Below are 56,175 nucleotides of genomic sequence, written 5' to 3'. Positions count from 1 at the left end.
TGCCAGCCATGCCGCCGATGACGTGATCCGCCTGGGCAATCTGAAGTTCGCCCATTATGGTGCGGTCTCCTACATCAAGGAAATCGCGCCCAAGTGTGGCATCAAGGTCGATGAAAAGGTCTTCGCCAAGGGGCCTGACGTGATGCAAGGCATCCTGGCCGGTGAGCTGGACGTGGGCACGACCGCTTCCGAGGCGGCGATTTCGGGGCGCGCCAACGGTGCGCCGATCTACGTGGTGGCCGGTTTCGCCAAGGGCGGCGCGCGCCTGGTGGCGGGCAAGGACTCGGGCATCAAGTCGGTCAAGGACCTCAAGGGCAAGAAGGTGGGCGTGACCCGTGGCGGCATCCATGAAGTGCTGCTGGACGCCGAGCTGGGCCAGAACGGCCTCTCCGCCAAGGACGTGACCATCGTCTACCTGGCCTTCGCCGACCTGAACCAAGCCCTGCTGGGCAAGAACATCGACGCCATGATGCAGAGCGAGCCGCAATCCTCGCAGGCCATCAACAAGGGTTTCGGCGTGGAGGTGATGAAGCCTTACGACACCCCCATCGGCGAGCCCTATCGCACCATGGTGATGACCGAGAAGTTCTACAACGAGAAGCGTCCGCTGGCCGAGAAATTCATGCGTTGCTTCCTGGAGGCGACCAAGACCTTCATCGACAAGCCGGAAGTGGCCGAGAAGTACGTACGTGAAGTGATCTTCAAGAACCAGATCAGCAAGGAAGACTTCTACGACGCCATCGGTAACTCCCCCTACGCCTACGACATCACGGCCGAGCACATCCAGATCACCACCGACACCATGGCCAAGTACGGCACCGGCAAGATGGCCAAGCCGCCCGTGGCCAAGGATTGGGTGAAGACCGATCTGCTGGAGCAGGCCAAGAAGAGCATGAACCTGAAGTAAGCCCAGGGGGAATCTCGCATGGCTAAGAAGAACAAGGGCAGCTTCCTGCAGGGGCTGCTGGTGCCGATCATCGTGATCGCCCTGTGGGAGGGGGCGTCACGGGCCGGCTGGATCAATCCGCAGATCCTGCCCTCGCCCTGGGCGGTGCTCAAGAAGTGGGTGGAATACGCCACCCCGCTGAAACCCTATGATCCGCAAGCGGGCAGCTGGCTGGCCTGGGCCTTCTCGGGCGAGCTGGTGATGGACGCCATCGGCAGCCTCTACCGGGTGGTGGCGGGTTTCCTGATCGGCGCTGGCCTGGCCTTGCCGCTGGGCTTGCTGATGGGATCGAGCCAGCGTATCTACGGGCTGATGAACCTCACCGTCCAGGTGATCCGGCCGATTCCGCCGATCGCCTATATCCCGTTGGCCATCCTCTGGTTCGGCCTGGGCAATCCGCCGGCGCTGTTCCTGATCTCGCTGGGGGCGTTCTTCCCGGTGCTGATGAATACCATCGCCGGGGTGCGCCAGGTCGACAGCATCTACCTGCGCGCCGCCCGCAATCTGGGGGCGAGCCAGTCCACGCTGTTCTTGCGGGTGATGCTGCCGGCGTCGGTTCCCTACATCCTCTCGGGGGTGCGCATCGGCATCGGCACGGCCTTCATCGTGGTGATCGTGGCCGAGATGATCGCGGTGAGCAATGGGCTGGGCTTCCGCATCATGGAGGCGCGCGAGTATTTCTGGTCCGACAAGATCATCGCCGGCATGATCACTATCGGCCTCCTGGGCTTGGCCATCGACCTGGGCATGAGCCGCCTCAACAATTACATGCTGCGCTGGCATCGTGGACTGGAGAACTGAGATGAACCAGACAAATGCGTCCCCCCGCATACGTATACAGGGCGTCCACAAGGTCTTCAAGACCGATGACCGCGAAGTCGTGGCCCTGAAGGACATCAACCTCGATATCCCCGATGGTCAGTTCGTCTGCCTGCTCGGTCCCTCCGGCTGCGGCAAGTCGACCCTGCTCAACGCCATCGCCGGGTTTGCACTGCCCTCGTCCGGGCAGATCCTCACCGACGACAAGGTGGTCAGCGAGCCGGGGCCGGATCGCGGCATGGTGTTCCAGGAATATGCGCTGTTTCCCTGGATGACGGTGGAGCAGAACGTGGCCTTCGGCCTGGAAATCAAGGGAACACCCAAGGCCGAGATCCACCAGCGCGTCACGCAACTGCTGGACAAGCTGGGCCTGATCGACTTCCGCACCCGTTTCCCCAAGGACCTCTCGGGCGGCATGCGCCAGCGCGTGGCCATTGCCCGGGTGCTGGCGCTGGATTCGCCCATCATGCTCATGGACGAACCCTTCGGCGCCCTCGATGCGCTCACTCGCCGCAACCTCCAGGATGAGCTGCTGCGCATCTGGGACGAGTTCAGGAAGACCATCGTCTTCGTCACCCACAGCATCGAGGAGGCGATCTACCTGGCCGACCGCATCGTGGTGATGACCTACCGGCCGGGCACGGTCAAGCGCGACATGCTGGTCAACCTGCCGCGCCTGCGGGACCCGGCCGATCCGGAGTTCAATGCCTTGAAGCGGGAACTGGGCCAGCTGGTGATGGAAGAGCAGCAACGCCATCACAACGCCGAGATGAAGGCGGCGGCGGTGGACTGAGGCGGGAAAGTCCACATGGCGGCACCCGGACACGGCAGGCAGGTCCTGCCGTGTCGCATTGTGGAGCGATGATCGCAGCCTCGTCTGATCTTCCCCAAGCGGGCGAGCGGCCGAGATAGTGTAAACTTGGACGATGCAAACTTATTTTTTCATCCTGGCTGCGCTGCTCTACCTGGTCTGCGCCTTCATGCCTTCGCAGCGGCGCATGCCGATCTCGCTGGGCATCGTGGCCGGCTGGGTGCTGCATGGCGGTGCGCTGCTCTCGGACATGTTCGCTCCGGACGCGCTGCGGGTGGGCTTTGCGGTGATGTTGTCCTCCACGCTGTGGATCTCGGTGGCGGCCTACTGGCTGGAAAATCGCAATTTCTCGCTTGATAGCATGCGCGTGCTGGTGCTGCCGGTGGCGGCGCTGGCGGTGGTGCTGCCCAGCATCTTCCCCGGCAACATGGTGGCGCTGACCGGCAAGTCCGACTGGTTCCTGGCGCACATCGCCATCTCCATCCTCGCCTACAGCACCCTGACCATCGCCGCCTTCCATGCGGTGCTGATGGTATTGCAGGAGTCGCGCTTGCATACCCGTCCGGGTCCGGCGACCCAGTCCGGCTGGTTCGGCCTGGCGCTGGATCGGCTGCCGGCGCTGCTGACAATGGAAAAACTGCTGTTCCGCCTGATCGCCTTCGGCTTCACCTTGCTGACGCTGACGATGCTTTCGGGCGTGGTCTTCTCCGAGCAGTTGTTCGGGACGCCGTTGAAGTGGGACCACAAGACCATCTTCACCATGCTGTCCTGGCTGCTGTTCGGCCTGCTCCTGGCCGGCCGCCGCTGGCAGGGATGGCGGGGGCGTACTGCGCTCAGCTTCACGCTGGCCGGCTTCGCCATCCTTTTATTGGCTTATGTGGGCAGCCGGTTCGTGCTTGAAGTCGTGCTGCATCGGGTTCTGACATGAAATATCTGATCTGGCTGGTCGTGCTGCTGGCCGTGGTGGTGTGGTTCCAGCGCGCCAAGAAATCCATGCTGGCTGGTAACGACAACAGTCCCGAGGCGCGTCCGGAGTCGGGCATTCCTCGTCCCAAGATGGGTGCGGCGCGCCGCAGCGCCGAACCGGGCGCCGAGACCATGGTGCAATGCGCCCATTGTGGCATCCACTTCCCGGTGTCCGAAGCGGTGGTGCATGCTTCAGGTGCGATGTACTGCTCGGAAGAGCATCGCCGCCTGGCCTCCTTCTGAACCATGACTGCCGCCGTGACTGATCCCGCCGCCTGGAGCATCGATGGCGAGGGCTGGTGCCAGTGCGCCCGCCGCGAGCCTTCCCCCAATTGCGACGACCGGCCCGAGGGCGTGGTGAGCCAATTGCTGGTGATCCACAACATCAGCCTGCCGCCCGGTGAATTCGGCGGCTCTTATATAGCAGACCTGTTCTGCAACCGGCTCGACTTCGACGCCCATCCCTATTTCGACCAGTTGCGTCCCTTGCGGGTGTCGGCGCATTTCCTGATCCGCCGTGATGGCGAGGTGGTGCAGTTCGTCCCCGCCCATCGCCGCGCCTGGCATGCCGGCGTGTCCAGCTTCGAAGGGCGGGAGCGGTGCAATGACTTTTCCATCGGCATCGAGCTGGAGGGAACCGACTTCACGCCCTTCACCCCCGCCCAGTACGACGCCCTGCTGGGTTTGTCCCAGGCCCTGGTCAGCCGCTACGGACTGAGCGCCGTGGCCGGTCACGAGCACATCGCCCCGCTGCGCAAGACCGATCCCGGCCCCTTCTTCGACTGGCAGCGCTATCGCGAAGAAATGATGAAAATTGTTAACCCGGCGCAATTGCGCTTCCCTTCTGGCCTTCACAAAAGTCAAGCGTGAGGGGCAGAAAAATTCTCGAAATAGCGGTTGCATCCTCCCTAACCCGCCACTAGAATTAGTCCCAATCGATGTTTTGATACTAGATGTAGTGTCCAGGTGAGCTTATTTTTGTACACGGGACTTCATCCACAGATGGCCCGGCTGGCAGTGCTTCAGAAGGCGCAAGATCCCGCGAGGCAGTCACCAAGTACCAAGCAACAAGTACGAAATCGCCCCGGTTCTCCCTTCTTATTCCGTCGTTTCGCTCATCAGTTTCAAGCAGTTTTTGCGTCAGCATGACTATCCATGCAAGGGATAGTCATTGTGGGACGCAGTCGTCGTTCGCCAATCCCGTGCAGTTCGGGATTCTGATTTAGCAACTGGGGCAGCCGTGTCGGTTGCTCCACTCATGTATCTAGGAGGCTAAGTGCGCTCAACCCAAGAAATTTCCGTCAAATCTCCTGCCGCCTATGGCGTTTCCGCCGAGCTGGAAGGCTCCGCTGACAGCCAGGCCGTTGCTTCCCAGACCGCTGGCCTGGGCGAATACCGCATCATCCGCCGCAATGGCGCGGTGGTCGGTTTCGAACCCTCCAAGATTTCCATCGCCGTGACCAAGGCCTTCCTGGCCGTCAATGGCGGCCAGGGTGCGGCTTCGGCGCGCGTGCGCGAGATGGTCGAGCAACTGACCACCAACGTGGTCTCGGCGCTGGTGCGCCGCCAGCCCACCGGCGGAACTTTCCACATCGAAGACATCCAGGACCAGGTCGAGCTGGCCCTGATGCGTTCGGGCGAGCATGACGTGGCCCGCGCTTACGTGCTCTACCGCGCCAAGCGCATGGAAGAGCGCGCCCAGCAAGGCGCCGCCACCAAGACCGAAGTGGCCGCCCCGCAGCTGCACGTGACCGAAGACGGCCAGAGCCGTCCGCTGGACATCAACGAAGTCCGTTCCCTGATCGCCGCTGCCTGCGTCGGCCTGGAATCGCACGTCGATGCCGATGCCATCCTGTCCGAAACCGTCAAGAACCTGTACGACGGCGTGCCCGTCGAAGAGCTGTACAAGTCCGCCATCCTGGCTGCCCGCGCGCTGATGGAAAAGGACCCGGCCTACAGCCAGGTGACCTCGCGCCTGCTCATGCACACCATCCGTAAGGAAGTGTTCGGCAAGGAAGTGGCCCAGGCCGATGCACCGGCCGAGTACCTGGAATACTTCCCGCAATACGTCAAGAAGGGTATCGAAGCCGAGCTGCTCGACACCAAGCTGGCCCAGTTCGACCTGGCCAAGCTGGCTGCCGCCATCAAGCCCGAGCGCGACCTGCAGTTCGGCTACATCGGCCTGCAGACCCTGTATGACCGCTACTTCCTGCACATCGGCGGCACCCGCATCGAAATGCCGCAGGCCTTTTACATGCGCGTGGCGATGGGCCTGGCATTGAACGAAATCGACCGCGAAGCCCGCGCCATCGAGTTCTATGACCTGCTGTCGTCCTTCGACTTCATGAGCTCGACCCCGACCCTGTTCAACTCGGGTACCCAGCGTTCGCAGTTGTCTTCCTGCTACCTGACCACGGTGGCCGACGACCTCGACGGCATCTACGAAGCCATCAAGGAAAACGCCCTGCTGGCCAAGTTCGCCGGCGGCCTGGGCAATGACTGGACCCCGGTGCGCGCCCTGGGCGCTCACATCAAGGGCACCAACGGCAAGTCGCAAGGCGTGGTCCCGTTCCTGAAGGTGGTCAACGATACCGCCGTGGCGGTCAACCAGGGCGGCAAGCGCAAGGGCGCGGTCTGCGCCTACCTGGAAACCTGGCACATGGACATCGAGGAATTCCTCGAACTGCGCAAGAACACCGGCGACGACCGCCGCCGCACCCACGACATGAACACCGCGAACTGGATTCCCGACCTGTTCATGAAGCGCGTGATGGAAAAGGGCGAATGGACCCTGTTCTCGCCCTCCGACACCCCGGACCTGCACGACAAGTTCGGCCGTGCCTTCGAAGAAGCCTACACCGCCTATGAAGCCAAGGCCGCCCGTGGCGAGTTGAAGCTCTTCAAGAAGGTGCAAGCCAACGACCTGTGGCGCAAGATGCTGTCGATGCTGTTCGAAACCGGCCACCCGTGGATCACCTTCAAGGATCCTTGCAACATCCGCTCGCCCCAGCAACACGTGGGCGTGGTGCACAGCTCCAACCTGTGCACCGAGATTACGCTCAACACCAACGAGAGCGAGATCGCGGTCTGCAACCTGGGTTCGGTGAACCTGCCGGCGCACCTGGTCAATGGCGAGCTGGACCATGCCAAGCTGCAAAAGACCATCCGCACCGCCATGCGCATGCTGGACAACGTCATCGACATCAACTACTACGCCGTCAAGAAGGCGCGTGATTCCAACCTGCGTCACCGTCCGGTGGGCATGGGCATCATGGGCTTCCAGGACTGCCTGCACATCAAGCGCGTGCCCTACGCCTCGATGGACGCGGTCGAATTTGCCGACCGCTCCATGGAAGCCGTCTGCTACTACGCCTACATGGCTTCGACCGAACTGGCCGAAGAGCGCGGCCGTTACGCTTCCTACCGCGGTTCGCTGTGGGATCGCGGCATCCTGCCGCAGGATTCCCTGAAGCTGCTGGCGCAGGAACGCGGCGGCTACCTGGAAACCGACAGCACCGAGACCCTGGACTGGGCCGCCCTGCGTGCACGCATCGCCGAACACGGCATGCGCAACTCGAACTGCGTGGCCATCGCCCCGACGGCGACCATCTCCAACATCATCGGCGTGTCGGCTTGCATCGAGCCGACCTACCAGAACCTGTACGTGAAGTCGAACCTGTCGGGCGAATTCACCGAGATCAACGAGTACCTGGTGCGCGACCTGAAGGCCCGTGGCCTGTGGGATGAAGTCATGGTCGCCGATCTCAAGTATTTCGACGGCAGCCTGGCCAAGATCGACCGCATCCCGCAAGACCTGCGCGACATCTACGCCACCGCCTTCGAAGTGGATCCGTCCTGGCTGGTGGAAGCCGCCTCGCGCCGCCAGAAGTGGATCGACCAGGCCCAGTCGTTGAACATCTACATGGCTGGTGCTTCCGGCAAGCGCCTGGACGAGACCTACAAGCTGGCCTGGCTGCGCGGTCTGAAGACCACCTACTACCTGCGCACCATCGGCGCGACCCACACCGAGAAGTCCACTTCCCGTGCGGGTGCATTGAACGCCGTGGCTGTTGACGGCGGCGCCGGCGCCATGGCCTCGGCCTCCGGTACGGCCGTGCCGGCTGCTCCGATCGCTTCGGCTGCCGCTGCTTCGGCGGCCTACGTGATGCCGAATCCGGGCGCGGCGATCGAAGCCGATGGTCCGGTCTGCACCATGCGTCCGGGCGATGCCGGCTTCGAAGAGTGCGAGGCCTGCCAGTAAATGTAAGTAATCCGGGCAGGGCCGAGATGGCCTGCTGATGAGGATGATCAAGGTCATCCGAGATGACGGCAGCTACACTGTCAACGTCCTGCCCACCCTAGCCGGCGCATCGCGGTGAACTTCACCGGATGCGCCGTTGTCACCTGATAGACACCCGCCGCGCCACGGTCATCCGACCCGCCGGCAGCGACCGATAAAGTAAAGAGGAACCACAGATGCTTTCTTGGGATGATGAAGCCAAGCAGCCGGCCCAGGCGCCGCGCACTCCTAACCTGCAGCCGCAACTGCAACCGGCCTTCGGCCAATCCAACGCCGCGCTGAACCCGGCGCTGATGGCCGGCAACAGCGAGCAGGTCGACACCACCCGTCGCGTCAACGCCGCCGACAAGCGCATCATCAACGGCCACACCGACGTCAACCAACTGGTGCCCTTCAAGTACAAGTGGGCCTGGGACAAGTACCTGGCTGGCTGCGCCAACCACTGGATGCCGCAAGAGATCAACATGCAGCGCGACATCGAGCTGTGGAAGAACCCGAACGGTCTGACCGAAGACGAGCGTCGTCTGGTCAAGCGCAACCTGGGCTTCTTCGTCACCGCCGACTCGCTGGCGGCCAACAACATCGTGCTGGGCACCTATCGCCACATCACCGCGCCGGAGTGCCGCCAGTACCTGCTGCGCCAGGCCTTCGAAGAAGCGATCCACACCCACGCCTACCAGTACATCGTCGAGTCGCTGGGCCTGGATGAAGCCGAGATCTTCAACGCCTATCACGAGGTCGCATCGATCCGCGACAAGGACGAGTTCCTGATTCCCTTCATCGATACGCTGACCGATCCCGAGTTCAAGACCGGCACGATGGAGAATGACCAGAAGCTGTTGAAGTCGCTGATCGTCTTCGCCTGCATCATGGAAGGCCTGTTCTTCTACGTGGGCTTCACGCAGATCCTGGCACTGGGTCGCCAGAACAAGATGATGGGCGCGGCCGAGCAGTACCAGTACATCCTGCGTGACGAATCGATGCACTGCAACTTCGGCATCGACCTGATCAACACCGTGAAGATGGAGAACCCGCACCTGTGGACTCCGGAGTTCCGCGACGAAATCAAATCGTTGTTTTTACGCGCGGTGGAGTTGGAATATCGTTACGCAGAGGATACAATGCCGCGAGGCGTGCTCGGGTTGAACGCTACCATGTTCAAGGGCTACCTGCGATTCATCGCAAACCGCCGCGCACAGCAAATCGGATTGGACCCGCTGTTCGCACAAGAAGAAAATCCGTTCCCGTGGATGAGCGAGATGATCGACTTGAAGAAGGAGCGCAACTTCTTTGAGACCCGTGTCATCGAATACCAAACCGGGGGCGCACTGAGTTGGGAATGATGTGCAGTCTCGAAGTTCTCTTCATCGAGACGTGATGCACAACAGGAGTCGGGTAGCTTGCAAGATGCCCGGCTCTTGAAACGGAAAAGGCCTACGCCAAATTAATGAACAGTCAGAGACCGAATCAATCTTCTCTGTTATCGCCGCTTAACCCCATCTTGTCGGGTCAGGCGGCTTTTCCTTTGAAAAACACCGAGGTTTTTCAGGAACGCGATTCCGACGCTAGCGTTTGAACACGCTGGCGTTTTTTTTGGTGTCGCGCCTGCTCCCGTAGTCGAAGTCTTCCTGCGCCATTGCGCGGGCACTACCGGAGGGGCGTCGCCAAGATAGCTGAAGCGCTGCATAGGTGAGGGGATGCAGCAGTTCAGCTGGTGCCGAATTCATTAGCGCAAGCCACAGGCGGCTTGTGCCGATGAATAGCTCGCCCGCGTCATCGCGATGTCGCGTGCGGGTTGCTTATATCAAGCTTGATTTTTTCCATTCACGTGAAGAAGGAGAAACAAAATGGCAACAGCAGCAAAGAAGACCGCGGCCAAGAAGCCGGCGGCAAAGAAGGCGGCAGCCGCCAAGGAAACCACCAAGAAGGTCGTCGCGGCTACTGCCAAGAAGACCGTGGCCAAGGCCGCCGTCAAGCCGGCAGCCGCCAAGAAGGCTGCAGCGCCGAAGAAGGCCGCTGCTCCCAAGAAGGCCGTGGCAACCAAGGCCGCCGCCAAGCCGGCAGCCGCCAAGAAGGCAGCAGCACCGAAGAAGGCAGTCGCTGCCAAGAAGCCGGTCGCCGCCAAGAAGGCAGCAGCACCGAAGAAGGCAGTCGCTGCCAAGAAGCCGGTCGCCGCCAAGAAGGCAGCAGCACCGAAGAAGGCAGTCGCTGCCAAGAAGCCGGTCGCCGCCAAGAAGGCAGCAGCACCGAAGAAGGCAGTCGCCGCCAAGAAGCCGGTCGCCGCCAAGAAGGTTGCTGCTCCCAAGGCCGCTGCCAAGAAGGTCGCTGCTCCCAAGGCTGCCGCCGCCAAGAAGGTTGCTGCTCCCAAGGCCGCTGCCGCCAAGAAGGTTGCTGCTCCCAAGGCCGCCGCCAAGAAGGTTGCTGCTCCCAAGGTCGCCGCCAAGAAGGTTGCCGCCCCCAAGGCCGCCGCCAAGAAGGTCGCTGCTCCCAAGGCAGTCGCTCCCAAGGCTGCAGCAGCCCCCAAGGCCGCCGCCGCCAAGAAGCCCGCAGCACCGAAGAAGGCAGCTGCCAAGCCGGCAGCGCCTGCAGCACCGGCCGCCAAGACCGTGCTGAACCCGGCAGCCGCATGGCCGTTCCCGACTGGCAACAACCGTCCGTAATCGCGGTGCACGCCTAGTCTGATTCGTTCAGGCGAAAATGCCGCTGTGTGGCTTTATGCCATGCAGCGGTTTTTTTATGTCTGCCCGCTTGCATGCGGCGCTTGTTGATGCCGGCATGGCTCTGGCAATGCCGCGCAATGGCACAATATGGGCAGCAGCGGGTCTGACCCGCATCCACGGCTTGGCGATTGCGCCAATGCGCTCTAGTATGTGCGCTGCCTCTCACTGATGGAGAACCCTGTGCTGCATAGTATTTTCATGTTGATCGTCAATGCCGTGGCCAGCATCCTGGCCGGCGTCATGCTCTTGCGTTTCTGGATGCAGGTGGTGCGCGTGCGTCCGCCGCAGTCGGTCGGTCAGTTCGTCTACCAGCTCTCGGACTGGCTGGTCAAACCGTTGCGCCGCGTGCTGCCTGGCGGCGCCTATGACTGGGCCAGCCTGCTGGGAGCCTTCCTGATCGTGGTGCTGGCGACCGTGGCCGCGGTTGGATTGCAGTCGGGCTTCGACTTCAAGATCATCTTCCTGCTCTCGCTGGAGCGCTTCTTCGAGTGGATCTGCTACGGCTTCATGGCCACGCTGATCATCGAGGCCATCTTCAGCTGGGTCAATCCCTACGCGCCGTTGGCGCCTTTCGTGCGGGCCTTGAATGAGCCGCTGCTGCGTCCGCTGCGCCGCGTGATCCCGCCGCTGGGCGGTGTGGACCTGTCGCCGCTGGTGCTGCTGATCCTCCTGCAGATCGCCGTGCGCGTGATCAGCACGCTGCTGTTCGCCCTGCTCTGACGGCAGGCTGGCCCGGATCTGCCGGGTGCCGTCGTCATGGCAAAAGAGCCGGACTTCATCGTCCGGCTCTTTTTTTGTCCTGGCTCAGCCTGGGCATCCACGCATCAGCGTTTCTGCGCAGCCGACCATTTCTCCAGCGCCTGCATGGTGTTTTCCACATGCTTTTCCGGATTCATGTCGGTGTACTCGTAGAGGATGGCATGGTCCGGCGTGATGACGTAGGAGGTGCGGCTGGCGTAGCCGGTCACCTTCAGGAACTGGGCGTCATAGGCCTTCATGATCTTCTTGTCGACATCGGCGGCCACTGCGAACTTGCTGCGGCATTCGCTGACGGAGAACTTGTTGAGCGTCTCGATATCGTCGCCCGACACGCCGATGACAGTCGCTCCCAGCGCCTTGTAGCGGTCCACCGCTTCGGCGAACAGATGGGCTTCGATGGTGCAGCCGGAGGTGAAGGCGGCCGGGTAGAAGTACAGCACCACCGGCCCTTTCTTGAGCGCCTCCGACAGGGTGAAGGTCGATACCTGTCCACCCAGCGAGGCCGGGGCCGAGAATTCCGGCGCCTTCTCGCCCGGCTTGAGCGCTGCCAGCGCCGCCGGGCTGGCCAGCATTGCACCGAGCAGCGCAGCGCCAGCGGCCAGTCCACGCAAGATGGACAGTGACGGCAAGACCAGGAATGAACGGTGCAGCATGATCAATCTCCTTGAAGCGGACAGCGTTAGCGGGGCGAGACTCAAGCGAAGCGATAGCCGAAGGCTGCGTGGAAGCGCTCTTCGATTTCCGCCCTGGACGGCGCATGATTCTGCGGACCCTGCGAGGCGATCTTGAGCGAGCCCATCAGGCTGGCCAGGCGACCGGTGGTCTCCCAGTCATAGCCCTCGGTCAGGCCAAAGAGCATGCCCGCACGGAAGGCATCGCCACAGCCGGTGGGATCGGCGATGCGGTCGGCCGGGACGCAGGGGATGTCGAACTTCTTGCCACCCTCGAAGATTTCAGCGCCCAGTTCGCCACGCGTGACAATCAGGGCCTTGGTACGTTCGGCGATCTGCGCCAGCGACAGGCCGGTGCGTGCGGTCAGCAGCTCGGCTTCGTAGTCGTTCACGGCGACGTAGGTGGCCAGGTCGATGAAGTTCTTCAGGTCGTCGCCATCGAACATGGGCATGCCCTGGCCCGGATCGAAGATCAGCGGGATGTTCAGCTCGGCCGCCTGCTGGGCATGCTGCAGCATGCCGTCGCGGCCATCCGGGGCGACGATGGCGAACTTGACCGGGCCTGCATCGGCCACCTTGTTCTCGTGCGACCAGGTCATCGCGCCCGGGTGGAAGGCGGTGATCTGGTTGCTGTCGGCGTCGGTGGTGATGAAGCACTGCGCGGTGAAGGAGCTGTCGATCTGGCGCACGCAGCGGGTGGAAATGCCCAGCTCGGCGAAGCGTTCCATGTACGGTGCGCTGTCCAGTCCCACGGTGGCCATGATGACCGGATCGCCGCCCAGCAGCTTGAGGTTGTAGGCGATGTTGCCGGCGCAGCCGCCGAACTCGCGGCGCATGGTCGGCACCAGGAAGGAGACATTGACCTTGTGCAACTGGTCGGCCAGCAGCGCTTCAGCGAAGCGGCCCTCGTATTGCATGATGTTGTCGTAGGCGAGGGAACCGCAGATGAGAGAGCTCATGGGAGTGGACGCAAGAAGTGACTGATGCCGCATTGTAGAAGAAAAGCGGTGTTCAGGCTGGTTTTTGCGAGCAGCTGGCGCGAGCGGGAAGGCTGGCTCAGGGATAGAACAGGTAGACCCGGTAGCCCGAGACCAGGGCATCCTTGAGTTCGAAATTCAGCTTGATCTGCTGTTCGCTGTCGGCGGCGATGCCGCGATCGATCTGGCGGGCGTCAGCCAGGTAATCGCGCGGACGGAAGACCCGGCGCACCACCGCCTTCTCGTCATCATTGTTGAGCGTGAGCTCCAGGTGCGGCCAGGCTTGTGCGCCGGGGCCGCGATTGCGCATGACGACCGTCAGCGCATAGACATTCTGGTTGGGCGGCACCACCTGCAGCTCATTGGCTTCCAGCGACAGGCGATCGATCTCGGCCGGCAGGCCCACGTTGCAATGCAGGGCCACGCACATGCCATTGAGCATGGGGCGCAAAGGCGGCAGGGCTTCGGCCAGCGGATTGCGCCAGTAATAGAGCGATTGCAGCAACAGCACCGGCACCATTACGCCGGCCAGGATCATCATGATGACCTTGAGCACGCGTTTGGCCCGCTCGCGGCGTTCGACACGCTTGACGAAGCCGGGCAGTTCGGCGTCGTCTTCGCTGTCGTCGGCTGCGGAGAGCTGGTCTGGTTCGCTGTCATGACTGCGGAGGTGATGCACATCCTCCTCATCCTCTTCGTCCAGACGCGGTGTGGCCGGGCCGAAGGCCGCGTCGATATCGGCTGCGCTGACTATCTCGTCGGCCGCGCTGGAAGAGCGGCGCAACAGGCCGGCGCCCTCCTCGGGCGCTGCTGGGGCCTCGTCGGTGACGGGGAAGGGAGACGATGCGGCTGCTTCATCCTGCTTCTCTTTATCCACAGCCGCTGAAGACTTCAGCGGTGCGCCCAGGTCCGGGATGTAGCCGGGACTGGTCGGCGAGCGAAATACCTTCGGCTCGGCAACCACCGGGATGGCTGCGGGCATCGGTGCGGCGGGGACTTGCAGCGGCTGCGCAGGACTCGTGCTGGTCGGGGTTGTGACGATGGAAGCGGGGGGGGCTTGAACGGGTGCAGACGGCTGTGGCGCCGGTCCGCGCGTCGCCATCGGGCTGGCGGCCACCGGCGACGGTGCCGGTGTTGGCGTGGGAGCGACCGCAGCAGCGCTGGGCGTCATCACGCCGGCCTGGGCCTTGCTGCCCGGTGCGGGCTGGTAATGGCCGTCGGCCACGCTGGCCTCGACCAGATAGTCATTGCCATTGAAGACCTGGCGGCAACTGCCGCAGCGGACCAGGCCGCCGCGCAGTTTGAGCTGGTCGCTGACGACCCTGAAGATGGTCAGGCAGTGCGGACACTGGGTCGCCAACGCCATCGATTACTCCGGCAGGCGGCCTGCCAGCGCCACCCAGCCCTCATGCTCGGCCCACACGGTCAGGGCGATATAGGGTGCATAGGTGGCGATGACTTCCTGCGCCTGGCGCTCCAGCACGCCCGAGAGCACCAGCGAACCGCCCGCGCGCACGCGGCCAGCCAGCATGGGGGCCATCAGTTGCAACGGGCCGGCCAGGATGTTGGCCACCACCACGTCGAAGCGTTCACCCTCTGGATGGGCCTGGGCGAAGGCTTCAGGCAGGTAGTAGGTGGCCGTGCAGTGATTGCGCTCGGTATTGTGATGCGCAGCTTCCAGCGCCTGCGGGTCGATGTCCACCCCGATCACCTGGGGCACGCCGATCTTGGCCGCCACCAGCGCCAGGATGCCCGAGCCGCAGCCGTAGTCCAGCAGGGTGCCGGCCTGGGTGGCATTGGCTTCCAGCCATTCCATGCACAGCCGGGTAGTGGGATGGCTGCCGGTGCCGAAGGCCAGACCGGGGTCCAGCTCCAGCACCAGCGCGTCCGGATCGGCGGGGGCTTCGTGCCAGCTCGGCACCACCCAGATGCGCTTGCCGATATGGATGGGCTCGAACTGGGATTGCGTCAGGCGCACCCAGTCCTGCTCTTCCACTACGCGGGTGGAGAAGGGCAGGGCATAGTCCAGGCCGATGGCCTTGGCCGCATCCATGACGATGGTGGCGTGGTCGGCGTCCTTGCCGGCCAGCGCCACCACGCGGCTGCGATCCCAGGCGGCTTCTTCCGGCTCCATGCCGGGTTCGCCGAAGAGTGGACGCTCGGCGTCGGTCCCTTCGTCCGCATCTTCCACCGACACCGACAGGGCGCCAGACTCCATCAGGGCGTCGGACAATGCCTCCGCCTCTTCCCGCGCCACTTCGATGACGATTTCTACCCAAGCCATGCTCGCCTGCCTTTGCTGATGAGGTGTTGCTGCAGTATTGCTTACTTCTTGACGACCTTGTCCGCTTCCGCGGAAGCCGGACGTTCCGACAACTTATGTTCCAGATAATGGATATTGGTTCCGCCTTCGAAGAAGCGCGCATCGACCATCAGTTCGCGGTGCAGCGGGATGTTGGTCGAAATACCCTCGACCACCATTTCCGACAGTGCGATCTGCATGCGGCGGATGGCCTGCTCGCGGGTGGCGCCATAGGCGATCACCTTGCCCACCATGGAATCATAGTTGGGCGGCACGAAGTAACCCGAGTAGGCGTGCGAATCGACGCGGATGCCAGGACCACCCGGCACGTGCCAGGCGGTGATGCGGCCCGGCGAGGGGATGAACTTGAACGGATCCTCGGCGTTGATGCGGCACTCGATGGCGTGACCCTTCAACTCGATGTCGCGTTGGCGGTAGCGCAGCTTTTCGCCGGCGGCGATGCGGATCTGTTCCTGCACGATGTCCACACCGGTAATCATTTCGGTCACCGGGTGTTCCACCTGCACGCGGGTGTTCATCTCGATGAAGTAGAACTCTTCGTTTTCGTACAGGAATTCGAAGGTGCCGGCGCCACGGTAGTTCATCTTGCGGCAGGCTTCGGCGCAGCGTTCGCCGATCTTCTCGATGATCTTGCGCGGGATGCCCGGTGCTGGCGCTTCCTCGATCACCTTCTGGTGGCGGCGCTGCATGGAGCAGTCGCGCTCGCCCAGCCAGACGGCTTGCTTGTGCTCGTCGGCCAGGATCTGGATTTCCACGTGACGCGGATTTTCCAGATACTTCTCCATATAGACTTCCGGATTGCCGAAGGCGGCACCGGCTTCGGTCTTGGTCATGGTCACGGCATTGATCAGCGCGGCTTCGGTATGCACCACGCGCATGCCACGGCCACCGCCACCGCCAGCGGCCTTGATGATGACCGGATAGCCGATCTTGCGGGCGATCTGGACGATTTCCTTGGGATTGTCCGGTAGCGCCCCTTCCGAACCCGGCACGCAGGGCACGCCGGCACGGATCATGGCCTGCTTGGCAGAGACCTTGTCGCCCATCATGCGGATGTTTTCCGCGCGCGGGCCGATGAAGACGAAGCCCGACTTTTCCACACGCTCGGCGAAGTCGGCGTTTTCCGACAGGAAGCCGTAGCCGGGGTGGATCGCCTGGGCGTCCGTCACTTCGGCGGCGCTGATGATGGCCGGCATGTTCAGGTAGGACAGGGCCGACGGAGCCGGACCGATGCAGACCGACTCATCGGCCAGCTTCACGTATTTGGCTTCGCGGTCGGCCTCGGAGTGCACGACCACGGTCTTGATGCCCAATTCGCGGCAGGCGCGCTGGATACGCAGGGCAATTTCGCCACGGTTGGCGATGAGGATTTTTTCAAACATAAAGGATTGAAGCGTCGCTAGGATCAAGCGTTATAGGTTCCGGAAGCAGGCCGCTGCGGGCGGCCGCATCCGGCCAGGCCGGGGACGATGCGCGATCAGCCCAGCACGAACAACGGCTGGCCGAATTCCACCGGCTGGCCGTTTTCCACCAGGATCTGCTTGACCACGCCACCCTTGTCGGTGTCGATCTCGTTGAGCAGCTTCATTGCTTCGATGATGCACAGGGTGTCGCCTTCCTTGACTTCCTTGCCCACTTCCACGAAGGCCGGTGCGCCCGGGGCGGAGGAACGGTAGAAGGTGCCGACCATGGGCGACTTGACGATATAGCCTTCCGGCACGGGAGCAGCAGCCGGCGCGGCAGCAGCCACCGGTGCGGCGGCTGCCACGGGGGCGGCTGCCGGTGCGTAGGCTTGCTGTTGCGGCACCATCACGACTTGATTCTGGGTATTCGGGGACGATTTGACGATTCTGACCTTGCTTTCGCCTTCGGTGACTTCCAGCTCTTCGATGGCCGATTCAGCAACCAGGTCGATGAGCGTCTTGAGTTTTCGTAAATCCATTTGAATCCCTCGGAATGTAGATTGAGTAGTGTTAAAAGAAGCGCCGGCGCGAGCTGCGGCCGGCGGGTCCAGTCAGATGATGCAGTCGGTGAAGCGATCCATGGGCGCAGGCCGGCAAACGGCCCGCAAGGCCGTCAGGATTGACGCAGCCAATGGTCGATGGCCATGCGATAGCCATCCACGCCAAAGCCGCACAGGACTGCCCGGGCAATGCCGGACAGGTAGGAAAAATGCCTGAATTCCTCGCGCTGGTGGATATTGGAGATATGCACTTCCACGAAAGGGATGGCCACCCCGGCCAGCGCATCGCGCAAGGCTACGCTGGTGTGGGTCAGTCCGCCCGGATTGATGATGATGCCGTCCACGCCCTCGCTGCGGGCCTGATGGATGCGGTCGATCAGCGCGCCTTCATGGTTGCTCTGGAAGGCGACCAGGGTAGCGCCAGCGGCGCGGGCCTGTTCTTGCGCACGCTGTTCAATATCGGCCAGCGTGGTGGAACCGTAGACTTCCGGCTCCCGGGTGCCGAGCAGATTCAGGTTCGGGCCATTGAGCAGGAGAAGCTGTTTTGCCATGGAGATTAAGCTCCGTTTGACGACGATGCGCGCATTTTGCCGTCAAATGCCATCAATTGGCAAGAAAAACTTTCTTTTCGCAGATTTTCTCGAATTTACAGTAGGGAGAGGTCCTGGCGCAGTTCGTCGAACTTCAGGCGACCCAGGTAGATCTTCTTGACTTTGCCGTCCTTGCCCACCAGAGCGGTGAACGGAAGACCGCCCGCCTGATTGCCGAATTGCCGCAGCAAATCGGTGGCGCCGGTTCCGGCAACGAAGAGAGGATAGCGGATTTGGTACTTTTGCGCAAACTTGCCGATATTTTCCTGACTATCGACGCCAATTCCGAGGATCTGCACCGGCGCGATTTCCTGCTGCAGGGCTGTCAGCTCGGGCATTTCCTCCACGCAAGGGCCGCACCAGGTGGCCCAGAAGTTGACGATCAGCGGCTTGCCCTGATACTGCGCCAGCGACTGCATCTGCCCGGTAGCGTCAGGCAGCGACTGCGCCAGCAGGTGCTTCAGCGCCTGGGTCTCGGGGGAGTCGGCCGGATGGGCGCGATGGCTGGCATACAGGCCGATACCCACGCAAACGACGGCAACCACGGCCAACAGGATCACATTTCGCAGCTTTTTCATCAGTCTTCTTCCTTGCAGGTCTCATCGATCAGGGCGGCCAGGGCGCTCGCGTCGCCGCGTTCGGCGCGCTTGCCGGGCGCCGAGCGCAGGCTGCCGCGCAGATCGTCCTCCTCATACAGGGTCAGGTGGGCCAGTTCCGGATCGGCCCCGCGCTGGGGCAGCAGGAAACTCAGGGTTTCCACCGGCTGGCCGGTACGGAAGTGCGCCGTCTCGCCGACTTCGAAATTCACGTTCTTGTTGAGCAGGAAGATTTCCACATCCTTGGCGCTGGGAGAGAACAGTTGCAGATGGATGTCGGAATGCTCCCCGGCGGTGCCGTTCCAGACCGCGCCGGTAATATAGGGATTGAAGGCCTGCAGGTCCTGCATCACCTGCAGCGCCACCTGGCGCAGGTGCAGCAGGCGCGCCGGTTGGGTGTCGGCAAAGAACAATTCATTGTAGAGACGCACTTCCTCTTCGATCTGCTCGTTATCGGGCATGATCTCGCCGCGTACTTTCTGGTTGCCCAAAATCTGCCTGGCCGCCTTGCGCTTGGCGCTGCCATAGTCGGCGCCATCTTCGGCGATCATGCGGGCGGCAGCGGCGGCGATCTCGGCGCGCACTTGCTCGGTGGGGGAGGTGAATTCAGACATGGGCCACATGATACCTGTTGCGCGGCATGGCTGCGTCGTGGGTGCGGGTACTGGTCAGCTACCGGTCCACTTGACCGTACGCCTGGCCAGGGTGGCCTGAGGGCTCTCGCCGAACTGTTTCTTGTAATAGCGCATGAACAGGTAGAGATGGGTGAAGCCCCAACTCAGCGCTATGTGCTGGATATCGGCAGGAACGGCCGGGTCCAGCAGGTCTTCACGCACCCGGCCCAGGCGCTGGGTGCGCAGGAACTCCATGGGCGTCATTTCCTTGTAGCGACGAAAGCCCGACTGCAGCGAGCGCACGCTGATGGCGGCGTGCGCGGCGATGTCGGCCAGGGTGATCGGTGCGGACAGCCGGGCCATGATGAACTCCACGGCGCGCTTGATCTGGCGCGGCGCGGGCGCGGGCGGCCGGCGCGTCAGGGCGTGCGAATGATTGTGCGGCAGGTTGTGCAGGATCAGGTAGGAGGCCGCCTGCAGCAGATTGGCCATGGCCAGCGGCGCATTCTTCAGCGGCGCTGTTCCACCCAGGCCTTCGGCGATGAGTTCGCCCAGGGAGGCCAGGGGAGCCAGCACATGGGCGTCGTGCACCAACGGTGACTGGAAACGCAATTGCCGGTGCACCGGCGCCTCCAGCAGTTGGGACAGATTGTGCGTCATGCAATGCATGGAGAAAAAGAAGCCCGTGCCCGAGGATGAGTCCAGGCTGGCGAGCTGCTGCATCCGCGCCAGATCCAGCATGATGGCGCTGCCACTGCGGCAATGAATCAGGCCCTCGGCCGCGCGCCAGTGCAACTCGCCGCTGCGCGGAATGTAGAGACTGTAGCCCTCGGCCTCGGGGATGCTGAGCATGACCCATCCGGACGGGGTGGTGGAACGATAGAGCCCCCCCTCCGGCAGCAGGAAATATTCGCCTTCATATTGGACTGCGCCGTGCGACGCATTCGGGTTCTCGATCTTGACGCCGGTGGTGCGTAGAAAGGTGTCGGCACACTGCGGGTCGGACAGATCGACCTTGGTGCTTGAGCCCAGGGCAGAAAAAGAGGTTTGGTTCTTGATGCGGCTTTCAATGAGAAAAGCACTCAGCGGCATTTTCTGTTGCATCCAGGGCATATCAAGACAGGGAGCATGTCGATTTAAGTCAGAAAATGTTTAATGAATATGTAAGTTTTGCCTGTGATTCTCTCTCAAGCCCTGGAGCTTCCTTCCACGGAAACGAAGCGCTCCGAAAAAATGCGCAGGAATTTTTCGGCGCGCCGGAACCTTTGTGAGGAAGCGGTTAAGTTCGGTCTATCGCGTACGCAGCAGACCGTTTTTGGCCATGGGGTCGGGCGTACTTTTCTTGCGCATCCGACTATGAAAAGGGGAAGTCATGAACTGGTTCTACAATCGCAGGATCGCCACAAAATTGTTGCTGGCCTTTGCCTGCGTACTGCTGTTGACGGGCGTACTGGGCATTTTTTCCATTGTCCAGTTGCACAAGGTAAACCAGTCGGCCACGGAGCTGGCCACCAACTGGCTGCCCAGCATCCGCTCGCTCAATGACATGAAAGTGGCGCTCTCGCGCGTGCGTGCCAACCAGGCCCAGCTGGCGCTCTACGAGGGTGATGAAAAGCAGAGCGGCGCAGTCATCGGCCTCATGAACAAGAACCTGGAAGCCCTGGCGGCGGCGCGCAAGCAGTACACGAGCCAGATCTCCGAGCCAGGTGAAAAAGCACTGTTTCCTGGCGTCAATGAGCGCATCGACAAATTCATTGCGCTGCACGGCGACACGCTGGCCGCCATCCGGGCCGGCAAGCTGGACGAGGCCAAGCGCCTGCTGCTGGGCCCGGCCTTCGAGAACTACCTGAGCCTGCTCAATGATCTCGACAAGCTGGCCCAGGTCAACCTGGACGGCAGCGTCCAGTCCACCCATAGCGCCGAGACCACCTATGACCAGGCGCAGGTGTGGGTCGTGGCCATCCTGATCGGCGCGTTGCTGGCAGGTCTGGCCCTGGCCTTGTTCATCGCCCGGGTGATTGCCACGCCCCTGCGCAGCGCGGGCGAGTTCGCCCATCGCATCGCCGCCGGCGACCTCACCGCCGACATCACCGCCCGCTCCGTGGATGAAACCGGGCAACTGACGGCTGCACTGGCAGCCATGAATACCAGCCTGCGTCGCATCGTCAGCCAGGTCAGGAGCGGCACCGACACCATCGCCACCGCGTCGGGCCAGATTTCCAGCGGCAACCTGGACCTCTCCAGCCGCACTGAAGAGCAGGCCAGTTCGCTGGAAGAGACCGCCTCGGCCATGGAAGAACTGACGTCCACCGTGCGCCAGAATGCCGAAAATGCGCGCCAGGCCAACCAGCTGGCACTGAGCGCCTCGACCATCGCCGAGGAGGGCGGCAAGGTGGTCAGCCAGGTCATCGAGACCATGGGCAGCATCGATGCGTCTTCCAAGAAGATCGTGGACATCATCAGCGTGATCGACAGCATCGCCTTCCAGACCAATATCCTCGCGCTGAATGCGGCGGTGGAAGCGGCCCGTGCCGGCGAGCAGGGGCGCGGCTTTGCCGTGGTCGCCACCGAAGTGCGCTCGCTGGCCCAGCGTTCGGCCACCGCCGCCAAGGAGATCAAGACCCTCATCGACAATTCGGTGCAGCAGGTCGGCCTGGGCAGCGGGCTGGTGCAGAAGGCTGGGGTGACCATTTCCGAGGTGGTGTCCAGTGTGCAGCGGGTCACCGATGTGATGTCCGAGATCTCGGCGGCCAGCGGCGAGCAGACCCAAGGGATCGAGCAGGTCAACCAGGCCATTACCCAGATGGACGAGGTGACCCAGCAGAATGCCGCCCTGGTGGAAGAGGCGGCCTCGGCATCGCAGTCGCTGTCGCACCAGGCCCAGCGACTCTCAGAGCTGGTCGGGGTGTTCCGCCTGCCTGGCGCAGCCCGGCAGCAAGCTCCCGAGGTGGCTGTCGTGGCCACGGCGGCGCCCGCCCACACGCCGCGGCGCCCAGCGGTGGCAGGCACCGCGCTGGCGGCTGCGCCCGCGCTGGCTGTGGCGCAGGGGCCGGATGAACAATGGGAAACCTTCTGAGGCAGCGATGAGCAAGCCCGACAAGGCAGAGCTGGACCGCATCCGGCGTGAGCTGGCCGAGGTCTACCACGAGGCCGCCTGGAAGGCGGCGGCCCTCATCACCCGGGCCAGCGTGGTCAGAGATGGTCTGGACCAGCCGTTGGAACCGGATGAATGGGAAAGCCTGCGGCTGATCCTCAACCGCCTCACCAGCGCCGCCCGCCACGCCGAGCAGGTGCTCAGGCACATAAGGCGACCGTTCGGGCCGGATCGCTGCTGCACGGGTGAGGCCGGGCTGGAGCCGGAGGACCTGCCGGCCGCCCTGCGCAGCCAGGACAAGGGCGTCGCTTGAGCCCGCCGCGTGGCCGGGGATAGGGAGGAGGCGCCGGCTCAGGTAAAATCTTGGGATTACACCCCAAGATTCGCTATGCATATACATATCCTCGGCATCTGCGGCACCTTCATGGGCGGCCTGGCCGTGCTGGCCAAAGAGGCTGGCCATACGGTGACCGGCTGCGACGCCAACGTCTATCCGCCGATGAGCACCCAGCTCGAAGCCCAGGGCATCACGCTGACCCAGGGCTTCGATGCTGCCCAGGTGGCGCTCGAGCCCGACCTGTTCGTCATCGGCAATGTCGTCTCGCGCGGCAATCCCCTGATGGAAGAGATCCTCAATCGCGGTCTGCCCTATGTGTCCGGTCCGCAATGGATGGGCGAGAACATCCTGCAAGACAAATGGGTGCTCGCCGTGGCCGGCACCCACGGCAAGACCACCACCTCGGCCATGCTGGCCTGGGTGCTGGAACATGCCGGCTATCAACCTGGTTTCCTGATCGGCGGCGTGCCGATGAACTTCGGCATCTCGGCCCGCCTGGGCAGCGATGGCCAGGGCGGTCCTGCGCCTTTCTTCGTCATCGAAGCCGATGAGTACGACACCGCCTTCTTCGACAAGCGCAGCAAGTTCGTCCACTACCGCACCCGCACGGCGGTCCTGAACAACCTCGAATACGATCACGCCGACATCTTCCCCGACCTGGCCGCCATCGAGACCCAGTTCCATCACCTGGTGCGCACCGTGCCCGGCATCGGCCGCCTGATCGTCAATGGCCGCGAGCCGGCCTTGCAGCGCGTGCTGGCGCGTGGCTGCTGGAGCGAGCGCGAAGACTTCGGCGTGGCCCAGGACCAGTCGGGCTGGTCGCTGCTGACCCATGAAGATGGCCGTTTCGATGTCTTCTTCGAGGGCCAGCCGCAGGGCACCGTGGAGTGGCAGCTGACCGGCGAGCACAACCGCATGAATGCGCTGGCGGCCATTGCCGCTGCCCGTCACGTGGGCGTGCCGGTGGCCCAGGCCATCGCGGCGCTGGGCGCGTTCCAGAGCGTCAAGCGGCGCATGGAACTGCGCGGCAGCGTCAATGGCGTGGCCGTCTACGACGATTTCGCCCACCATCCCACCGCCATCGCCACCACCGTGGCCGGCCTGCGCAAGAAGGTCGGCGCGGCGCGCATCCTGGCCGTGCTGGAGCCGCGCTCCAACACCATGAAGCTGGGCACGATGAAGCAAGCCCTGCCGGGCAGCCTGGCCAACGCCGACCTGGTCTTCGGTTTCGGCGCCCACGCCGGGCGCGATGCGCTGGGCTGGGATCTGGGCGAGGCGCTCGCCCCGCTGGGCAGCAAGGCGGCCGCTTTCGACGACCTGGCTGCGCTGGTGCAGGCCGTCAAGGCTGCGGCGCGGCCCGGCGACCATGTGCTGGTGATGAGCAATGGCGGCTTCGGCGGCGTGCACCAGAAGCTGCTGGACGCCCTGGCATGATTCTCTACCTGCATGGTTTCCGCTCTTCGCCGCAGTCGTACAAGGCGCGCCTGATGGGGCAGCGCATGGCCGACCTGGGGTTGCAGGACCACTACCTCTGCCCGCAATTGCCGGCCTCGCCGGCAGCGGCCATCGCCTTGGCCGGCGCGATGGTGGCGGACGTGGAACCGGCGCAACTGACCGTGGTCGGTTCTTCCCTGGGCGGCTTCTACGCCACCTGGCTGGCCGAACGGCTGGGCTGCCGCGCCGTGCTGCTGAACCCGGCGGTCAAGCCGCCGCGTGACCTGGAGTCGTATGTGGGCGTGAGCACCCAGTACCACTCCGACGAACCCTTCGAATTCAAGCGCGAGTACATCGCCGAGCTGCAAGCGCTGGTCGTGCCGGCCATCACCCGGCCCGAGCGCTATTTCCTCATCGCCGCCACCGGCGACGAGGTGCTGGACTGGCGCGAGATGGTGGCGCACTACCCGCTGGCGCGCCAGACCGTGATCCAGGGCAGTGACCACGGCATTGCCGAATTTGCCGATTACCTGGATGAGGTGCTGGCCTTCTGCGACGTCGATCCCCACGGCAAGGCGGTGTCCTGATGCCGCGTGGCGTGGGCCGGGCCCGCTGGATGGCGCACCCGCAGGCGCTGGCAGGGCAACTGGCCGGCCAGGGCGGCTTGGCGCGGCGTACCCGCGCCTGGTTGTCCGATCCGGGTTCCATGACCTTGAAGCTCAAGGCCCGCACCGGCCAGTTCACGGTGCGCCTACTGCGCCAGCGCCCCGGCCCCATCCTGGCCGACGAGCATGCCGCACTGGGCGTGCCGGCCCGCAGCCGGGTGGTCGAGCGCGATGTGATCCTGCATTGCGACGGCCAGCCGGTGGTGTTCGGGCATACCGTGTTGTCAACGACCTCGGTGAAATCCGACTGGCCCTTCTTCAGCAAGCTGGGCAACACCCCGCTGGGGGTCAACCTGTTCTTTGATCCGCTGGTCGGGCGCAGCCCTATCCAGTATGCTCGCCTGGCAGCCGATCACCCGCTGATGCGCCGCATCGTGCAGGCCCTGCCTGGCCTGCCCTTGCCGTCCAGCCTCCTGGCGCGCCGCTCCCTGTTTACCCGGCGCGGCGGCGTGCTGATGGTTACCGATGTTTTCCTGCCGGCGCTGGAGCCCTTGATGCGCTCCCGGCCGACCCATGCACCAGATTGAAAAGCGATAGACGCAGATGAATTTACTGTTCGAAGAATCCGGCGATTTCAAGGCCGGCTCCATCATGACCCAGCAGGGCGAGTCCTACCAGGTCGAGATGGCCTCCGGCAAGCGCGCCAAGGTCAAGGCGCGTGACGCGCTGCTGCAGTTCACCGCCCCGGCGCCGCAGGAACTGCTGCAACAGGCCCAGGCCATCGCCGAGGAAATCGACCTGGACTTCCTCTGGGAAGTGGCCGGCGAGGAAGAATTCGGCTTCACCGAACTGGCCACCGACTACTTCGGTCATGCCCCGCTGCCGCCGGAGGCGGCCGGCCTGCTGTTGCGCCTGCACAATGCACCGATCTACTTCTACAAAAAGGGCCGCGGCCGCTACAAGGCCGCCCCGCAAGCCTCCCTGCAGGCCGCACTGGCCGGGCTGGAAAAGAAGAAGCAGCAACTGCTGGCGCAAGCGGCCTACGTGGACGAACTCAAGGCCCACAAGCTGCCGCAGGCGTTCGCCCCGATCGCGCTGCAACTGCTGTTCAAGCCCGACAAGAACAGCATCGAATTCAAGGCCCTGGACGCCGCCGCCAAGGAAATGCAGACCACGCCGCAGCGCCTGATGCTGGCCGCCGGCGGTGTCGCCTCGCCCAAGGATCTGCACTATGCGCGCTTCCTGTTCGAGCATTTCCCCCGTGGCACCGGTTTCCCCGCCATCGACATTCCTGCGCCGCCGACGGACCTGCCCACGGCCGACGTGCAGGCCTTCTCCATCGACGACGTCACCACCACTGAGATCGACGATGCGCTCTCGGTCACGCGCCTGCCTGACGGCAAGTTGCGCGTGGGCATCCACATCGCCGCCCCGGGCCTGGCCATCAAGCGCGGCGACGCCATCGATGCGATTGCCCGTGCGCGCATGTCCACCGTCTATATGCCGGGCGAAAAGATCACCATGCTGCCCGACGAGCTGGTGGCCGCCTATACGCTGGACGCCGGCGCGGCCCGTCCGGCGCTGTCGCTCTATGCCACGCTGGATGCGACCAACTGGGCCGTGCTGGGCACCGAGACCCGCGCCGAACTGGTGCCGATCACCGCCAACCTGCGCCACAACGACCTCGACGACCTGGTCACCGAGGAAGCGCTGGCCGAGAATCGCGGCGAGTATCCGCACAAGGATGAGATCGCGCTGCTGTGGCAATGGGTGCAATTGCTGGAGCAGGGCCGCATGGCCAAGCGCGAGAGCTTCGGCCTGCGGCCGGAACAGAACAATCGCGTGGACTTCAACTTCTACGTCGAGGACGACGTGGTCAGCATCGTGCGCCGCCGTCGCGGTGCGCCGCTGGACAAGATCGTGGCCGAACTGATGATCTTCGCCAACAGCACCTGGGGCAAGCTCATGGCCGACCATGGCGTGCCCGGCATCTACCGCGCCCAGGGTGGCGGCGCCGGCGGCTGGGCCGCCAAGATGCAGGTGCGCATGGTGACCCACGCCGCACCCCACCAGGGCCTGGGGGTGGATCAATATGCCTGGAGCACCTCGCCGCTGCGCCGCTATACCGACCTGGTCAACCAGTGGCAGATCCTGGCCTGCATCGAGCATGGCGTGACCGCGCCCCTGGTGGCGCCCTTCAAGCCGCGCGATGCCGATTTGTTCTCCATCGTCTCGGGCTTCGATGCCGCCTATTCCGGCTATGCCGACTTCCAGTCCACCATGGAACGCTACTGGTGCCTGCGCTGGCTGGCCCAGGAGAACGCCCGCGTGGTCGACGCCGTGGTGCTGAAGGACGAGATCCTGCGCCTGGTCGATATCCCCCTGGTGCTGCGCATGCCGGGTCTGCCGCAACTGGCGCGCGGCCTGCAGGTCAAGCTGGACCTGTTGCGCTGGGATGAGGTCGACCTGAACGTGGAGGCGCGCCTGCTGGAAGTGCCGGCCGCTGCCGCCCAGGCCGTGGATGCCGATCTGGGCGAGGAAGACGAAGACCTGCTCGACGGAATGGCGTCGCTGGGCGAGGAAGAGACCCCGGCGCAAGAGGAGCCGGCGGCGTCGCTGGCAGCCGATGAGAACCCGCCCGCTGAGGCGGCCCAATGATGCGCTGCTGGCGTAGAATTGCACTTTGCGCTGTGCGCAGCTGTCTTTTCTTTCCCGCTGTGAATCCGTGAATCTGTTTGCCCAACATCGTCTGCTGAGCGTGGCGCTGGGCGTCTCGCTGCTGGTGCATGGCCTGATGCTGGCCGTGCACTTCGCCGCGCCTGATGCTTTCCGCCTCAAGCCTTCCGACCCGGATCTCGAAGTCATCCTGGTCAACGCCAAGCACGACAAGAAACCGGTCAATGCCCAGGCGCTGGCGCAGGCCAATCTGGACGGCGGCGGCAACGCCGAGGAGGGCCGCGCCAGGTCGCCGCTGCCGGACATGCAGCGGGTCGACAGCGGCGACAGCGTCAAGGCGGCGCAGCGCAAGGTGGTGGAACTGGAACAGCAGCAACGGCGTATGATGGCGCAGCTCAAGCAGTCACAGCAGCACGTGGCCAGCGCCGAGCAGCAGAAGCAGACCGAAGCGCCGCAGCTCAACGCGCGCGACATGATCGAGACCGCACGCGCCATGGCCCGCATGGAGGCCGAGGTGGCCCGCGACATCGAGCTATACAACAAGCGCCCGAAGAAAACCCAGATCACGCCCAGCACCCGTGAAGTGGGCTATGCACAGTACTACAAGACCCTGCAGGACAAGATCGAGAAGGTCGGCACGCTGAACTTCCCCACCAAGGATGGCAAGAAGCTCTACGGCGAATTGCTGATCGTCATTCCGGTCTTCCAGGATGGCAGCATCTACGAGCGCGATGGCGGCGTGGTGGTCAAGTCCAGCTCCGGCAATGCCGCGCTGGACCAGGCGGCGGTGGCCATCGTGCGCCGTTCGGCGCCCTTTGGCCGCTTCCCCGACAATATGCGCACGGGCGGGCGCGATGACGTCTGGGAAATCATCACGCGCTTCCGTTTCACGCGTGACCAGGGTTTGCAGGCGCAACTGGGAGGCGGTTGAAGGGCTGCCCAGGGGCAGCACCGGACAGCCGCAACGGCATCGGACCGAGACAACATACAACAAGCGAACAGCCAACAGCGAACAGGCGAACCAACATGGATGAATACGTCGTCATCGGCAATCCCATTGCCCACAGCAAATCTCCCGATATCCATGCGCATTTTGCCGCCCAGACCGGCCAGTCGCTGAGCTACGAGCGCCTGCTGGTCCCGCTGCACGGTTTCAAGGCGGCGGTGCAGGTGTTCCAGCGGCGTGGCGGACGCGGCGCCAACATCACCGTGCCCTTCAAGCTGGAGGCGCATGCCCTGGCCGACCAGTTGACCGAGCGCGCGCGCCTGGCCGGTGCGGTCAATACCTTCAAGTTCGAACAGGGCCGCATCCTCGGCGACAACACCGATGGCGCCGGCCTGGTCACCGACATCATGGTCAATGCCGGCCAGGCCCTGCAGGGCCGCCGCATCCTCCTGCTGGGCGCAGGCGGCGCCTCGCGCGGCGCCTTGCTGCCCTTGCTGCAGCAGCGCCCGGCCGAACTGGTGGTGGTCAATCGCACTGCCTCTCGGGCCGAGGAACTGGCCACGCAATTCGCCGCCTATGGCCCGGTGCGTAGCGCCACCTTTGCCGGGATTGAGGGAGCCTTCGATGTGATCGTCAACGCCACCTCGGCCAGCCTGTCCGACGACCTGCCGCCGCTGCCGCCGTCGGTCTATGGCAGCGAGACGCTGGCCTACGACATGATGTATGGACGCGGACCCACCGTCTTCATGCAGAGCGCCCAGCAGCACGGCGCCCACGTGCGCGACGGACTGGGCATGCTGGTGGAGCAGGCCGCCGAGGCCTTCCAGTGGTGGCGCGGCGTGCGTCCGGCGACCGCCGAGGTGTTCGCCAGCCTGCGCCAGCAGTTGTCGTAGTGAGCCGATCCACCCGCAAGAGCCGTCCCATGAAATCCCTGCGCAAGCTGCTGTTCTGGATTGTCGTGCTGCCCCTGGTCCTGGTGCTGCTGATGCAACTGTATTTCTTCGTGCAGATCTGGTGGTGGCGGGATCACAACCCCGAATCGACCAGCTTCATGCGCCAGCAATTGGCGCTGCTGCAAGAGAAGGACCCCAAGGCCCAGCTGCAATTCCGCTGGGTGCCGTACACCCGCATCTCCAACAATCTCAAGCGCGCCATCATCGCCTCGGAGGATTCCAATTTCTCTTCCCACGATGGCGTGGACTGGGAGGCGCTGCAGAAGGCCTATGAGAAGAACGAGAAGAAGGGCAAGGTGGTGGCCGGTGGCTCCACCATCACCCAGCAGCTGGCCAAGAACCTGTTCCTCTCGGGCGAGCGCAGCTACCTGCGCAAGGGGCAGGAATTCATCATCACCTACATGCTGGAGTTCCTGCTGGACAAGCAGCGCATCTTCGAGATCTACCTCAACGTGGTCGAGTGGGGCAACGGCGTCTTCGGCGCCGAGGCGGCCGCCCAGCATTACTACCGCATCCCCGCCGCTAGCCTGGGGGCCGAGCAGGCCGCGCGGCTGGCGGTGATGCTGCCGCGTCCGCGCTATTACGACCGCAATCGCGGCTCCGGCTACCTGGCCGCCCGCACCAGCCTGATCCTGCGGCGCATGAACGCCGCGACCCTGCCGGCCGTGGCCAAATAGGACGTTGCGCCATGACCGCAGCATGACAGCGCACCAAGGCGCCTGAGCACCACAGGCACACGCGTCGCGCTTGCCTGCGGCGGGGCTTGAACGTACACTTGCGCACGTTTCGCGCAGCGTGCCGCGCCGTCCCTCCCGGTGGCGCCGCTGCCATGCCGCCTGCGGCCAGCATTCACCCTCATTCCCCCGCGTTCCAGCCAGCGAGAGCCCATGATCAATGTATTCGTGTTGCAAAACGGCCGACTCAGCCAGGTCAATATCGACAGCCGTACCGACCTGGAACAGGCCGCGCCGGTCTGGGTGGACCTGACCGAGCCGAACGACGAGGAGCGCGCCTGGGTCAAGAGCATCTACGGCGTGACCCTGCCCGACGAGGACGAGTTCAGCGACATCGAAGCCTCGGCCCGCTACTTCGAGGCTGAGAACGGTGACCTGCACCTGCGCACCGACTTCCTCTTCGAGGGCGACGACGATTCGTCCTCGACCATGACGGTGGCCTTCATCCTGGCCCGCAACATCCTCTTCTCGGTGCATGCCGAAGACTTGCCGGTGTTCCGCCTGGTGCGCATGCGCGCACGCTCACGGCCCGGTTCCATCGGCGACTATCGCGACGTGCTGCTGGACCTCTACGAGACCGATGCCGAATATTCCGCTGACGCCCTGGAAGGCATCTACCAGAAGCTGGAAGCGGTCAGCACCAGCGTGCTCAAGAAGAGCCTGTCCGACCAGGACGCCGCCGAAGTGCTCAACACCATCGCCCATGAAGAAGACTTGAACGGCCGCATCCGCCGCAACATGATGGATACCCGCCGCGCCGTCAGTTTCCTGATGCGCGGCCGGCTGCTCAGTTCGGAGCAGTTCGAGGACGCCCGCCAGATCCTGCGCGACATCGAATCGCTGGATGGCCACACCGCCTTCCTGTTCGACAAGATCAACTTCCTGATGGACGCCACGGTCGGTTTCATCAACATCAACCAGAACAAGATCATCAAGATCTTCTCGGTGGCCTCGGTGGCCTTCCTGCCGCCCACGCTCATTGCCAGCATCTACGGCATGAACTTCAAGCTCATGCCGGAACTGGACTGGGCCATCGGTTATCCGCTGGCCATCCTGATGATGATCGGCTCGGCCATCGCGCCCTTCTGGTATTTCCGCCGGCGCGGCTGGCTGAACTGAGGGTCGATCCAGGCCTGTCTGCACACGGCGACGTCGGCCTTTTTCCGACATTCTTTCCGGGGCTTTTCCGATGCCGTCGCCGCGCGCGGCGCGGCACACTGGCACCATCTCGCCTAGTTCGCAAGGAGAACCCCATGTCCGTTCGTCATCACTATGCCTCGCTGGCCATCGTCAGCCTCAGTTTCGCCGGTCTGCTGATCGGCTGCGCCAGTCCGCAGCAGCAGCCGTATGGCGCCGCCCCGCAGTCCCAGAACTATGATCGCGTTGCCTCCTATACCGGCACCGGTGTGGTGGAGGCCATCGAAGTGACCCACAAGGAAAGCAGCGGCGTGGCCGGTACCGTGGTCGGCGGTGTGGCCGGCGGGCTGGTGGGCAATGCCATCGGCGGTGGCACCGGACGGGTACTGGCCACGGTGGCCGGCGCCGCAGGTGGCGCCTATGCCGGTAACAAGATCCAGCGTAACAATTCGGAAGGCCGCCAAGTCTACAACATCCGCGTGCGCATGGATGATGGTTCGATGCAGACCTTCGCCCAGGAAGACAATACCGATTTCCGGGTGGGTGATCGCGTGCGGCTGGATAATGGGCGCATCTCCCGTTATTGAAGCCCCTACGCCGGAACAAAAATCCCCGCCAGCAGCGGGGATTTTTGTTGGGCAATTGATGGACAACGGCAGGATCAGGCCGGATAGAGCGCCCCCAGCACACGCGGGCCGCGCGCACCGGTCACCGCCGGCAGGTTGCCCGCCAACCGCTGGTCGAAGCGATGCGCCAGCCACGCAAAGGCCAGTGCTTCCACATGCTGGGGCGCTACGCCCAGCGCAGCGGTCGACCCGACCTCTGCGCGACCCTCCAGCTGCTGACCCAAGAGCCGCATCAGGAAAGCGTTTTCCGCCCCGCCCCCGCAGACATACACCTGGCCGGCGTCAGCGGCATGCAGCTTGATGGCGTCGGCGATGGTGCTGGCGGTGAGCATGGCCAGGGTGGCCTGGACATCGGCCGGCGCTACTGGCTGGCCGGTGCGCAGCAGCGCGGCCTGCAGCCAGTCCAGGTGGAACAGGTCGCGGCCCGAACTCTTGGGCGGCGGGGCGTGGAAGAAGACTTCTTCGCGCAACTGCGTCAGCAGTCCCGGATGCACCTGGCCGGAGGCGCCCCAGTCGCCATGGATGTCGTAGCTGCGCTGCTGGTGCAGGTGGATCCAGCCATCCATGAGGGCGTTGCCGGGGCCGGTGTCGAAGCCATAAGCCTCTTCCTTGCCGGCCGGCAGGATGCTGATGTTGGCAATGCCGCCGATATTGACCACCACCCGCGACTGCGCTGCATCACCGAAGAGGGCGCGATGGAAGGCCGGCACCAGCGGCGCGCCCTGGCCGCCAGCGGCCACGTCGCGGCTGCGGAAGTCGGCGACGATGTCGATGCCGCTCAGCTCGGCCAGCAGCGCCGCATTGTTGGTCTGGCGGGTAAAGCCCAGCTCGGGGCGATGGCGGATGGTCTGCCCATGCACGCCCACCATGCGGATAGCGGCGGCGGACTTGCCCGTCTGCAGCAGCAGCTGCGCCACGCAATCGGCGTAATGCACGGCCAGCGCGTTGGCGGCCATTGCTTCGCGCTCGATCTCGTTGGGGCCGGCGGCCTGCAAGGCCATCAGGTCGGCGCGCAGGTGCGGCGGGAAGGGCACATAGGCCGCGGCCAGGGTGGCCGAGACGGACTGGCCCTGGAAGTCGGCCAGCACGCCATCGACGCCGTCGAGGCTGGTGCCGGACATCAGGCCGATATACAAGGTGGAAGGTGCGCTCATGGCAGGCAGGTCCGGTGAAGTGGGCAAAAGAAAAGGGCGGTCGCTGATTCTACAGCGGCCGCCCTCGGCGCATGCGGCAAGGATGCCGGTGTGTGGTGTTACTTGACCGAGGCCAGTTTCACGTCCGGTGCGCCCGGCACGCGCAGCATGGCCATGCGGTGCTGCATGTCGGCTGCCACGGTGCGGAAGCGCTGCAATTGCGGGCCGGTCAGCGCCTGGTTGTTGGGCACATCCACCGACAGCGGATTGCGCGGCTGGTTGTTGACGCGGAATTCGTAGTGCAGGTGCGGGCCGGTGGCCCAGCCGGTCATGCCGACGAAGCCGATCACATCGTTCTGGCTGACCTTCATGCCCTTCTTGATATCGGGCGCGAAGCGGCTCATGTGGCCGTAGGCGGTGGAATAGCCGCTCCAGTGCTTGATGACCACGATGTTGCCATAGCCATTCTGCTTGCCGACGAAATCGACCACGCCGTCAGCGGCCGCATGGATGGGCGTGCCAGTGGGCGCGGCGAAGTCCACGCCGGTATGCTGCTTCCACTTGCCCAGGATGGGGTGCAGGCGCATCGAGAAGCCCGAGGAGATCCGGGTGAAGGCCAGTGGCGACTTCAGGAAGGCCTTCTTCAACGACTTGCCGTCGAAGGCGTAGTAGCCGCCCCCGCCGGTCTTGCTGGCCGGATCGCTGAACCAGACGGCCTGGTAGCGGTTGCCGGCGTTGTCGAATTCGCCGGCCAGCACGCGGCCGGTGCGCACCAGGTCGCCGTTCTGCCAGAAGGTTTCATAGACCACATTGAAGCGGTCGCCGCGGCGCAGGTCGGAGGCGAAGTTGATGTTGGTGGCGAACATGTCCACCAGTTGCATGGCCACGGCGTCCGGAATCTGCACCGCATCGGTGGCGGCGAAGAGGGAGGAGAAGATCACCCCGGAGCGCATTTCCACGCGGCGCTCCAGCGCGGCCGGTTGCGCTTCGGCGCTCAACTTGCCATCGTGGCGCGAGATGACCAGGTTCTTGGGCGCGTCGCTGCCGTCATCCAGGGTGGCCGAGAGCTTGACCAGTTCGCCGCTGTCATCGGTCTGCGCCACCACGCGCTTGCCGGCGCGCAATTGCATCACCGAACGCGCCAGGGTGTCGGACTTGATGAAGGCCACGGCCTCGTCGTCATCCACGCCCAGGCGGTTGAGCAGGGTCGCAAGGGTGTCGCCGCTGCGCACCTTCTCTTCGTTGACGTAGTACTGCGATTGCTCTTCCAGGGCGCTGATCTGATGTTGCAGGTCAGGCAAGACCAGTTCCTTGGAGATCGGGTTGACCGGGGCGTCCTTCATGTCCGGTTCGGCCGGGGCGAAGCCGGCTGCGCCAATGGTGAAGGCGGCCAGGAACAGGGCGCTGGCGCCGATGATGCGGGTCTTGGGCGAGGAGGCGGCGACTTTGTGGTGGCAGGACTGCAACGCGGAGAAGCACAGGGACGAGAAGTGCTTGTGTTTATCTTGTGGGAACATGCAAACCGAATACGTTAAAATCTGACGTTTCCGTGGTCGGTAGCGGGTGTGCGTGTAGCTGAAACGCGGCGCTTCCTGTCCCCTCGCCGTGTTACGCCCGCGTAGTATGAATGACCAACGCACGGTGTTGAATATCCTTTCTGCTGATGAGCTTTTTGAGGCGGCGTCGTGGCGCCCAGCAGAAAAACGAAAGTCGGAATTATAGCAACACGATTTCGCGGTCCTGTCCTACAAACGCCTATTTTTTAGTTATATCGATGAACGCAGACCAGTCTACCCCTAACGCCGCCCCTTCTAAAATGCCCCTTTCGGACAAGGTCCTGGAGGCATTGGCCATCACCAAGCGCGGCATTGACGAACTGCTCATCGAGAGCGAATTCGCCCAGAAGCTGGCGCGCGCCGAGCAAAGCGGCCAGCCGCTGCGCATCAAGCTGGGCCTGGACCCGACTGCCCCTGACCTGCACTTGGGCCATACGGTGGTGTTGAACAAGATGCGCCAGCTGCAGAACCTGGGCCACCAGGTGATCTTCCTGATCGGCGACTTCACCTCCATGATCGGTGACCCGTCCGGCCGCAACGCCACCCGCCCGCCGCTCTCGCGCGAGCAGATCGAGATCAACGCCAAGACCTACTTCGCCCAGGCCAGCCTGGTGCTGGATCCGTCCAAGACCGAGATCCGCTACAACTCCGAATGGTGCGACGCCCTGGGCAGCCGCGGCATGATCCAGCTGGCCTCGCGCTACACGGTGGCGCGCATGATGGAGCGCGACGACTTCACCAAGCGCTTCAAGGAAGGCACGCCGATCTCGGTGCATGAATTCCTCTATCCCCTGATGCAAGGCTACGACTCGGTAGCGCTGAAGTCCGACCTGGAGCTGGGCGGCACCGACCAGAAGTTCAACCTGCTGGTGGGCCGCGAACTGCAGAAGGATTTTGGCCAGGAGCCCCAGTGCATCCTGACCATGCCGCTCCTGGAAGGTCTGGATGGCGTGGAAAAGATGTCCAAGTCCAAGGGCAACTACATCGGCATCACCGAGCCGGCCAACACCATGTTCGCCAAGGTGATGAGCATTTCCGACGTGATGATGTGGCGCTACTACGACCTGCTGTCGTTCCGTTCGATTGCCGAGATCGCCGGCTACAAGGCCGAGGTCGAGGCCGGCAAGAACCCGCGCGACATCAAGGTGGCCCTGGCCCAGGAAATCGTCGCCCGCTTCCACTCGCAGCAGGCCGCCGAAGATGCGCTGGCCGATTTCGTGAACCGCTCCAAGGGCGGCATCCCGGACGACATCCCGGAAGTTTCGCTGACCGGCGCCCCGCTGGGCATCGGCCAGTTGTTGAAGCAGGCCAACCTGTGCGCTTCCACCTCTGAAGCGCTGCGCATGGTGGAGCAGGGCGGCGTGCGCATCGACGGCACCGTCATCAGCGACAAGGGCCTCAAGGTCGAGGCCGGCCAGTGCGTGGTACAGGTGGGCAAGCGCAAGTTCGCCCGCGTCACCCTGGCGTAAGCTGGGGCGTCCATGATTGCCCTGTTGCAGCGGGTCAGCCAGGCGTCGGTGGTGGTCGATGGCCAGACGCTGGGCGCCATCGGCACTGGCTTGATGGTGCTGGTGTGCGCCGAGCGGAACGACACCACCGCCGAAGCCGACGCCTTGCTCAAGAAACTGCTGGCCTATCGCGTCTTCGCCGACGAGGCCGGCAAGATGAATCGCAGTGTTGCCGACGTGCAAGGCGGGCTCTTGCTGATCCCGCAATTCACGCTGGCCGCCGACACCAACTCCGGCACGCGCCCGTCCTTCACCCCGGCGGCCGCGCCGGAACTGGGGCGGCAACTGTTCGATCACTTCGTGGCGCGCTCGCGCGCTAGCCACGGGGAGGACAAGGTCGGCACCGGCCGCTTCGGGGCCGACATGAAGGTGTCGCTGACCAACGACGGACCGGTGACCTTCTGGCTGCAGGTCAAGCCCAAGGCCCCAGCGGTGGCGATGCAATAAAAACCGGCCCGGCATTGAAGCCTGGCCGTGCGTCCCCAAATGAATTCGTAAAGCGTGTTGAATGTGGCCTTACTTTAGGAGGTGATATGAAATTCTGGAGCGATTCTTTCAAGGACGGCGCAACCATCCCCGGCGAATTCGCCTTCGCGGTCATGGACCCCAAGACCCATGTTGCCCTGTCGGGCAATCGCAATCCGCACTTCGCCTGGAGCGAGCTGCCCGCCGGCACCAAGTCGTTGGCGCTGGTGGTGCATGATCCGGACGTTCCTTCGCGCGGCGACGACGTGAACCAGGAAGGCAAGACCGTGCCGCTGGAGCTGCCCCGCGTCGATTTCTATCACTGGACCCTGGTGGACATTCCTGCCGGCGTCACCGAGATCAAGGCCGGCCAGTTCAGCAATGGCGTGACCGCACGCGGCAAGCCGGGACCGGCGGTGCTGGGCGAGGTCATGCCCGGTGCGCGCCAGGGCATCAACGACTACACCGGCTGGTTTGCCGGCGACGGCGACATGCGCGGCGACTACTTCGGCTACGACGGCCCCTGCCCGCCGTGGAATGATGCGCTGGTGCACCGCTACATCTTCACCCTCTATGCGCTGGACGTGGAGCAGCTGCCGGTAGCCGGCAACCTGGAAGGCTCGGTGGTAGTGACCGCGCTGCGCGACCATGTACTGGAGCAGGCCTCCATCACCGGCCTCTACACCCTCAACCCCAACGCGGTACCGCGTAGCTGAACTGCCTGCATGACCGAGATCCTGCTGATCCGCCACGGCGAAACCGACTGGAACGTGGACAAGCGCCTGCAAGGGCATATCGACATCGGCTTGAACGCCGCCGGCCAGCGCCAGGTGTTGGCGCTGGGCGAGGCGCTGGCTGCGGAGGGCATCGACGCCGTCTTCGCCAGCGACCTGCAGCGCGCCCGCGATACCGCGCAAGCCGTGGCCGGGACGGCGGGATTGACGGTGCAGATCGACGCCGGTCTGCGCGAGCGCTGCTATGGCGCCTTCGAGGGTTTGCGCCACACCGAGATCGAGGCGCGCTATCCCGACGCCTATCGCCAGTGGAAGGCGCGCGAGCCCGACTTCCGCTACCCTGCCGGCGAGCGCGTGGCCGAGACCATGCGCGAATTCTATGAGCGCTCGGTCCAGGCCATGCAGCGGGTGCTGGCCTCGGGCCGCTATCGCAAGGTGGCCATCGTCACCCACGGCGGCGTGCTGGAGTGCGTCCACCACTGGGCCAGCCAGACTTCCTTCGCCCAGCCGCGGACCTTCGACATCTTCAATGCCAGTGTCAACCGCCTGCACTGGGATGGCGAGCGGGCGCATATCCGCTCTTGGGGCGAGATCGGGCACCTGCAGCGGGAGACGCTGGATGAGGTGGATCGATAGCCGTCGTCTTGTCTGCCGGCAACGCGATCGGTCTGCATCCCGGCTTCGAGCATGCTATTTCCTGCACAGTGATATTCGATATTGGTATTTCGCCAACAATCAAAGCTGCCCAATAAATAATCAACCGCCAAAGATGTAACCACGCCCGATTCTTGTTGGGCGGGGCCGGCAATCGCGCTAAAATAGCGCCCTTTCCCGAACCTCCCCCTGATCCACGTCGTGAACATTGGGCCCTATTCCCTGCGCAACAACGTGTTCGCCGCCCCCATGGCGGGTGTGACCGACCGTCCGTTCCGCCAGCTGTGCAAGCAGCTGGGGGCAGGGTATGCCGTCTCCGAGATGGCAGCGTCCGATCCGCGCTTGTGGCAGAGCGAAAAGACCTCGCGCCGCATCAACCACGATGGCGAGATGGAACCCAAGGCGGTGCAGATCGCCGGGGCTGATCCCGTCATGCTGGCCGATTGCGCGAAGTACAACGTCGAGCGCGGCGCGCAGATCATCGACATCAACATGGGCTGCCCGGTCAAGAAGGTCTGCAACAGCTGGTGCGGTTCGGCCCTGCTGCAGGATGAGGAACTGGTGGCGCGCATCCTCGATGCAGTGGTGTCGGCGGTGGATGTGCCGGTGACGCTGAAATTCCGCACCGGCTGGAACCGCGCCAACAAGAACGCCCTGAAGATCGCCGCCCGCGCCGAAGCGGCCGGCATCGCCATGCTCACGCTGCACGGCCGCACCCGCGCCGACGGCTACAGCGGCGAGGCGGAATACGAGACCATCGCGGCCGTGAAAGCAGCCGTGAAGATCCCGGTGGTGGCCAATGGCGACATCACGACGCCCGAAAAGGCGCGTGAGGTCTTGCGCCTGACCGGAGCTGACGCCGTCATGGTCGGTCGCGCCGCCCAGGGACGCCCCTGGATCTTCCGCGAGATCGATCACTTCCTGCGCACCGGCGAGCACCTGCCCGCGCCGCTGGTGAGCGAAGTGGAACACCTGATGGCTGAGCACCTGCAAGCCCATTACGCGTTCTACGGCGACTACCTCGGCGTGCGTACGGCGCGCAAGCACATCGGCTGGTATGTGCGCGACCTGCCGGGCGGCGAGCCATTCCGCCGCAGCATGAACCGCATCGAGGATTGCGCGCAGCAGTTGCAGGCCGTGCGGCAGTTCTTCGCTAGCCAGGCAGCCTTCGGCGAGCGCCTGCAATATGGCCTGGCCATTGATGAGGTAGCACTGGCGGCCTGAACCGGACGCCGGCGCGACACTCAGGGCAGGAGCAGGGCAGGAAGAGGGTATCGGATGCGCGCAGTGCGCAATTGATCAACCACACGGCAGGGCCACGATGACAGGCGTCTCAGGGGAAATACGGGACGTCTTGGCAAGCACGGGGCAGTGCCGACAAGAACAGAAGCAGCAACGCAATGAGCAAAGAAAGTATTGAGGATGTCGTCAAGAAGAGCCTGGAAAAGTATTTCCGGGATCTTGGTGAGCAGCTTCCCACCAATGTCTACGACATGGTGCTGGCCACCGTCGAAAAGCCGGTCTTCGAGACCGTGATGGCGCGCGCCGAGGGCAACCAGTCCCAGGCCGCCGAAATCCTCGGCATCAACCGCAACACGCTGCGCAAGAAATTGCAGCAGCACGGCCTGCTGTAGCCGGCCAGGCCGGCGTCCACGCGGGTGGGCGCGGCCGGTCATGCAGCTTCCTTTTCACGGTTTTCAGGTTTCCCTTCCTTTTCCAGTCTTGCCTACCATGATCAAACAAGCACTCATTTCCGTATCCGACAAGGCAGGCGTGCTCGATTTCGCGCGCGCGCTGTCCGCCATGGGCGTCAACATCCTGTCCACCGGCGGCACCGCCAAGCTGCTGGCCGACAATGGCGTGCCGGTCACCGAAGTGGCCGACTACACCGGTTTCCCGGAAATGCTGGATGGCCGCGTGAAGACGCTGCATCCCAAGGTGCATGGCGGCATCCTGGCCCGTCGTGATTTCCCCGAGCACGTCGCCGCCCTGGAACAGCACGGCATCCCCACCATCGACATGGTGGTGGTGAACCTGTACCCGTTCCAGCAGACCGTGGCCAAGGACGAGTGCTCGCTGGAAGACGCGATCGAGAACATCGACATCGGCGGCCCGGCCATGCTGCGTTCCTCGGCCAAGAACCACAAGGACGTGATCGTCATCTGCGATCCGACCGATTATGAAGGAGTGCTGGCCGAGCTGAAGTCCGGCGGCGACCTGCCCTACGAAAAGCGCTTCGCGCTGGCCAAGAAGGTCTTCGCCCACACCGCGCAATACGACGGCGCCATCACCAACTACTTCACCGCGCTGGGTGAAGACAAGCAGCACAGCACCCGCAGCGCCTATCCGTCGACCCTGAACCTGCACTTCGAGAAGGTCCAGGACATGCGCTACGGCGAAAACCCGCACCAGAGCGCCGCCTTCTACCGCGACATCAAGAAGGTCGATGGCGCCTTGGCCAACTACACCCAGCTGCAAGGCAAGGAACTGTCCTTCAACAACATCGCCGACGCCGATGCCGCCTGGGAATGCGTCAAGAGCTTCGACCCCGCCACCGAAGCGGCCTGCGTCATCATCAAGCACGCCAATCCCTGCGGCGTGGCCATCGGCGCCAACCCGCTGGAAGCCTACAGCAAGGCCCTGCAGACCGACCCGACCTCGGCCTTCGGCGGCATCATCGCCTTCAACCGTGAAGTGGACGCCGCAGCGGCCGAAGCCGTGGCCAAGCAGTTCCTGGAAGTGCTGATCGCCCCCTCCTTCAGCGCCGAGGCCAAGCAGATCTTCGCCGCCAAGCAGAACGTGCGCCTGCTGGAAATCCCCTTGGGCACAGGCCTCAATGGCTATGACTTCAAGCGCGTCGGCGGTGGCCTGCTGGTGCAGTCGCCGGATGCCAAGAACGTGCTGCTGGCCGATGTGAAGGTGGTCAGCAAGAAGCAGCCGACCCCGCAGCAGCTGCAGGACCTGATGTTCGCCTGGCGCGTGGCCAAGTTCGTCAAGTCCAATGCCATCGTCTTCTGTGGCAACGGCATGACCCTGGGCGTGGGCGCTGGCCAGATGAGCCGTATCGATTCGGCCCGCATCGCTTCGATCAAGGCCCAGAACGCCGGCCTGACCCTGGCGGGTTCGGCCGTGGCCTCGGACGCCTTCTTCCCGTTCCGCGATGGCCTGGACGTGGTGGTCGATGCGGGTGCGACCTGCGTCATCCATCCGGGCGGTTCCATGCGCGACCAGGAAGTCATCGATGCCGCCAATGAGCGCGATGTCGTGATGCTGCTGACCGGTACCCGTCACTTCCGTCACTGATCTCCGATCGCTCAGACAAAACGCCCGGCTTCGTGCCGGGCGTTTTGTTTTCCACGTCCGCGCGATGATTCCCGTTCGGACCGGGCACGGCCAAGGCGCAGTGCCTCAACCCAGCTCGGCGGATATCGCACCCGCTGCGATCAAGCCTTCATGCTCGGCAATCCGCGTCAAGGCCATCTCGAAGCGCTGGCGCGATTCCGAGGTCAGTTGTTGCAGGTATTGATGCAATTGCGCATCCGCCACATTGCGGTTGGCGCACTGCGCGCTGTAGCGCTCGAACTGCGACAGCTGCATCAGCAGTTCAGCGACGTGGCGCGGGCATTCGCAGGCCACCGTGGTGGACTGGTTGGCGAAGGCGATGAGCTCGTTGTCGCTCCAGCGGCGCGGTGGCAGCACCGTACCGGCAGCTGTCTCCTCGCGCGCGGGAGAAGACAGGGCGACCAGTCCGCGCAGCCACTGCAGGATCACCACGTCCGGCTGCGGCGCGCGCAGCAGGCTGATGCCCACCGCCGCCAGCGTCTCGCACACCGCTTCGCTGGCAAATCCATACAGCACCGCCATCGGTAGTCCGCTCAATGCCGGCGCCGAACTCTCCAGTGCACCCAGCCAGCCGGCATGCAGTTGCGGTTCGTGCAGCAGCAGGGCGTCCACTTCGTCACGCTTCAAGGCCATCGCCGCCTGTTCGATGTTCTCGAACGGCCCCAGCAATTGCAGCGGACGCCCCAGGCGTTGCAGCAGGCCGGGTTTGTCCAGGCGCTGCGCCAGGGTGGAGCCGATCACGGCCAGCCGCCAGCGCCCTTGTACTGCTTCCGGCGGGGTGGGGCGGCCGGCGTGCAGTTCGGCGTGGGTGGCGGCGACTTGCTGCAATTGCTCCATGTCCAGCCCGGCCAGGCTGCCGATGGCATGGCCCAGTTCGGTCAACTGGCGGATCAGCGCCAGCCGGCGCACATCCGCTTCCGAATACAGGCGCTGTCCGCTGGGGGACAACTGTCCCTGGGTCAGCGCATAGCGGCGCTCCCACACGCGCAGGGTGGCCACCGGCATGCGCAGCATGCGCGCCACGGCGCCGGTGCGGCGCAGGGGGGCAGTGCCTTTTTCATCGGACGAGGAAGTGGAAGAGGTGAGGGCGGTAGGGATGGGCTCGGTCATGATCTCAATGTGAATCAAGTTTGACGCAGATTATACGCACAATATTGCGTCAATGAGTCAAGTGTGAATCGATAATTCTGTAGAATCCTGAGTCATGAAACCGAAAACCCAGGTCAAAGGACATCGCGGCAACAAGTCCTACCTGCCCAGCAAGCTTTGTGCGGTCTGCGGTCAGCCCATGAGCTGGCGGCGCAACTGGGCGCGGAACTGGGACGAGGTGAAATATTGTTCAGAGGCCTGTCGTCGCCGCCGCAGCGTCCAGCCTGATCCTTGAGGAGTGCCGTCATGTATCGGAAACATCAATTCGATCTGTTGCTCGACACGGTCGTGGCTGAGGAGGCGGTCGAGCCTGCTGCTCTGGTGTCCTCTGCCTCCCCTGCTTCCCCGACCTCTTTTGCCCTGCTGACCCCGCTGCCCACCCTGGCCGCCGCACGCGAGCGCATTGCCGCCGTGCGGCCCGGCGCCTATGCGCGCACCCGCAACAGCCTGGATGGTGCAGTCACTGGACTATCGCCCTACCTGACGCACGGCATGGTCAGCCTGCGCGAGGTGCTCGCTGGGGTGTGCCAGCGCTACCCGCTGGAGATCCAGCACAAGTTCGTCTATGAGCTCGGCTGGCGCGCTTTCTATCGCGATGTCTGGGCACGCCGGGGAGCGCGCATCTTCGACTCGCTGCACGCCGGCCCCTTGCCCGAGGCCGCCTATGCGCGCGAGCTGCCTGATGACATCCGCGCCGGTGCGACCGGCCTGCCGGTCATCGACCAGGCCGTGCGCACCCTCTACGCCACTGGCAACCTGCACAACCACGCCCGCATGTGGCTGGCCAGCTATGTCGTGCATCTGCGCAAGGTGCATTGGCGCGCCGGCGCGGACTGGATGGTGGGCCATCTGCTGGACGGCGACCTGGCCAGCAATCACCTGAGCTGGCAATGGGTGGCCGGGACCGGTAGCCACAAGCCCTACCTGTTCAATGCCGAGAATGTGGCCAAGTACGCGCCGCCGCAGTGGCACAGTCCGGGCACGGCCCTCGACGTCAGCTATGAGGCGCTGGGCGAGCTGGCTCTGCAGCCTGATCCGGTTCCGGCTGAACCGGGCGTGCGCAGGCTAGTGCGCTGCCAGGAACCGGCCCTGCTGGCCGAGCCGCCCAGCAGCCTGGACACCTGCGCACCCGATGCCCAGGCCGTCGCGGGGCGCGATGTCTGGCTGGTCCATCCCTGGAGCCTGGGCGAACTGCCCGCCACGCTTGGCCCGGATACCGTGGTGGTGGGGCTGTACCTGTCGGACTTCCACCTGCTCTGGCCTTGGGACCAGCGCCGTTGGCGCTTCGTCGGCGCCCGCATGCGTGAGCTGACGGCGCTGCGCTGGCATGGCGACGCCGCCAGCGTCGGACGCGCCTTGAAGGCAGCGCGCAGCGTGCGCTGCCAGCTTGATCCCCACCTCGCCCCCTGGTTGCCGCTGTGGGCGCAATGCCAGAACCCGCCGGCATTGTTCCCGCCAGTGGACAAGCCTTGCGACCTGTTTACCCAATGGTGGCGGCGCAGCACCCAGGGTCTGCAGACGGCTGCGCAATTGCTGGCAGCCGAAGGACGGCGTGATGAGCGATGACAGCAGCACCTCCAGGGGCGAGCTGACCGTGCTCTACGACGGCAGCTGTCCGCTGTGCCGCCGGGAGATCGGCTTGTACCAGCGCATTGGCGAGGATGCGCCCTTGCGCTTCTGTGATATCAGCCAGCCCTGTATCCCGGCAGATGAACTTCCCGTGGGCCTCACACGCGCCCAGTTGCTGGCGCGCTTTCATGTGCGCCGCGACGACGGCGCGGTCTTCAGTGGCGCCGAGGCCTTCGTGCAACTGTGGCGGACCTTGCCCGGCTGGCGTTGGCTGGCGCGTCTGGCGCGACTGCCAGGGATGTTGTGGCTGATGGAGCGCAGCTATCGCATCTTCCTGCGCCTGCGTCCGGCCCTCCAGCGATGGGTTATGCGCCGGGAGCGCCGCTGACATTTCTTGCGTCGTGACCGCGTACTGTTCCAGCGCCTGCCTGAGCGCCTGATCGGTTAGACTGGCGGGCATGAAAATCCTCGGTATCGACCCAGGCTTGCGCACCACCGGTTTCGGGGTCATCCACAAGCAGGGCAACACGCTGTCCTACATCGCTTCCGGCACCATCAAGACGCCGGACGGCGATCTTCCCTCACGCCTGAAGGTCATCCTGGCCAGCGTGGGCGAAGTGGTGAAGTCCTATACGCCTGATTGTGCCGCCATCGAAAAGGTATTCGTCAACGTCAACCCGCAATCCACGCTGCTGCTGGGACAGGCCCGTGGCGCGGCGATCTGTGCGCTGGTGGCGGCTGACCTGGCGGTGGCCGAATACACGGCCCTGCAGGTCAAGCAGGCCGTGGCCGGCCATGGACGCGCCCAGAAGGCGCAGGTGCAGGAAATGGTGGCGCGGCTGCTCAAGCTGCCCGGGCTGCCCGGCACCGATGCCGCCGACGCCCTGGGCGTGGCGATCTGCCACGCGCATGGGGGCGGGGTCTTGTCCGACCTCGGCGCGCTGGCCCCGGCGCTGGCGCGCAAGGGCATCCGCATGCGCGGCGGGCGCCTGGTCGGTTAGTTTTTCTTCTTGAAGAGCGACAGCACCCGCTGCGCCAGCTTCACGATCACCAGCACCACCGCCCCGGAGAGTACGCCAAAGAGCGCATTCAATACCGCAGGGGCAATCGCGCCCAGTACCGGGCCGATCACCGCCACGCCCTCGACTGCCACCGCTGCCGCTTCGATGGCGTGATGGGCGAACGGCAGGCCATGCGTCAGGATGCCGCCACCGACCATGAACATGGCGATGGTGCCGATCACCGACAGGCTGCGCATCATCTTCGGCGCGGCCGCCAGCACGGCGCGACCGATGCCGGCCTTGACGCGCCCCCAGGCGCTGGCGCTGGCGTGCTGCACCAGGTACAGGCCGCCATCATCAAGCTTGACGATGCCCGCCACCAGACCATAGACCCCCGCCGTCATGATCAGCGCGATGCCCACCAGCACCGTGATCTGCTGCTGCAAGGACGCACCGGCGACCGTGCCCAGCGTGATGGCGATGATCTCGGCCGAGAGGATGAAGTCGGTGCGCACGGCGTCCTTGATCTTTTCCTGCTCGTAGATCAGCGGATCAACGTCCTCGGCAGCCGTAGCGGCCACTTCGTGATGCTCTTCGTCGTGCGGCAGGTATTTGTGGGCCAGCTTCTCGAAGCCCTCGAAGCACAGGAAAGCGCCACCCAGCATCAGCAGCGGCGTCACCGCCCAGGGGATGAAGGCGCTGATGGCCAAGGCGGCGGGCACCAGGATGGCCTTGTTCTTCAGCGAGCCCTTGGCCACCGCCCACACCACCGGCAGTTCACGCTCGGCGCGCACGCCGGCGACCTGCTGGGCATTGAGGGCCAGGTCGTCGCCCAGCACGCCGGCGGTCTTCTTGGCCGCGACCTTGGTCATCAGGGAAACATCGTCGAGAACGGTGGCGATGTCGTCAATCAATGCAAAAAAGGCGCTGCCGGCCATGTTTTTCCTTTGTCTTCTCTCTGTGAGGGGGGCTTGGATACTGTTTATCCGAACAGTGCTGTATCATCCCGGGATTATCACAGAAGCTGCACCTCACGCACACCACTGACGCCATGATCGGTCGCCTCTCCGGAATCCTTCTCGAAAAACTTCCCCCCAACCTGCTGGTGGACTGCCAGGGCGTCGGCTATGAAGTGGCCGTGCCCATGAGCACCTACTACAACCTGCCGGCCCTGGGCGAGAAGGTCACCTTGCTCACGCACCTGGCCATCCGCGAGGATGCGCACATCCTGTTCGGGTTTGGGACTGCCGAAGAACGCAATACGTTCAAGGAGCTGATCAAGATTTCGGGCGTGGGTGCGCGTACCGCGCTATCCATCCTCTCGGGGATGTCGGTGGCCGACCTGGCCCAGGCCGTCACCCTGCAGGAAGCAGGCCGCCTCACCCGCGTGCCGGGCATCGGCAAGAAGACCGCCGAACGCCTGCTGCTGGAGTTGAAGGGCAAGCTCGGCGCCGATCTGGGCGCGGTGGCCGGCGTGGTCCACAGCGACGCCAGCGCCGACATCCTCAACGCCCTGCTGGCGCTGGGCTATTCGGACAAGGAAGCGACCCTGGCCATGAAGCAGGTGCCCAAGGACAGTACCGTCTCGGACGGCATCAAGCTGGCCTTGAAGGCGCTTTCCAAGGGCTGATGCAAAGGCAGCGGCAGACAAGGATTAGAGCATGAGCATCCAGACCGACGATTTTTCCGAACAGCGCATCATCTCCGCCACGCCGGCCTCGGCCAACGAGGAAGCCGTCGAGCGCGCCCTGCGGCCCAAGCAGCTGGACGAATACGTCGGCCAGGAAAAGGTGCGCGCCCAGCTGGAAATCTTCATCTCCGCTGCCCGCAAGCGCGGCGAGCCGCTCGACCATACCCTGCTGTTCGGTCCGCCCGGCCTGGGCAAGACCACCATGGCCCACATCATCGCCCGCGAGATGGGCGTGAACCTGCGCCAGACCTCCGGCCCCGTGCTGGAGCGCGCCGGCGACCTAGCCGCCTTGCTCACCAATCTCGAAGCCAATGACGTGCTCTTCATCGACGAGATTCACCGCATGTCGCCCGTGGTGGAGGAAATCCTCTACCCAGCGCTGGAGGATTATCAGATCGACATCATGATCGGCGAAGGCCCGGCCGCCCGTTCGGTGCGCCTGGACCTGCAACCCTTCACCCTGGTGGGCGCCACCACCCGCGCCGGCATGCTCACCAACCCGCTGCGCGACCGCTTCGGCATCGTCGCCCGGCTGGAGTTCTACACCCCGCCCGAGCTGGCCCGCATCGTTACCCGCAGCGCCGGGTTGTTGAATGCTCCCATCGTCGAGGACGGTGCGCTGGAAATCGCCCGCCGCAGCCGTGGCACCCCGCGTATTGCCAACCGCCTGCTGCGCCGCGTGCGCGACTACGCCGAGGTCAAGGGCCAGGGCCGTATCACCCGCGAGATGGCTGATGCCGCGCTGGTGATGCTGGACGTGGACCCGGTCGGTTTCGACCTGATGGACCGCAAGCTGCTCGAAGCCGTGCTATTCAAGTTCGGCGGCGGCCCGGTCGGGCTGGACAACCTGGCGGCGGCCATCGGCGAAGAACGCGACACCATCGAAGACGTGCTCGAACCCTACCTGATCCAGCAAGGCTATCTGCAGCGCACCCCCCGTGGTCGTATCGCCACCGGCGCGGCCTATCAGCACTTCGGCGTGACCGCTCCGCGCACCAGTCCCAATGGCGATCTGTGGGGTGGCTGAAGACGGTTGCTCGCCTGCATGGCCCCGCCTGTCCCGGCAACTGAACAGCAGCGTGGCGCAGTGCCGCCTGGACTGATGAAATTTTTGTCAGACATCATATAAAAGCGAGTTTTTGCTTGTGCAAAAACTAATCGTCATCGACAATGGATAGCTATTCACTATCTTTCGATGTGAGCCCTCCATGCTAATGTCGAGCCAAGCCCTTCGATACGCGCATCAGTTGCTGGATGCCCGCGCCCAGTCCAAGGTCATCCCGCGCATCTCCGAGTCCGAGCCGCTGTCGGTAGAAGACGCCTACGAGATTGCCCACAACATCCGCAACATCCGCGTGGCCCAGGGCGAGCAGCCCATCGGCCGCAAGATCGGTTTTGTGGTGCGCAAGAACTGGGAGCGCTACGGCATCATCGACGATGCCCGCATCCCGACCTGGGCGCCGATGTATGACAGCACCGTGCGCTTCGCCGAAGACAATCACGGTCTGCAGTCGCTGACCGGCGCGGTGCAACCGCGCATCGAACCGGAGATCGTCTTCAAGCTGGGCAAGACGCCCGCACCGGATGCCTCGCTGGAAGAACTGGCGGATTGCCTGGAATGGATGGCGCACGGCTTCGAAATCGTGGTCTGCCCCTTCCCGAAATGGGAATTCACCGTGGCCGACTCGATTGCCGCCTTCGGCCTGCATGGCACCCTGATCGTGGGCGAGCCGCATGTGCTGTCCTCGGCCAGCCGGCATCACCTGCCGCAGATCCTGGCCAGCGCCAGCGTGTCCCTGTCCTGCAGTACCGAGTCCGCCAGCGTCCTGCGCGCCGCCGGTTTCTGCAATGACGAGATGGACAGCCCCCTGCATGCGCTGTGGCACCTGCACCAGCTGCTGCAGAAGCAGACCCGCTTCCGCAAGCTGCAGGCCGGCGAGATCATCACCACCGGCACCTGGACCGACGCCTGTCCCATCGAGCCGGGCCAGACCTGGACCACGGCCTTCTCCGGCGTGACCCTGCCGGGCCTGACCGTCTCCTTCGTCTGAGCCGGGACCTGCTGCGCTGATGGCGATCTGGGTCGATGCCGACGCCTGTCCGGGCGTCATCAAGGACATGCTGTTCCGGGTGGCCGACCGCACCACGATCACTGTCACGCTGGTGGCCAACCGGCCCTTGCGCACGCCGCCTTCGCGCTACATCAAGTCCATGGTGGTGCCCGCCGGCTTCGACGTGGCCGACCGCGAGATCGCCCGCCAGGTTGCGCCCGGCGACCTGGTCGTCACCGCCGACATCCCGCTGGCCGCCGACGTGGTGGCCAAGGGCGCGCTGGCGCTCAATCCGCGCGGTGAACTCTATACGGCCCAGAACATCGGCCATCACCTCAGCACCCGCAATTTCATGGAAAAGCTACGCAGCAGCGGCGTGGAAACTGGCGGCCCGGCCGCCTTCAGCGCGGGCGATGGCCGCGCCTTCGCCCGTGAGCTGGACCGCTATGTGCTTAAGGCCTCACGTCCGGCCTGAGCGCCCTGCGCTTATTGTTCGCGCAGCCAGGTCTGGGTGCGCCCCAGCATGGGCATGCCGACATAACCGCGCACGTTGAGCTTCTGCCCATCATCGACGACGGAGAGCTTGCTCTTGTAGACCTTGCCATTGGCCGGATCGATGATCTGTCCGCCGCTGTACTCATCCCCATCCTTCTTCAGGCCCGACAGGATGGTCATGCCGATGACCGGCTTGTCCTTCAGGTCTCCCTCGCACTTCTGGCAGACCGGGTTCTGGTCTTCTTCCGGCGCCCGGAAGAGCTTCTCGATCTTGCCGCTCAGTTCGCCATTGTTCTCGCTGATGCGGATAAGCGCCTTGGGCTTGCCGGTGGCGTCATCGATGCTCTTCCACAGGCCGACCGGCGAGCCGTCGGCCCAGGCAGCGGCGCTGGTCAAGAGGCTGGCGGCCAGCAAGGACAGGGTGAGCAGGCGGGAAGGGGAGGAAATACGGGGCATGGTTGTCTCCTGTTATCAATTCGGATGCCACAAAAAAGCACGATTGTTCTAATTTATTCGATCCAGTCTAGACAAGCCCGCTGCACAAGGCAAGTACAAAAACAAAAGCCGCCGCCCGGTATCGGGACGGCGGCTTTTTTGAGGAAGCGGGCCGGCTTACTTCAGCTTGGCCAGTTGTTCCTTCACCTTCTCTAGCGTAGCGCTGAAGTTGGCGACGCGCTCCTTCTCCTGCGCCACTACCGCCTCGGGCGCACGCGCCACGAAGCTTTCGTTGGACAGCTTGCCATTGGCCTTGGCGATCTCGCCGGTCAGGCGGGTGACTTCCTTGCCCAGGCGTTCACGCTCGGCGGCCACGTCGATTTCCACCTTCAGCATCAGCTTGACTTCACCGACGATGGCCACCGGCGCCGGCGACTCCGGCAGTTGCGGCACCACCGTGGCTTCCGACAGGCGCACCAGACCTTGCAGGTAAGGCAGGAAGGATTCCACGGCCGACGCATCGGCGGCTTCCACGATCAGCGGCACGCGCAGCGACGGCGCCAGCTGCATCTCGCCGCGCAGGTTGCGGCAGGCGTCGGTGTAGGCCTTGAACTGGGCGACCCAGGCTTCGGCTTCGACATCGATCTTCTCCAGATCCGGACGCGGATAGGCCTGGCGCATGATGGAATCGCCTGCCGGATCGGGCTTGCGATCGGTCAGCGGCGCCACGCTCTGCCACAGCTGTTCGGTGATGAAGGGCAGCACCGGATGCGCCAGGCGCAGCACGCTTTCCAGCACGCGCAAGAGGGTGCGGCGGGTGGCGCGCTGTTGCGCTTCATTGCCGCTCTGGATCTGGGCCTTGGCCATTTCCAGGTACCAGTCGCAGTACTCGTCCCAGACGAACTTGTAGATGGCCGTGGCGATGTTGTCGAAGCGGTAGTCGGCAAAGCCCTTTTCGACTTCGGCTTCGGTCCGCTGCAAGAGCGACACGATCCAGCGGTCGGCCTTGGAGAACTGCAGCTTTTCCTTGTCGCAGACACCCTTCTCGTGGCCGTCGAAACCGCAGTCCTGGCCTTCGGTATTCATCAGCACGAAGCGGGTGGCGTTCCACAGCTTGTTGCAGAAGTTGCGATAGCCTTCGCAGCGTTTCAGGTCGAAGTTGATGTTGCGGCCCAGGGTCGCCAGCGAGGCGAAGGTGAAGCGCAGCGCATCGGTGCCGAAGGCCGGGATGCCGTCGGCGAATTCCTTGCGGGTGGCCTTTTCGATGCTGGCCGCCTGCTTGGGATTCATCAGGCCGACCGTACGCTTGGCCACCAGCTCGTCCACGCCGATGCCATCGATCAGGTCGATCGGGTCCAGCGTGTTGCCCTTGGACTTGGACATCTTCTGGCCCGACGCATCGCGCACCAGGCCGTGGACGTAGACGGTATCAAACGGCACCTTGCCGGTGAAGTGCGTGGTCATCATGACCATGCGCGCCACCCAGAAGAAGATGATGTCAAAGCCCGTCACCAGCACCGAGGAGGGCAGGAACAGCTTGTAGTCCGGGGTTTCTTCCGGCCAGCCCAGGGTGGAGAAGGGCACCAGCGCCGAGGAGAACCAGGTATCGAGCACGTCTTCATCGCGCTTGACGGACTTGCCACCGGCTTGCTTCTTCGCTTCTTCTTCGGTGTGGGCAACGTAGATGCCGCCATCCTCGTCGTACCAGGCCGGGATCTGATGGCCCCACCACAACTGGCGCGAGATACACCAGTCCTGGATATTGTTGAGCCACTGGTTGTAGGTATTGGTCCAGTTCTCGGGCACGAACTTGATCTCGCCCGAAGAAACCTTTTCCAGCGCGGTCTCGGCAATCGACTTGCCGGGGAAGAAGGTCCCTTCCGGCGCCGGCTTGCTCATGGCCACGAACCATTGGTCGGTCAGCATCGGCTCGATCACCACGCCGGTACGGTCGCCACGCGGCACCATCAGCTTGTGCGGTTTGACCTGTTCCAACAGGCCCAGTGCGTCCAGATCGGCCACGATCTGCTTGCGCGCCTCGAAGCGGTCCAGGCCCTGGTACTTCTCGGGCGAATTCTCGTTGATGGTGGCCTTGAGCGTGAAGACGCTGATCATTTCCAGGTTGTGGCGTGCGCCGACCTGGTAGTCGTTGAAGTCGTGCGCCGGGGTGATCTTCACGCAGCCGGTGCCGAATTCCTTGTCGACGTATTCATCCTTGATGATGGGGATCTCGCGGCCCACCAGCGGCAGCTTGATCATCTTGCCCACCAGCGCGGCGTAGCGCTCGTCGGTCGGGTCCACCGCCACGGCGACGTCGCCCAGCATGGTTTCCGGACGGGTGGTGGCCACCACGATGTGGCCGCTGCCATCGGCCAGCGGGTACTTGATGTGCCACATGGAACCGTCTTCTTCTTCCGACACCACTTCCAGGTCGGAGACGGCGGTGCCCAGCACCGGGTCCCAGTTCACCAGGCGCTTGCCACGGTAGATCAGGCCCTGTTCGTAGAGGCGCACGAAGACTTCGGTGACGGCCTTGGACATCTTCGGGTCCATTGTGAAGTATTCACGGGCCCAGTCGGTGGAAGCGCCCATGCGGCGCATCTGGCCGGTGATGGTGGAGCCGGATTTTTCTTTCCACTCCCACACCTTCTCGACGAATTTTTCACGGCCCAGGTCGTGGCGCGAGATCTTTTGCGCATCCAGCTGGCGTTCCACCACGATCTGGGTGGCGATGCCGGCGTGGTCGGTGCCGGGGATCCAGGCGGTGTTGTAGCCGCGCATGCGGTGGTAGCGCGTCAGGCCATCCATGATGGTCTGGTTGAACGCGTGACCCATGTGCAGGGTGCCGGTCACATTGGGCGGTGGCAGCTGGATGGAAAACGAGGGCTTCTCCGCGTCGGTGGTGGCGGCGAAGTAACCGCGCTTTTCCCACTCCTCGCGCCAGAATTTCTCAATCTCGGCGGGCTCGAACGACTTGGCTAATTCCATGATTTGACGTGTGTTTTTGCGAAACCATCCATTATAAGGGAACGGCGCGCCAAACCGGCCAAGCGTAGCGTTGGCCGGGGCGCTGATAGGCAGTCATTTTTCTTTCTGGAAACAAAACGGGAGTCCGAAGACTCCCGTTGTTCAACCAGCTGCAGTTGCTGCTGCTGTCGTTCAGTTCATGTCCATGAACCGGCCGGTGGCCTCCGAGCGGTACTTCACGAGCGCCTTGTCGATGTCCTCGATCCAGACGCCTTCGGTGACCGCCATATGGTTTTCCGATGTCTCGATGTTGATCACGATGGGCATGCTCTTGTTCTGCACCACCAGATCGGTCGAGATCTGCGTTCCCACGCTGACGGCCCAGAAGCCAGGGGTGAACCAGGCCCAGAACTTCTTCACATGGGCATCGATGACGATGGGGGCCTCGCCTGCGTCCGCGGCGCTGTTTGCCACCTTGAAGCCGGCCTGTTGCAAGCTGGTGGTGATGTTCTTGCGCATCACCTGGCTCACCGTCATGCCATTTTCCAGCAGCACATCGCCCAGCGCCTTGCCGAAGCCGTTGCGCTTGCGACCGATCGCCCGCGCCTTGACCTCGGCGGTGCTTTTGGCAGAGCCCTCGAAGCCCAGCGAAGGCGTGCTCGGCGACACGGGGGCATCTTCGAAGACGCGCTCATCCAGGACTTCCCGCAGCAGTACCGTCTTGTTCTTGGATGCCACTGCGGCCTTGGTGGCAGCGTCGGTGGATGGTTCGCTCAGCTTGATTTCGCTGCGACTGGTGGCGCAACCGGTCAGTACGATGGAAACGGCCAGCAGGACGCCGGCTTTGAACATCTGAAGTTGATTCATGATTCCCCTGATTCTTGGATTTTTGAGGTTGATTTTCTCGCCATATCAGAAAATGTGGCGAGCCGTACTATACCTTCACGCGTGGCAACTGACGACCCGGTATCGTTGGCTAGCTCAACGAATCGGGCTCAGCAGCGCCGGTTGGCCGAACTCCACCAACTGGGCGCCAGACTTCTCCAGATAGGTTTTCCAGAACGTGGCCAGGGCCTGCATGGTCTTGGGATCGCGATAGCTCTTGCTCTTCTTGCCATCTTCGGAGAGCAGGCCGGCGCCGATCACATATACTCGCGCACCGCCGAAATCCCCCAGCAGCTGGTTCTGTTCGACCAACTGCATTTCCTTGGCGGGATCGATCTTGCGCACGCTATGTCCACGGTCGGCATAGAAGCTGGAGACCGAGGAGTTTTCCAGCATGTCCGAGACCAGCAGCACGATCTTGTTGCGCGCCTTGGACTTGCGGCTCAGATCGGCAATGGCCTTGAGGCTGGCCAGCACATCGGACTTGGCGATCTCGCCGCTGGTGCCGTCAAAGGCCGTGCGCAAGGCGCCGCCGGCAATCTGCGCGGCCTGCTGGGGCTGGCGGCCCATGCACTGGTCGAACTTGGCCAGGGCGGTCTTGGAGACGTCGTTGCGGCGGTTGGTTTCCATGGGAGCGTCCAGCTTGCCCGAGGCCAGCACTTCCGTGTAATGCCCCTGGGTGTAAGCAGAGAAGGTGACGATCTGGAAGCCATTGCCTGGGCTGAGGAAGGGCTTCAGATTGTCGGCCACCGACTGTTTCAGCCCACCGTCGAGCAGGGTGGTCTGGTCAATGGCGACGAAGAGCTCGGTATCGAGCACGCCAGTGGGGTTCCCCACCATCTTGTTGTCGTAGCAGGTCGGGATGGCGTCGATGGCGCCACCCCAGGCGCTGCCACTGAACAGGCCAGCGGCCAGGAATAGGACGGACCACTTCATCACAGCAGGTCCTCCAGCTCGGCGTCGGCTTCGCGGGCCTTGCGTTCGCGCTCTTCCTTGCGGCGCTTGAGTTCGTCGCGCACGCTGGCGTTGAGGCCCTCAGGCAATTGCGCCATGAGCTTCTTCTTGGCTTCCTTGTCTTCACCCAGGGCGTCCAGCCTGGCCATCACGTCTTGCAGGCTGTCGGTGACGACCGTCACGGGAGCAGTGGGGGCGGCTGCTGTGGGGACCTGCACCACTGCGGCTACGGCCACCGCCGCCGGCGCTGCGGGAACGTGCAGGGGCTGGGCCTGCTGTGCGGCAACGGTCTGGGCATAGGTGCGTTCGCTCTCGCGTTCGGCTGCATCGGCCAGGCGGGTCTGCTGCATGAAGTCGCGGAAGGTCTTGCTCAGATGCTGGCCCGAGGTGCCATGGGTGCTGTTGTGCATCATCATCTTCTGTTGCAGCGTGGCCAGGCTGGCCTGGGCCGTGTCGGCGATGCGGCGGTAGTGTTCGCGCACGGCGCTGTAGCTGGAGTAACGGCCGCTGCCGATATCACGATAGGCTTCCTGGCTGTTTTCACCGGCGAAGCCCCAGCGATAGCCAAAGATCACACCCAGGATCTGCAGGAACACGAAGACGAAGGCCAGCACGATGAAGGTGGCCCAGCCGCCGTGGCGATCGATGTCGGCTTCGTCGGAGACAGCCTTGCGGTCGGCGGCGCGGTTGGCGGCATCATCGTCAGCCGGCAGGCGCACGTTGGTCGCCGACATATCCAGGCTGCCAGCGGCCGAGCGGGCGGCATTGCCGGCCTGGTTGCTGCTCAGGGTCACACGGGCTTCCAGCTCGCGCTCCAGCACCTGACCGCGCACGTAGGTGGACAGGCTGGCCACCAGCAGCACGAAGATCACGGTCGCAACCGTGTACTTGTAGCTGGGATGGGAGCCCACGCGGTTGCACAACTGGGTGAAGGTCGGCTGGTGGTCGTCGCCGGACTGCGGACGGGCCAGCGGGATGGTGCCGGTGAAGAGCTCCTGCTTGCGTCCGGTCTCGTTCCACTGGCGGCGCGCCAGGTTCACGCGCTCGGACTTGTACAGCTCGTGCCCGGCCAGGTGGGTAAATGCCACCAGGATCACCGAGATCAGGAAGGCGATGCCGTAGGCGCCGGTCTGCTGCAGATTCTCACTGGCGCCCGGCAGCGTGTAGCCGGCCAGCACATAGGAGAAACCCATCGCCTCTACGAAGACCATCGAGATCGTCAGCAGCCAGATCCAGTTGGGCGTAGCCTTGCGGCCATTGTCGCCAGCCCTGGTCAGGTAGGTGACCTTTTCGTTGAAGTCATGTTCATCCTGGATGTGGATGAACTTCTTGTATTCCAGGCACAGCGTGCTTTCGCCCTTGTGCCAGCCGGGCAGGCTGGAATCCTCGTTGAGGTCGCGCGAGAGACGGGCGATGCGGCCTACCAGAGGGAAGCGCACCCAGGTGTTGAACCACCACCATTTCACCTGTTCCCACAAGGTCATGATGACGATGGCCGCCAGCAGTACGCTCACCACGCTCCAGGCGGCCAGCGGATAGGTTTCGAAGACTTCTTTCATAGAGGGGTTCCCCGTGTAAGGATGTGGTACTGATCGTTATTGGTACATCTTGGGTTTGAAATCGGCCGCATAGGGCGTGTTGGCGCGCAGGTACACCAGGCGTCCGGCCCTGGCCGCGCTGCCGCCATTGCTGTCGAAGACGATGTCGGCGCACTGCAGGCCGGCCTGCCCCTTGAGGAAGATGCGATACAGCAGGCCCTTGCTGCCGAGGTAGGTGTTGACCTCCGGCTGCAGCGCCACGTCGGGCTTGATATTGCTACGCCGCGACGCATCGTAGTTCTTGTAGACCTTGAACTCCGGCGGACTGGACAGGCTGCCGTCGCTGGCCAGCACGGCGATACGGTTGACCACCACCTGATGGCCATTGACCTGGTCGGTCCAGGTCTTGCCATACAGGCCAGGAATATGTTCGCTGGTGCGGTAGGTCTTGC

At 63.8% G+C, this 56,175-nt stretch carries 56 protein-coding genes (2 of these 56 cut by a window edge); 36 read left to right on the top strand and 20 right to left on the bottom strand.

Annotated features, from left to right (window positions below; translation table 11 throughout):
• From BGK68_RS03635 to BGK68_RS03590, 10 genes are all read left to right on the top strand, one after another.
• Nucleotides 1-907: the 3' portion of an ABC transporter substrate-binding protein gene (locus BGK68_RS03635; RefSeq protein ID WP_075255973.1), read on the top strand. 53 nt of this gene lie to the left of the window's left edge; the window shows 907 of its 960 coding nt (coding positions 54-960); its start codon lies off the left edge, out of view; the stop codon is at nt 905-907.
• Nucleotides 908-925: 18 nt separating this feature from the next.
• Nucleotides 926-1,747 (top strand): ABC transporter permease, encoded by an 822-nt coding sequence (locus tag BGK68_RS03630; protein ID WP_075255972.1) that lies wholly within the window; start codon nt 926-928, stop codon nt 1,745-1,747.
• A gap of 1 nt (nt 1,748) precedes the next feature.
• Nucleotides 1,749-2,558, top strand: coding sequence for an ABC transporter ATP-binding protein (locus BGK68_RS03625; protein WP_013232421.1), 810 nt, complete (start codon nt 1,749-1,751; stop codon nt 2,556-2,558).
• A gap of 133 nt (nt 2,559-2,691) precedes the next feature.
• Nucleotides 2,692-3,504, top strand: coding sequence for a cytochrome C assembly family protein (locus BGK68_RS03620; RefSeq protein ID WP_075255971.1), 813 nt, complete (start codon nt 2,692-2,694; stop codon nt 3,502-3,504).
• The gene (locus BGK68_RS03615) at nt 3,501-3,785 is read left to right on the top strand and encodes a PP0621 family protein (protein ID WP_075255970.1); all 285 of its coding nucleotides are present in this window, start codon (nt 3,501-3,503) and stop codon (nt 3,783-3,785) included. The genes BGK68_RS03620 and BGK68_RS03615 overlap by 4 nt, the downstream gene beginning before the upstream one ends.
• Before the next feature lie 3 nt (nt 3,786-3,788).
• Nucleotides 3,789-4,412 carry a 1,6-anhydro-N-acetylmuramyl-L-alanine amidase AmpD gene (gene ampD / locus BGK68_RS03610; RefSeq protein ID WP_069372870.1) on the top strand — a complete coding sequence of 208 codons (624 nt, stop codon included), beginning with the start codon at nt 3,789-3,791 and terminating at the stop codon, nt 4,410-4,412.
• 406 nt (nt 4,413-4,818) lie between these two features.
• Nucleotides 4,819-7,803, top strand: a complete 2,985-nt coding sequence (locus BGK68_RS03605) for a ribonucleoside-diphosphate reductase subunit alpha (RefSeq protein WP_075255969.1) — start codon at nt 4,819-4,821, stop codon at nt 7,801-7,803.
• Nucleotides 7,804-8,018: 215 nt separating this feature from the next.
• A complete protein-coding gene (locus tag BGK68_RS03600) occupies nt 8,019-9,185 on the top strand; it encodes a ribonucleotide-diphosphate reductase subunit beta (RefSeq protein ID WP_075255968.1) in 1,167 nt (388 codons plus the stop codon).
• 504 nt (nt 9,186-9,689) lie between these two features.
• Nucleotides 9,690-10,502 (top strand): histone H1-like repetitive region-containing protein, encoded by an 813-nt coding sequence (locus BGK68_RS03595; protein ID WP_075255967.1) that lies wholly within the window; start codon nt 9,690-9,692, stop codon nt 10,500-10,502.
• A gap of 240 nt (nt 10,503-10,742) precedes the next feature.
• Nucleotides 10,743-11,282 (top strand): YggT family protein, encoded by a 540-nt coding sequence (locus BGK68_RS03590; protein WP_075255966.1) that lies wholly within the window; start codon nt 10,743-10,745, stop codon nt 11,280-11,282.
• A gap of 104 nt (nt 11,283-11,386) precedes the next feature.
• Here BGK68_RS03590 and BGK68_RS03585 read toward each other — a convergent pair whose 3' ends face one another.
• The 10 genes from BGK68_RS03585 to BGK68_RS03540 form a co-directional block, all read right to left on the bottom strand.
• Nucleotides 11,387-11,974 (bottom strand): peroxiredoxin, encoded by a 588-nt coding sequence (locus tag BGK68_RS03585; RefSeq protein ID WP_075255965.1) that lies wholly within the window; start codon nt 11,972-11,974, stop codon nt 11,387-11,389.
• Nucleotides 11,975-12,015: 41 nt separating this feature from the next.
• Entirely contained in the window at nt 12,016-12,951 is a 936-nt protein-coding gene (locus tag BGK68_RS03580; protein ID WP_075255964.1) for a carbohydrate kinase family protein, read from the bottom strand.
• Between the two features lie 97 nt (nt 12,952-13,048).
• Nucleotides 13,049-14,335 carry a DUF3426 domain-containing protein gene (locus BGK68_RS03575; RefSeq protein WP_075255963.1) on the bottom strand — a complete coding sequence of 429 codons (1,287 nt, stop codon included), beginning with the start codon at nt 14,333-14,335 and terminating at the stop codon, nt 13,049-13,051.
• 3 nt (nt 14,336-14,338) lie between these two features.
• Complete coding sequence (gene prmA, locus BGK68_RS03570) at nt 14,339-15,253, bottom strand: 50S ribosomal protein L11 methyltransferase (protein ID WP_075255962.1); 915 nt, start codon at nt 15,251-15,253, stop codon at nt 14,339-14,341.
• A gap of 41 nt (nt 15,254-15,294) precedes the next feature.
• Nucleotides 15,295-16,674, bottom strand: a complete 1,380-nt coding sequence (gene accC / locus BGK68_RS03565; protein WP_075255961.1) for an acetyl-CoA carboxylase biotin carboxylase subunit — start codon at nt 16,672-16,674, stop codon at nt 15,295-15,297.
• Nucleotides 16,675-16,769: 95 nt separating this feature from the next.
• A complete protein-coding gene (gene accB / locus BGK68_RS03560) occupies nt 16,770-17,234 on the bottom strand; it encodes an acetyl-CoA carboxylase biotin carboxyl carrier protein (RefSeq protein WP_075255960.1) in 465 nt (154 codons plus the stop codon).
• Between the two features lie 134 nt (nt 17,235-17,368).
• On the bottom strand, nt 17,369-17,806 hold the full coding sequence (aroQ, locus tag BGK68_RS03555) for a type II 3-dehydroquinate dehydratase (protein WP_075255959.1): 438 nt from the start codon (nt 17,804-17,806) through the stop codon (nt 17,369-17,371).
• Nucleotides 17,807-17,901: 95 nt separating this feature from the next.
• On the bottom strand, nt 17,902-18,423 hold the full coding sequence (locus BGK68_RS03550; protein ID WP_075255958.1) for a TlpA family protein disulfide reductase: 522 nt from the start codon (nt 18,421-18,423) through the stop codon (nt 17,902-17,904).
• Nucleotides 18,423-19,064 carry a hypothetical protein gene (locus tag BGK68_RS03545; protein ID WP_075255957.1) on the bottom strand — a complete coding sequence of 214 codons (642 nt, stop codon included), beginning with the start codon at nt 19,062-19,064 and terminating at the stop codon, nt 18,423-18,425. The genes BGK68_RS03550 and BGK68_RS03545 overlap by 1 nt, the downstream gene beginning before the upstream one ends.
• A 45-nt stretch (nt 19,065-19,109) precedes the next feature.
• Nucleotides 19,110-20,159: a helix-turn-helix transcriptional regulator gene (locus BGK68_RS03540; RefSeq protein ID WP_233149230.1), complete on the bottom strand. Its 1,050-nt coding sequence runs from the start codon at nt 20,157-20,159 to the stop codon at nt 19,110-19,112.
• A gap of 268 nt (nt 20,160-20,427) precedes the next feature.
• Between BGK68_RS03540 and BGK68_RS03535 the strand changes: the two genes are divergently transcribed.
• The 11 genes from BGK68_RS03535 to BGK68_RS03485 all read left to right on the top strand — a co-directional run bounded on the left by BGK68_RS03535 (nt 20,428) and on the right by BGK68_RS03485 (nt 31,558).
• Nucleotides 20,428-22,131 (top strand): methyl-accepting chemotaxis protein, encoded by a 1,704-nt coding sequence (locus tag BGK68_RS03535; protein ID WP_075255955.1) that lies wholly within the window; start codon nt 20,428-20,430, stop codon nt 22,129-22,131.
• Nucleotides 22,132-22,138: 7 nt separating this feature from the next.
• Complete coding sequence (locus tag BGK68_RS03530; protein ID WP_075255954.1) at nt 22,139-22,462, top strand: hypothetical protein; 324 nt, start codon at nt 22,139-22,141, stop codon at nt 22,460-22,462.
• Between the two features lie 75 nt (nt 22,463-22,537).
• Nucleotides 22,538-23,920, top strand: a complete 1,383-nt coding sequence (gene mpl / locus BGK68_RS03525; RefSeq protein WP_075255953.1) for a UDP-N-acetylmuramate:L-alanyl-gamma-D-glutamyl-meso-diaminopimelate ligase — start codon at nt 22,538-22,540, stop codon at nt 23,918-23,920.
• A complete protein-coding gene (locus tag BGK68_RS03520) occupies nt 23,917-24,507 on the top strand; it encodes a YqiA/YcfP family alpha/beta fold hydrolase (RefSeq protein ID WP_075255952.1) in 591 nt (196 codons plus the stop codon). The genes mpl and BGK68_RS03520 overlap by 4 nt, the downstream gene beginning before the upstream one ends.
• Nucleotides 24,507-25,112: a chorismate--pyruvate lyase family protein gene (locus BGK68_RS03515; protein WP_075255951.1), complete on the top strand. Its 606-nt coding sequence runs from the start codon at nt 24,507-24,509 to the stop codon at nt 25,110-25,112. Before BGK68_RS03520 ends, BGK68_RS03515 begins: the two co-directional genes overlap by 1 nt.
• A 16-nt stretch (nt 25,113-25,128) precedes the next feature.
• Nucleotides 25,129-27,183, top strand: coding sequence for a ribonuclease catalytic domain-containing protein (locus BGK68_RS03510; RefSeq protein ID WP_075255950.1), 2,055 nt, complete (start codon nt 25,129-25,131; stop codon nt 27,181-27,183).
• Between the two features lie 67 nt (nt 27,184-27,250).
• A complete protein-coding gene (locus BGK68_RS03505; protein WP_075255949.1) occupies nt 27,251-28,132 on the top strand; it encodes a TonB C-terminal domain-containing protein in 882 nt (293 codons plus the stop codon).
• A gap of 95 nt (nt 28,133-28,227) precedes the next feature.
• Nucleotides 28,228-29,040, top strand: coding sequence for a shikimate dehydrogenase (aroE, locus tag BGK68_RS03500; RefSeq protein ID WP_075255948.1), 813 nt, complete (start codon nt 28,228-28,230; stop codon nt 29,038-29,040).
• Between the two features lie 29 nt (nt 29,041-29,069).
• Entirely contained in the window at nt 29,070-29,777 is a 708-nt protein-coding gene (gene mtgA, locus BGK68_RS03495) for a monofunctional biosynthetic peptidoglycan transglycosylase (RefSeq protein ID WP_075255947.1), read from the top strand.
• A 210-nt stretch (nt 29,778-29,987) separates the two neighbouring features.
• Entirely contained in the window at nt 29,988-30,953 is a 966-nt protein-coding gene (gene corA, locus BGK68_RS03490; protein ID WP_075255946.1) for a magnesium/cobalt transporter CorA, read from the top strand.
• A gap of 134 nt (nt 30,954-31,087) precedes the next feature.
• Nucleotides 31,088-31,558, top strand: coding sequence for a glycine zipper 2TM domain-containing protein (locus tag BGK68_RS03485; RefSeq protein WP_075255945.1), 471 nt, complete (start codon nt 31,088-31,090; stop codon nt 31,556-31,558).
• A 74-nt stretch (nt 31,559-31,632) separates the two neighbouring features.
• Here the strand turns inward: BGK68_RS03485 and BGK68_RS03480 are convergent, their stop codons facing one another.
• Together BGK68_RS03480 and BGK68_RS03475 are read right to left on the bottom strand one after the other, a co-directional pair.
• Nucleotides 31,633-32,751: an anhydro-N-acetylmuramic acid kinase gene (locus BGK68_RS03480; RefSeq protein ID WP_075255944.1), complete on the bottom strand. Its 1,119-nt coding sequence runs from the start codon at nt 32,749-32,751 to the stop codon at nt 31,633-31,635.
• 98 nt (nt 32,752-32,849) lie between these two features.
• On the bottom strand, nt 32,850-34,247 hold the full coding sequence (locus BGK68_RS03475; RefSeq protein ID WP_075255943.1) for a M23 family metallopeptidase: 1,398 nt from the start codon (nt 34,245-34,247) through the stop codon (nt 32,850-32,852).
• A gap of 257 nt (nt 34,248-34,504) precedes the next feature.
• Here BGK68_RS03475 and tyrS point away from each other — a divergent pair, with 257 nt between their 5' ends.
• From tyrS to purH, 7 genes are all read left to right on the top strand, one after another.
• Nucleotides 34,505-35,755: a tyrosine--tRNA ligase gene (gene tyrS / locus BGK68_RS03470; RefSeq protein WP_075255942.1), complete on the top strand. Its 1,251-nt coding sequence runs from the start codon at nt 34,505-34,507 to the stop codon at nt 35,753-35,755.
• A 12-nt stretch (nt 35,756-35,767) separates the two neighbouring features.
• Nucleotides 35,768-36,241 (top strand): D-aminoacyl-tRNA deacylase, encoded by a 474-nt coding sequence (dtd, locus tag BGK68_RS03465; RefSeq protein WP_075255941.1) that lies wholly within the window; start codon nt 35,768-35,770, stop codon nt 36,239-36,241.
• 86 nt (nt 36,242-36,327) lie between these two features.
• Nucleotides 36,328-36,975 (top strand): YbhB/YbcL family Raf kinase inhibitor-like protein, encoded by a 648-nt coding sequence (locus BGK68_RS03460; RefSeq protein ID WP_075255940.1) that lies wholly within the window; start codon nt 36,328-36,330, stop codon nt 36,973-36,975.
• 9 nt (nt 36,976-36,984) lie between these two features.
• Nucleotides 36,985-37,629, top strand: coding sequence for a histidine phosphatase family protein (locus BGK68_RS03455; RefSeq protein ID WP_075255939.1), 645 nt, complete (start codon nt 36,985-36,987; stop codon nt 37,627-37,629).
• A 219-nt stretch (nt 37,630-37,848) separates the two neighbouring features.
• Entirely contained in the window at nt 37,849-38,871 is a 1,023-nt protein-coding gene (dusB, locus tag BGK68_RS03450; RefSeq protein WP_075255938.1) for a tRNA dihydrouridine synthase DusB, read from the top strand.
• 176 nt (nt 38,872-39,047) lie between these two features.
• The gene (locus tag BGK68_RS03445; RefSeq protein ID WP_006463627.1) at nt 39,048-39,281 is read left to right on the top strand and encodes a Fis family transcriptional regulator; all 234 of its coding nucleotides are present in this window, start codon (nt 39,048-39,050) and stop codon (nt 39,279-39,281) included.
• Between the two features lie 97 nt (nt 39,282-39,378).
• Nucleotides 39,379-40,950: a bifunctional phosphoribosylaminoimidazolecarboxamide formyltransferase/IMP cyclohydrolase gene (gene purH, locus BGK68_RS03440; RefSeq protein ID WP_075255937.1), complete on the top strand. Its 1,572-nt coding sequence runs from the start codon at nt 39,379-39,381 to the stop codon at nt 40,948-40,950.
• A 105-nt stretch (nt 40,951-41,055) separates the two neighbouring features.
• Here purH and BGK68_RS03435 read toward each other — a convergent pair whose 3' ends face one another.
• Nucleotides 41,056-42,099, bottom strand: coding sequence for a MerR family transcriptional regulator (locus BGK68_RS03435; protein ID WP_075255936.1), 1,044 nt, complete (start codon nt 42,097-42,099; stop codon nt 41,056-41,058).
• 94 nt (nt 42,100-42,193) lie between these two features.
• Here BGK68_RS03435 and BGK68_RS03430 point away from each other — a divergent pair, with 94 nt between their 5' ends.
• The 4 genes from BGK68_RS03430 to ruvC all read left to right on the top strand — a co-directional run bounded on the left by BGK68_RS03430 (nt 42,194) and on the right by ruvC (nt 44,708).
• Entirely contained in the window at nt 42,194-42,373 is a 180-nt protein-coding gene (locus BGK68_RS03430) for a DUF2256 domain-containing protein (RefSeq protein WP_075255935.1), read from the top strand.
• An 11-nt stretch (nt 42,374-42,384) separates the two neighbouring features.
• On the top strand, nt 42,385-43,704 hold the full coding sequence (locus tag BGK68_RS03425; RefSeq protein WP_075255934.1) for an FAD-binding domain-containing protein: 1,320 nt from the start codon (nt 42,385-42,387) through the stop codon (nt 43,702-43,704).
• On the top strand, nt 43,694-44,095 hold the full coding sequence (locus tag BGK68_RS03420; protein ID WP_075255933.1) for a thiol-disulfide oxidoreductase DCC family protein: 402 nt from the start codon (nt 43,694-43,696) through the stop codon (nt 44,093-44,095). The genes BGK68_RS03425 and BGK68_RS03420 overlap by 11 nt, the downstream gene beginning before the upstream one ends.
• A 70-nt stretch (nt 44,096-44,165) precedes the next feature.
• Entirely contained in the window at nt 44,166-44,708 is a 543-nt protein-coding gene (gene ruvC / locus BGK68_RS03415) for a crossover junction endodeoxyribonuclease RuvC (protein ID WP_075255932.1), read from the top strand.
• Here the strand turns inward: ruvC and BGK68_RS03410 are convergent.
• Nucleotides 44,705-45,646: a DUF808 domain-containing protein gene (locus BGK68_RS03410; RefSeq protein WP_075255931.1), complete on the bottom strand. Its 942-nt coding sequence runs from the start codon at nt 45,644-45,646 to the stop codon at nt 44,705-44,707. The two genes, ruvC and BGK68_RS03410, sit on opposite strands and share 4 nt — an antisense overlap.
• Before the next feature lie 113 nt (nt 45,647-45,759).
• On the opposite strand from BGK68_RS03410, the gene ruvA reads away from it, so the two are divergent.
• The 4 genes from ruvA (at nt 45,760) to BGK68_RS03390 (ending at nt 48,924) form a co-directional block, all read left to right on the top strand.
• Entirely contained in the window at nt 45,760-46,338 is a 579-nt protein-coding gene (ruvA, locus tag BGK68_RS03405; RefSeq protein ID WP_013232465.1) for a Holliday junction branch migration protein RuvA, read from the top strand.
• 31 nt (nt 46,339-46,369) lie between these two features.
• Complete coding sequence (ruvB, locus tag BGK68_RS03400) at nt 46,370-47,425, top strand: Holliday junction branch migration DNA helicase RuvB (protein WP_075255930.1); 1,056 nt, start codon at nt 46,370-46,372, stop codon at nt 47,423-47,425.
• Nucleotides 47,426-47,606: 181 nt separating this feature from the next.
• Nucleotides 47,607-48,449, top strand: a complete 843-nt coding sequence (locus BGK68_RS03395) for a 2-keto-4-pentenoate hydratase (RefSeq protein ID WP_075255929.1) — start codon at nt 47,607-47,609, stop codon at nt 48,447-48,449.
• A 19-nt stretch (nt 48,450-48,468) separates the two neighbouring features.
• A complete protein-coding gene (locus tag BGK68_RS03390; protein WP_075255928.1) occupies nt 48,469-48,924 on the top strand; it encodes a YaiI/YqxD family protein in 456 nt (151 codons plus the stop codon).
• An 11-nt stretch (nt 48,925-48,935) separates the two neighbouring features.
• Here the strand turns inward: BGK68_RS03390 and BGK68_RS03385 are convergent, their stop codons facing one another.
• From BGK68_RS03385 to BGK68_RS03360, 6 genes are all read right to left on the bottom strand, one after another.
• On the bottom strand, nt 48,936-49,400 hold the full coding sequence (locus tag BGK68_RS03385) for a DUF2147 domain-containing protein (protein ID WP_075255927.1): 465 nt from the start codon (nt 49,398-49,400) through the stop codon (nt 48,936-48,938).
• A 156-nt stretch (nt 49,401-49,556) separates the two neighbouring features.
• Nucleotides 49,557-52,367: a valine--tRNA ligase gene (locus BGK68_RS03380; RefSeq protein WP_075255926.1), complete on the bottom strand. Its 2,811-nt coding sequence runs from the start codon at nt 52,365-52,367 to the stop codon at nt 49,557-49,559.
• Nucleotides 52,368-52,538: 171 nt separating this feature from the next.
• Nucleotides 52,539-53,213, bottom strand: a complete 675-nt coding sequence (locus tag BGK68_RS03375) for a YajG family lipoprotein (RefSeq protein ID WP_143432941.1) — start codon at nt 53,211-53,213, stop codon at nt 52,539-52,541.
• Nucleotides 53,214-53,327: 114 nt separating this feature from the next.
• Nucleotides 53,328-54,167 carry a hypothetical protein gene (locus tag BGK68_RS03370; RefSeq protein ID WP_075255924.1) on the bottom strand — a complete coding sequence of 280 codons (840 nt, stop codon included), beginning with the start codon at nt 54,165-54,167 and terminating at the stop codon, nt 53,328-53,330.
• Nucleotides 54,167-55,744, bottom strand: a complete 1,578-nt coding sequence (locus BGK68_RS03365) for a hypothetical protein (protein ID WP_075255923.1) — start codon at nt 55,742-55,744, stop codon at nt 54,167-54,169. Before BGK68_RS03365 ends, BGK68_RS03370 begins: the two co-directional genes overlap by 1 nt.
• Before the next feature lie 36 nt (nt 55,745-55,780).
• A protein-coding gene (locus BGK68_RS03360; protein ID WP_075255922.1) for an OmpA family protein crosses the window boundary here: on the bottom strand, nt 55,781-56,175 show its 3' portion. The gene runs 1,351 nt beyond the window's last position; 395 of the gene's 1,746 nt are visible here — the last part of the coding sequence; its start codon lies beyond the right edge, outside the window; it ends in the stop codon at nt 55,781-55,783.

It is taken from the genome of Herbaspirillum camelliae (assembly GCF_001929405.1).
Taxonomy (GTDB): domain Bacteria; phylum Pseudomonadota; class Gammaproteobacteria; order Burkholderiales; family Burkholderiaceae_D; genus Herbaspirillum; species Herbaspirillum seropedicae.
The sequence above is the reverse complement of the archived record's forward strand: the minus strand, read 5'-3'. Positions and strand labels throughout refer to the sequence as shown.

Bases quoted from the DNA above. Each gene is read 5' to 3' on its own strand.
- BGK68_RS03630 (WP_075255972.1), top strand. From the start codon at position 926: ATGGCTAAGAAGAACAAGGGCAGCTTCCTGCAGGGGCTGCTGGTGCCG.
- BGK68_RS03625 (WP_013232421.1), top strand. From the start codon at position 1,749: ATGAACCAGACAAATGCGTCCCCCCGCATACGTATACAGGGCGTCCAC.
- BGK68_RS03620 (WP_075255971.1), top strand. From the start codon at position 2,692: ATGCAAACTTATTTTTTCATCCTGGCTGCGCTGCTCTACCTGGTCTGC.
- BGK68_RS03615 (WP_075255970.1), top strand. From the start codon at position 3,501: ATGAAATATCTGATCTGGCTGGTCGTGCTGCTGGCCGTGGTGGTGTGG.
- ampD (WP_069372870.1), top strand. From the start codon at position 3,789: ATGACTGCCGCCGTGACTGATCCCGCCGCCTGGAGCATCGATGGCGAG.
- BGK68_RS03600 (WP_075255968.1), top strand. From the start codon at position 8,019: ATGCTTTCTTGGGATGATGAAGCCAAGCAGCCGGCCCAGGCGCCGCGC.
- BGK68_RS03595 (WP_075255967.1), top strand. From the start codon at position 9,690: ATGGCAACAGCAGCAAAGAAGACCGCGGCCAAGAAGCCGGCGGCAAAG.
- BGK68_RS03585 (WP_075255965.1), bottom strand. From the start codon at position 11,974: ATGCTGCACCGTTCATTCCTGGTCTTGCCGTCACTGTCCATCTTGCGT.
- BGK68_RS03580 (WP_075255964.1), bottom strand. From the start codon at position 12,951: ATGAGCTCTCTCATCTGCGGTTCCCTCGCCTACGACAACATCATGCAA.
- BGK68_RS03575 (WP_075255963.1), bottom strand. From the start codon at position 14,335: ATGGCGTTGGCGACCCAGTGTCCGCACTGCCTGACCATCTTCAGGGTC.
- prmA (WP_075255962.1), bottom strand. From the start codon at position 15,253: ATGGCTTGGGTAGAAATCGTCATCGAAGTGGCGCGGGAAGAGGCGGAG.
- accC (WP_075255961.1), bottom strand. From the start codon at position 16,674: ATGTTTGAAAAAATCCTCATCGCCAACCGTGGCGAAATTGCCCTGCGT.
- accB (WP_075255960.1), bottom strand. From the start codon at position 17,234: ATGGATTTACGAAAACTCAAGACGCTCATCGACCTGGTTGCTGAATCG.
- aroQ (WP_075255959.1), bottom strand. From the start codon at position 17,806: ATGGCAAAACAGCTTCTCCTGCTCAATGGCCCGAACCTGAATCTGCTC.
- BGK68_RS03550 (WP_075255958.1), bottom strand. From the start codon at position 18,423: ATGAAAAAGCTGCGAAATGTGATCCTGTTGGCCGTGGTTGCCGTCGTT.
- BGK68_RS03545 (WP_075255957.1), bottom strand. From the start codon at position 19,064: ATGTGGCCCATGTCTGAATTCACCTCCCCCACCGAGCAAGTGCGCGCC.
- BGK68_RS03540 (WP_233149230.1), bottom strand. From the start codon at position 20,159: ATGCAACAGAAAATGCCGCTGAGTGCTTTTCTCATTGAAAGCCGCATC.
- BGK68_RS03535 (WP_075255955.1), top strand. From the start codon at position 20,428: ATGAACTGGTTCTACAATCGCAGGATCGCCACAAAATTGTTGCTGGCC.
- BGK68_RS03530 (WP_075255954.1), top strand. From the start codon at position 22,139: ATGAGCAAGCCCGACAAGGCAGAGCTGGACCGCATCCGGCGTGAGCTG.
- mpl (WP_075255953.1), top strand. From the start codon at position 22,538: ATGCATATACATATCCTCGGCATCTGCGGCACCTTCATGGGCGGCCTG.
- BGK68_RS03520 (WP_075255952.1), top strand. From the start codon at position 23,917: ATGATTCTCTACCTGCATGGTTTCCGCTCTTCGCCGCAGTCGTACAAG.
- BGK68_RS03515 (WP_075255951.1), top strand. From the start codon at position 24,507: ATGCCGCGTGGCGTGGGCCGGGCCCGCTGGATGGCGCACCCGCAGGCG.
- BGK68_RS03510 (WP_075255950.1), top strand. From the start codon at position 25,129: ATGAATTTACTGTTCGAAGAATCCGGCGATTTCAAGGCCGGCTCCATC.
- aroE (WP_075255948.1), top strand. From the start codon at position 28,228: ATGGATGAATACGTCGTCATCGGCAATCCCATTGCCCACAGCAAATCT.
- mtgA (WP_075255947.1), top strand. From the start codon at position 29,070: ATGAAATCCCTGCGCAAGCTGCTGTTCTGGATTGTCGTGCTGCCCCTG.
- corA (WP_075255946.1), top strand. From the start codon at position 29,988: ATGATCAATGTATTCGTGTTGCAAAACGGCCGACTCAGCCAGGTCAAT.
- BGK68_RS03485 (WP_075255945.1), top strand. From the start codon at position 31,088: ATGTCCGTTCGTCATCACTATGCCTCGCTGGCCATCGTCAGCCTCAGT.
- BGK68_RS03480 (WP_075255944.1), bottom strand. From the start codon at position 32,751: ATGAGCGCACCTTCCACCTTGTATATCGGCCTGATGTCCGGCACCAGC.
- BGK68_RS03475 (WP_075255943.1), bottom strand. From the start codon at position 34,247: ATGTTCCCACAAGATAAACACAAGCACTTCTCGTCCCTGTGCTTCTCC.
- tyrS (WP_075255942.1), top strand. From the start codon at position 34,505: ATGAACGCAGACCAGTCTACCCCTAACGCCGCCCCTTCTAAAATGCCC.
- dtd (WP_075255941.1), top strand. From the start codon at position 35,768: ATGATTGCCCTGTTGCAGCGGGTCAGCCAGGCGTCGGTGGTGGTCGAT.
- BGK68_RS03460 (WP_075255940.1), top strand. From the start codon at position 36,328: ATGAAATTCTGGAGCGATTCTTTCAAGGACGGCGCAACCATCCCCGGC.
- BGK68_RS03455 (WP_075255939.1), top strand. From the start codon at position 36,985: ATGACCGAGATCCTGCTGATCCGCCACGGCGAAACCGACTGGAACGTG.
- BGK68_RS03445 (WP_006463627.1), top strand. From the start codon at position 39,048: ATGAGCAAAGAAAGTATTGAGGATGTCGTCAAGAAGAGCCTGGAAAAG.
- purH (WP_075255937.1), top strand. From the start codon at position 39,379: ATGATCAAACAAGCACTCATTTCCGTATCCGACAAGGCAGGCGTGCTC.
- BGK68_RS03435 (WP_075255936.1), bottom strand. From the start codon at position 42,099: ATGACCGAGCCCATCCCTACCGCCCTCACCTCTTCCACTTCCTCGTCC.
- BGK68_RS03430 (WP_075255935.1), top strand. From the start codon at position 42,194: ATGAAACCGAAAACCCAGGTCAAAGGACATCGCGGCAACAAGTCCTAC.
- BGK68_RS03425 (WP_075255934.1), top strand. From the start codon at position 42,385: ATGTATCGGAAACATCAATTCGATCTGTTGCTCGACACGGTCGTGGCT.
- BGK68_RS03420 (WP_075255933.1), top strand. From the start codon at position 43,694: ATGAGCGATGACAGCAGCACCTCCAGGGGCGAGCTGACCGTGCTCTAC.
- ruvC (WP_075255932.1), top strand. From the start codon at position 44,166: ATGAAAATCCTCGGTATCGACCCAGGCTTGCGCACCACCGGTTTCGGG.
- BGK68_RS03410 (WP_075255931.1), bottom strand. From the start codon at position 45,646: ATGGCCGGCAGCGCCTTTTTTGCATTGATTGACGACATCGCCACCGTT.
- ruvA (WP_013232465.1), top strand. From the start codon at position 45,760: ATGATCGGTCGCCTCTCCGGAATCCTTCTCGAAAAACTTCCCCCCAAC.
- ruvB (WP_075255930.1), top strand. From the start codon at position 46,370: ATGAGCATCCAGACCGACGATTTTTCCGAACAGCGCATCATCTCCGCC.
- BGK68_RS03395 (WP_075255929.1), top strand. From the start codon at position 47,607: ATGCTAATGTCGAGCCAAGCCCTTCGATACGCGCATCAGTTGCTGGAT.
- BGK68_RS03390 (WP_075255928.1), top strand. From the start codon at position 48,469: ATGGCGATCTGGGTCGATGCCGACGCCTGTCCGGGCGTCATCAAGGAC.
- BGK68_RS03385 (WP_075255927.1), bottom strand. From the start codon at position 49,400: ATGCCCCGTATTTCCTCCCCTTCCCGCCTGCTCACCCTGTCCTTGCTG.
- BGK68_RS03380 (WP_075255926.1), bottom strand. From the start codon at position 52,367: ATGGAATTAGCCAAGTCGTTCGAGCCCGCCGAGATTGAGAAATTCTGG.
- BGK68_RS03375 (WP_143432941.1), bottom strand. From the start codon at position 53,213: ATGAATCAACTTCAGATGTTCAAAGCCGGCGTCCTGCTGGCCGTTTCC.
- BGK68_RS03370 (WP_075255924.1), bottom strand. From the start codon at position 54,167: ATGAAGTGGTCCGTCCTATTCCTGGCCGCTGGCCTGTTCAGTGGCAGC.
- BGK68_RS03365 (WP_075255923.1), bottom strand. From the start codon at position 55,744: ATGAAAGAAGTCTTCGAAACCTATCCGCTGGCCGCCTGGAGCGTGGTG.